Annotated in this window: 51 protein-coding genes, 2 tRNA genes and 2 pseudogenes; 36 read left to right on the forward strand and 19 right to left on the reverse strand. The window is 65.2% G+C overall.

Annotation, left to right across the window (positions count from 1 at the left end; genetic code table 11):
- Window positions 1–71: 71 nt before the first annotated feature.
- The 4 genes from HNP71_RS10945 to miaA all read right to left on the reverse strand — a co-directional run bounded on the left by HNP71_RS10945 (window position 72) and on the right by miaA (window position 3,801).
- Window positions 72–401: a GIY-YIG nuclease family protein gene (locus tag HNP71_RS10945; RefSeq protein ID WP_183266968.1), complete on the reverse strand. Its 330-nt coding sequence runs from the start codon at window positions 399–401 to the stop codon at window positions 72–74.
- 60 nt (window positions 402–461) lie between these two features.
- Window positions 462–971 carry an acetolactate synthase small subunit gene (ilvN, locus tag HNP71_RS10950; protein WP_183266969.1) on the reverse strand — a complete coding sequence of 170 codons (510 nt, stop codon included), beginning with the start codon at window positions 969–971 and terminating at the stop codon, window positions 462–464.
- A complete protein-coding gene (locus tag HNP71_RS10955) occupies window positions 971–2,764 on the reverse strand; it encodes an acetolactate synthase 3 large subunit (RefSeq protein WP_246344192.1) in 1,794 nt (597 codons plus the stop codon). Before HNP71_RS10955 ends, ilvN begins: the two co-directional genes overlap by 1 nt.
- A 68-nt stretch (window positions 2,765–2,832) precedes the next feature.
- Complete coding sequence (gene miaA / locus HNP71_RS10960; protein WP_246344193.1) at window positions 2,833–3,801, reverse strand: tRNA (adenosine(37)-N6)-dimethylallyltransferase MiaA; 969 nt, start codon at window positions 3,799–3,801, stop codon at window positions 2,833–2,835.
- Here miaA and serB point away from each other — a divergent pair.
- Window positions 3,800–4,678 carry a phosphoserine phosphatase SerB gene (gene serB / locus HNP71_RS10965; protein WP_246344194.1) on the forward strand — a complete coding sequence of 293 codons (879 nt, stop codon included), beginning with the start codon at window positions 3,800–3,802 and terminating at the stop codon, window positions 4,676–4,678. The genes miaA and serB overlap by 2 nt on opposite strands.
- A gap of 3 nt (window positions 4,679–4,681) precedes the next feature.
- Window positions 4,682–5,791, forward strand: coding sequence for an S-(hydroxymethyl)glutathione dehydrogenase/class III alcohol dehydrogenase (locus HNP71_RS10970; protein ID WP_183266971.1), 1,110 nt, complete (start codon window positions 4,682–4,684; stop codon window positions 5,789–5,791).
- Between the two features lie 63 nt (window positions 5,792–5,854).
- Here the strand turns inward: HNP71_RS10970 and HNP71_RS10975 are convergent, their stop codons facing one another.
- The 4 genes from HNP71_RS10975 to HNP71_RS10990 are packed head-to-tail and all read right to left on the reverse strand — an operon-like array spanning window position 5,855 to window position 8,796.
- Window positions 5,855–6,547 carry a lipid-binding SYLF domain-containing protein gene (locus tag HNP71_RS10975; RefSeq protein WP_183266972.1) on the reverse strand — a complete coding sequence of 231 codons (693 nt, stop codon included), beginning with the start codon at window positions 6,545–6,547 and terminating at the stop codon, window positions 5,855–5,857.
- Between the two features lie 19 nt (window positions 6,548–6,566).
- The gene (locus tag HNP71_RS10980) at window positions 6,567–7,202 is read right to left on the reverse strand and encodes a histidine phosphatase family protein (protein ID WP_183266973.1); all 636 of its coding nucleotides are present in this window, start codon (window positions 7,200–7,202) and stop codon (window positions 6,567–6,569) included.
- A 2-nt stretch (window positions 7,203–7,204) separates the two neighbouring features.
- Window positions 7,205–8,002: an ABC transporter permease gene (locus HNP71_RS10985; protein ID WP_221246824.1), complete on the reverse strand. Its 798-nt coding sequence runs from the start codon at window positions 8,000–8,002 to the stop codon at window positions 7,205–7,207.
- Window positions 8,002–8,796, reverse strand: a complete 795-nt coding sequence (locus HNP71_RS10990; protein ID WP_456304186.1) for an ABC transporter ATP-binding protein — start codon at window positions 8,794–8,796, stop codon at window positions 8,002–8,004. The genes HNP71_RS10985 and HNP71_RS10990 overlap by 1 nt, the downstream gene beginning before the upstream one ends.
- Between HNP71_RS10990 and hemW the strand changes: the two genes are divergently transcribed.
- The 4 genes from hemW to HNP71_RS11010 are packed head-to-tail and all read left to right on the forward strand — an operon-like array spanning window position 8,770 to window position 13,917.
- Window positions 8,770–9,918 carry a radical SAM family heme chaperone HemW gene (hemW, locus tag HNP71_RS10995; protein ID WP_183266975.1) on the forward strand — a complete coding sequence of 383 codons (1,149 nt, stop codon included), beginning with the start codon at window positions 8,770–8,772 and terminating at the stop codon, window positions 9,916–9,918. The genes HNP71_RS10990 and hemW overlap by 27 nt on opposite strands.
- 31 nt (window positions 9,919–9,949) lie before the next feature.
- The gene (thrC, locus tag HNP71_RS11000) at window positions 9,950–11,347 is read left to right on the forward strand and encodes a threonine synthase (protein ID WP_183266976.1); all 1,398 of its coding nucleotides are present in this window, start codon (window positions 9,950–9,952) and stop codon (window positions 11,345–11,347) included.
- Window positions 11,348–11,350: 3 nt separating this feature from the next.
- Window positions 11,351–12,616, forward strand: a complete 1,266-nt coding sequence (locus HNP71_RS11005) for a M16 family metallopeptidase (RefSeq protein WP_183266977.1) — start codon at window positions 11,351–11,353, stop codon at window positions 12,614–12,616.
- Window positions 12,613–13,917, forward strand: coding sequence for a metallopeptidase TldD-related protein (locus HNP71_RS11010; protein WP_183266978.1), 1,305 nt, complete (start codon window positions 12,613–12,615; stop codon window positions 13,915–13,917). Before HNP71_RS11005 ends, HNP71_RS11010 begins: the two co-directional genes overlap by 4 nt.
- A gap of 139 nt (window positions 13,918–14,056) precedes the next feature.
- Here HNP71_RS11010 and HNP71_RS11015 read toward each other — a convergent pair.
- Window positions 14,057–14,131: transfer RNA gene (locus tag HNP71_RS11015), tRNA-Met, on the reverse strand.
- A 103-nt stretch (window positions 14,132–14,234) separates the two neighbouring features.
- Complete coding sequence (locus HNP71_RS11020) at window positions 14,235–15,641, reverse strand: APC family permease (RefSeq protein WP_183266979.1); 1,407 nt, start codon at window positions 15,639–15,641, stop codon at window positions 14,235–14,237.
- 209 nt (window positions 15,642–15,850) lie between these two features.
- Between HNP71_RS11020 and HNP71_RS11025 the strand changes: the two genes are divergently transcribed.
- Window positions 15,851–16,477: a Maf family protein gene (locus tag HNP71_RS11025; RefSeq protein WP_183266980.1), complete on the forward strand. Its 627-nt coding sequence runs from the start codon at window positions 15,851–15,853 to the stop codon at window positions 16,475–16,477.
- Here HNP71_RS11025 and HNP71_RS11030 read toward each other — a convergent pair.
- The 3 genes from HNP71_RS11030 to HNP71_RS11040 are packed head-to-tail and all read right to left on the reverse strand — an operon-like array spanning window position 16,422 to window position 17,544.
- A complete protein-coding gene (locus tag HNP71_RS11030; protein ID WP_183266981.1) occupies window positions 16,422–16,835 on the reverse strand; it encodes a helix-turn-helix domain-containing protein in 414 nt (137 codons plus the stop codon). The genes HNP71_RS11025 and HNP71_RS11030 overlap by 56 nt on opposite strands.
- A complete protein-coding gene (locus HNP71_RS11035; protein WP_183266982.1) occupies window positions 16,832–17,347 on the reverse strand; it encodes a Smr/MutS family protein in 516 nt (171 codons plus the stop codon). Before HNP71_RS11035 ends, HNP71_RS11030 begins: the two co-directional genes overlap by 4 nt.
- Window positions 17,347–17,544, reverse strand: coding sequence for a DUF1192 domain-containing protein (locus HNP71_RS11040; RefSeq protein ID WP_183266983.1), 198 nt, complete (start codon window positions 17,542–17,544; stop codon window positions 17,347–17,349). The genes HNP71_RS11035 and HNP71_RS11040 overlap by 1 nt, the downstream gene beginning before the upstream one ends.
- A gap of 126 nt (window positions 17,545–17,670) precedes the next feature.
- Between HNP71_RS11040 and HNP71_RS11045 the strand changes: the two genes are divergently transcribed.
- Entirely contained in the window at window positions 17,671–18,246 is a 576-nt protein-coding gene (locus tag HNP71_RS11045; RefSeq protein WP_183266984.1) for a DUF1013 domain-containing protein, read from the forward strand.
- Between the two features lie 45 nt (window positions 18,247–18,291).
- Here the strand turns inward: HNP71_RS11045 and HNP71_RS11050 are convergent, their stop codons facing one another.
- Window positions 18,292–18,459, reverse strand: coding sequence for a YdcH family protein (locus HNP71_RS11050; protein WP_183266985.1), 168 nt, complete (start codon window positions 18,457–18,459; stop codon window positions 18,292–18,294).
- 164 nt (window positions 18,460–18,623) lie between these two features.
- On the opposite strand from HNP71_RS11050, the gene HNP71_RS11055 reads away from it, so the two are divergent.
- The 3 genes from HNP71_RS11055 to HNP71_RS11065 are packed head-to-tail and all read left to right on the forward strand — an operon-like array spanning window position 18,624 to window position 20,427.
- Complete coding sequence (locus HNP71_RS11055) at window positions 18,624–18,827, forward strand: YdcH family protein (RefSeq protein ID WP_183266986.1); 204 nt, start codon at window positions 18,624–18,626, stop codon at window positions 18,825–18,827.
- 23 nt (window positions 18,828–18,850) lie between these two features.
- A complete protein-coding gene (gene purE, locus HNP71_RS11060) occupies window positions 18,851–19,306 on the forward strand; it encodes a 5-(carboxyamino)imidazole ribonucleotide mutase (protein WP_183267066.1) in 456 nt (151 codons plus the stop codon).
- Entirely contained in the window at window positions 19,303–20,427 is a 1,125-nt protein-coding gene (locus HNP71_RS11065; protein ID WP_183266987.1) for a 5-(carboxyamino)imidazole ribonucleotide synthase, read from the forward strand. Before purE ends, HNP71_RS11065 begins: the two co-directional genes overlap by 4 nt.
- 114 nt (window positions 20,428–20,541) lie before the next feature.
- On the opposite strand, the gene HNP71_RS11070 is transcribed toward HNP71_RS11065, so the two are convergent.
- Together HNP71_RS11070 and HNP71_RS11075 are read right to left on the reverse strand one after the other, a co-directional pair.
- On the reverse strand, window positions 20,542–21,555 hold the full coding sequence (locus HNP71_RS11070; RefSeq protein ID WP_183266988.1) for a glycosyltransferase family 4 protein: 1,014 nt from the start codon (window positions 21,553–21,555) through the stop codon (window positions 20,542–20,544).
- Window positions 21,556–21,580: 25 nt separating this feature from the next.
- A complete protein-coding gene (locus tag HNP71_RS11075; protein WP_246344195.1) occupies window positions 21,581–22,462 on the reverse strand; it encodes a UDP-2,3-diacylglucosamine diphosphatase in 882 nt (293 codons plus the stop codon).
- Between the two features lie 208 nt (window positions 22,463–22,670).
- On the opposite strand from HNP71_RS11075, the gene HNP71_RS11080 reads away from it, so the two are divergent.
- From HNP71_RS11080 to HNP71_RS11115, 8 genes are all read left to right on the forward strand, one after another.
- Complete coding sequence (locus tag HNP71_RS11080; protein WP_183266990.1) at window positions 22,671–23,540, forward strand: diacylglycerol/lipid kinase family protein; 870 nt, start codon at window positions 22,671–22,673, stop codon at window positions 23,538–23,540.
- A 71-nt stretch (window positions 23,541–23,611) separates the two neighbouring features.
- The gene (locus HNP71_RS11085) at window positions 23,612–24,592 is read left to right on the forward strand and encodes a malate dehydrogenase (protein ID WP_183266991.1); all 981 of its coding nucleotides are present in this window, start codon (window positions 23,612–23,614) and stop codon (window positions 24,590–24,592) included.
- Between the two features lie 125 nt (window positions 24,593–24,717).
- Window positions 24,718–26,382, forward strand: a complete 1,665-nt coding sequence (locus tag HNP71_RS11090; protein WP_183266992.1) for a proton-conducting transporter transmembrane domain-containing protein — start codon at window positions 24,718–24,720, stop codon at window positions 26,380–26,382.
- Window positions 26,382–27,347, forward strand: a complete 966-nt coding sequence (locus tag HNP71_RS11095) for a respiratory chain complex I subunit 1 family protein (protein WP_183266993.1) — start codon at window positions 26,382–26,384, stop codon at window positions 27,345–27,347. Before HNP71_RS11090 ends, HNP71_RS11095 begins: the two co-directional genes overlap by 1 nt.
- The gene (locus HNP71_RS11100; protein WP_183266994.1) at window positions 27,344–28,003 is read left to right on the forward strand and encodes a hydrogenase-4 component E; all 660 of its coding nucleotides are present in this window, start codon (window positions 27,344–27,346) and stop codon (window positions 28,001–28,003) included. The genes HNP71_RS11095 and HNP71_RS11100 overlap by 4 nt, the downstream gene beginning before the upstream one ends.
- Window positions 28,000–29,448 (forward strand): proton-conducting transporter transmembrane domain-containing protein, encoded by a 1,449-nt coding sequence (locus tag HNP71_RS11105; protein WP_183266995.1) that lies wholly within the window; start codon window positions 28,000–28,002, stop codon window positions 29,446–29,448. Before HNP71_RS11100 ends, HNP71_RS11105 begins: the two co-directional genes overlap by 4 nt.
- Entirely contained in the window at window positions 29,445–30,812 is a 1,368-nt protein-coding gene (locus HNP71_RS11110; RefSeq protein ID WP_183266996.1) for a hydrogenase large subunit, read from the forward strand. Before HNP71_RS11105 ends, HNP71_RS11110 begins: the two co-directional genes overlap by 4 nt.
- Complete coding sequence (locus tag HNP71_RS11115) at window positions 30,812–31,351, forward strand: NADH-quinone oxidoreductase subunit B family protein (RefSeq protein WP_183266997.1); 540 nt, start codon at window positions 30,812–30,814, stop codon at window positions 31,349–31,351. The genes HNP71_RS11110 and HNP71_RS11115 overlap by 1 nt, the downstream gene beginning before the upstream one ends.
- 7 nt (window positions 31,352–31,358) lie before the next feature.
- Here HNP71_RS11115 and argJ read toward each other — a convergent pair whose 3' ends face one another.
- Together argJ and HNP71_RS11125 are read right to left on the reverse strand one after the other, a co-directional pair.
- The gene (gene argJ / locus HNP71_RS11120) at window positions 31,359–32,588 is read right to left on the reverse strand and encodes a bifunctional glutamate N-acetyltransferase/amino-acid acetyltransferase ArgJ (protein ID WP_183266998.1); all 1,230 of its coding nucleotides are present in this window, start codon (window positions 32,586–32,588) and stop codon (window positions 31,359–31,361) included.
- A gap of 1 nt (window position 32,589) precedes the next feature.
- Window positions 32,590–33,486: a peptidylprolyl isomerase gene (locus HNP71_RS11125; protein WP_183266999.1), complete on the reverse strand. Its 897-nt coding sequence runs from the start codon at window positions 33,484–33,486 to the stop codon at window positions 32,590–32,592.
- 176 nt (window positions 33,487–33,662) lie between these two features.
- Here HNP71_RS11125 and secA point away from each other — a divergent pair, with 176 nt between their 5' ends.
- The 13 genes and pseudogenes from secA to HNP71_RS11190 all read left to right on the forward strand — a co-directional run bounded on the left by secA (window position 33,663) and on the right by HNP71_RS11190 (window position 51,227).
- Window positions 33,663–36,383, forward strand: a complete 2,721-nt coding sequence (gene secA / locus HNP71_RS11130; protein ID WP_183267000.1) for a preprotein translocase subunit SecA — start codon at window positions 33,663–33,665, stop codon at window positions 36,381–36,383.
- A 357-nt stretch (window positions 36,384–36,740) separates the two neighbouring features.
- A tRNA-Arg gene (locus HNP71_RS11135) sits at window positions 36,741–36,817 on the forward strand.
- A 270-nt stretch (window positions 36,818–37,087) separates the two neighbouring features.
- A pseudogene (locus HNP71_RS11140) lies at window positions 37,088–37,903 on the forward strand (DUF932 domain-containing protein); the annotation flags it as partial.
- Window positions 37,904–38,515: 612 nt separating this feature from the next.
- Window positions 38,516–40,363 carry a reverse transcriptase/maturase family protein gene (locus HNP71_RS11145; RefSeq protein WP_183267001.1) on the forward strand — a complete coding sequence of 616 codons (1,848 nt, stop codon included), beginning with the start codon at window positions 38,516–38,518 and terminating at the stop codon, window positions 40,361–40,363.
- 84 nt (window positions 40,364–40,447) lie between these two features.
- Window positions 40,448–40,825 (forward strand): annotated as a pseudogene (locus HNP71_RS11150) (DUF932 domain-containing protein); the annotation flags it as partial.
- A gap of 167 nt (window positions 40,826–40,992) precedes the next feature.
- On the forward strand, window positions 40,993–43,134 hold the full coding sequence (locus HNP71_RS11155; protein ID WP_183267002.1) for a ParB/RepB/Spo0J family partition protein: 2,142 nt from the start codon (window positions 40,993–40,995) through the stop codon (window positions 43,132–43,134).
- A gap of 60 nt (window positions 43,135–43,194) precedes the next feature.
- Window positions 43,195–43,416, forward strand: a complete 222-nt coding sequence (locus tag HNP71_RS11160; protein WP_183267003.1) for a hypothetical protein — start codon at window positions 43,195–43,197, stop codon at window positions 43,414–43,416.
- Between the two features lie 71 nt (window positions 43,417–43,487).
- Window positions 43,488–43,904 carry a hypothetical protein gene (locus HNP71_RS11165; protein WP_183267004.1) on the forward strand — a complete coding sequence of 139 codons (417 nt, stop codon included), beginning with the start codon at window positions 43,488–43,490 and terminating at the stop codon, window positions 43,902–43,904.
- Entirely contained in the window at window positions 43,901–44,164 is a 264-nt protein-coding gene (locus HNP71_RS11170) for a DUF6117 family protein (RefSeq protein WP_183267005.1), read from the forward strand. The genes HNP71_RS11165 and HNP71_RS11170 overlap by 4 nt, the downstream gene beginning before the upstream one ends.
- On the forward strand, window positions 44,161–44,457 hold the full coding sequence (locus HNP71_RS11175) for a hypothetical protein (RefSeq protein ID WP_183267006.1): 297 nt from the start codon (window positions 44,161–44,163) through the stop codon (window positions 44,455–44,457). The genes HNP71_RS11170 and HNP71_RS11175 overlap by 4 nt, the downstream gene beginning before the upstream one ends.
- A 150-nt stretch (window positions 44,458–44,607) precedes the next feature.
- A complete protein-coding gene (locus tag HNP71_RS11180; RefSeq protein WP_183267007.1) occupies window positions 44,608–48,951 on the forward strand; it encodes a strawberry notch family protein in 4,344 nt (1,447 codons plus the stop codon).
- Entirely contained in the window at window positions 48,948–49,988 is a 1,041-nt protein-coding gene (locus HNP71_RS11185; protein ID WP_183267008.1) for a DUF7146 domain-containing protein, read from the forward strand. Before HNP71_RS11180 ends, HNP71_RS11185 begins: the two co-directional genes overlap by 4 nt.
- 312 nt (window positions 49,989–50,300) lie before the next feature.
- The gene (locus HNP71_RS11190; protein WP_183267067.1) at window positions 50,301–51,227 is read left to right on the forward strand and encodes a DUF2493 domain-containing protein; all 927 of its coding nucleotides are present in this window, start codon (window positions 50,301–50,303) and stop codon (window positions 51,225–51,227) included.
- Between the two features lie 117 nt (window positions 51,228–51,344).
- Here HNP71_RS11190 and HNP71_RS11195 read toward each other — a convergent pair whose 3' ends face one another.
- A complete protein-coding gene (locus HNP71_RS11195) occupies window positions 51,345–52,052 on the reverse strand; it encodes a hypothetical protein (protein WP_183267009.1) in 708 nt (235 codons plus the stop codon).
- A 407-nt stretch (window positions 52,053–52,459) separates the two neighbouring features.
- Here HNP71_RS11195 and HNP71_RS11200 point away from each other — a divergent pair, with 407 nt between their 5' ends.
- The 4 genes from HNP71_RS11200 (at window position 52,460) to HNP71_RS11215 (ending at window position 54,554) form a co-directional block, all read left to right on the forward strand.
- On the forward strand, window positions 52,460–52,624 hold the full coding sequence (locus HNP71_RS11200) for a hypothetical protein (protein ID WP_183267010.1): 165 nt from the start codon (window positions 52,460–52,462) through the stop codon (window positions 52,622–52,624).
- Between the two features lie 75 nt (window positions 52,625–52,699).
- A complete protein-coding gene (locus HNP71_RS11205) occupies window positions 52,700–53,206 on the forward strand; it encodes a hypothetical protein (RefSeq protein ID WP_456304187.1) in 507 nt (168 codons plus the stop codon).
- A 572-nt stretch (window positions 53,207–53,778) separates the two neighbouring features.
- Entirely contained in the window at window positions 53,779–54,105 is a 327-nt protein-coding gene (locus HNP71_RS11210; protein ID WP_183267011.1) for a DUF736 domain-containing protein, read from the forward strand.
- A gap of 194 nt (window positions 54,106–54,299) precedes the next feature.
- The gene (locus HNP71_RS11215) at window positions 54,300–54,554 is read left to right on the forward strand and encodes a helix-turn-helix domain-containing protein (RefSeq protein WP_183267012.1); all 255 of its coding nucleotides are present in this window, start codon (window positions 54,300–54,302) and stop codon (window positions 54,552–54,554) included.
- Window positions 54,555–54,582 lie beyond the last annotated feature (28 nt).

A 54,582-nucleotide genomic window follows, 5' to 3' on the forward strand; every position in this document is an offset into this window, starting at 1 on the left:
AATCTGCTCTTCAGAAAATCGGCTGCCCTTCATCGGTCTATCCCCCAGGAACAGACTCTACACAAAAACGGTCACATTCCAGGGGAGCACGTCAACCGGGCTGCTTGTTGTCCTGGAAGTGCACGAAATACTCCAGCGCGGACACACTTAGCTCCATTTGGTGCGCCCTGAATATGGTTCATTAGTTGAACATTGCCTTTGAAGTGCTCAACAATTCTTTTTCGAATGTTTTGAGCTTTGCCAACATATAAAGCCTGACACATTTGCCCGTTCCAGTGGCGTTCAAAAACATAAATCCCGGGATCGGTAGGCAAATCGTCCATATCACATGTATAAATTAGCTGCTGGGCTGAACCATCCTTAAGTTGGACGGGGTCTAGCCATTCAACGGTCAAATCCATAGTGCCCTCTACCGATCTTCAGCGATAAAATTAAAGTGTATGAGGCTTTTATCTTAGCTATTACCCGATCGTCTTCACACCCCGGGCGATGGCCGCGACGCCAGTGCGGGAGACTTCGGCCAGCCCCAGCGGGCGCATCAGGTCGAGGAAGGCGTCCAGCTTGTCGGTGGCGCCGGTCAGTTCGAAGGTGAAGCTCTCGGTGGTGGCGTCGATCACGCGGGCGCGGAAGGCGTCGGCCAGGCGCAACGCCTCGGCGCGTTTCTCGCCCGTGCCCAACACCTTGATCAACGCCAGCTCGCGCGCCAAATGCGGGCCTTCCGTCAGGTCCAGCACCTTATACACCGGCACCAGACGGTCGAGCTGCGCCTTGATCTGCTCGATGACCATCGGTGTGCCGCGCGTGACGACGGTGATGCGGCTCTTCGAGCCGTCGCGCTCCACCGGGGCGACGGTCAGGCTGTCGATATTATAGCCACGGCCGGAGAACAGCCCGATGACACGGGCCAGCACGCCGGATTCATTTTCAACCAGCACCGAGATGGTGGCGCTGCGCAGATCCCCGTTTGCCATTAGACGAGCGCCAGCCCGGCGTCGGTCACACCCGGGCGGTTGTCGCCCTTGTGCTCCGGCCCCAGCAGCATTTGGTTATGCGCGGCCCCCGAGGGGATCATAGGGAACACGTTCTCTTTCTCATCCACACAGATATCGGCAATCACCGGCTTGTCCACCGCAATCATCTCCGCAATCACCCGGTCCAAATCCTCAACCTTTTCCGCGCGCAGACCCACCGCGTGGAAACTCTCGGCGAGCTTCACGAAATCCGGCAGCGCTTCGGAATAGGAGCTGGAATAGCGCGAGCCGTGCAGCAGCTCCTGCCACTGACGCACCATGCCCATGTAATGGTTGTTCAGGATGAAAATCTTCACCGGCAGGCGGTATTGCGCCAGCGTGCCCAGCTCCTGGATGTTCATCAGCGTGCTGGCCTCGCCGGCGATGTCCACCACCAGCGCGTCCGGGTGCGCCACCTGCACGCCCATGGCGGCGGGCAGGCCGTAGCCCATCGTCCCCAGGCCGCCGGAGGTCATCCAGTGGTTTGGCTTCTCGAACTTGAAGTACTGGGCCGCCCACATCTGGTGCTGGCCGACCTCGGTGGTCACGTAGGTGTCGCGCCCGCGCGTGGCCTTGTAGAGCTGTTCGATGGCGTATTGCGGTTTGATGATGCTGCCGGGGTCGCGGTTCTGCGTGTAGCGGAGCGATTGCTTGGCCCGCCACACGTCGATCTGCGCCCACCACTGGGCCAGCGCGCTCTTGTCCGGCTGGGTGGAATCCGCCTTCCAGGCCTCGATCAGCGCTTTCAGGGTCGCCAGTGCGTCGCCGATGATCGGCACGTCCACCACCACGGATTTGTTGATGTTGGCGGGGTCGATATCGGCGTGGATTTTCTTGGAGTTCGGCGAGAAGGCGTTCAGCCGTCCGGTCACGCGGTCGTCGAAGCGCGCGCCGATATTCAGCATCACGTCGCAATCATGCATCGCGAGGTTGGCTTCGTACGTGCCGTGCATGCCCAGCATGCCCAGGAACAGCGGGTCCGAGGCCGGGTAGGCGCCCAGGCCCATCAGCGTGTTGGTGCAGGGGAAGTTGGTGAGGCGCACGAACTCGGTGAGCAGCTTGCTCGCTTCCGGCCCGGCATTGACGACACCGCCGCCAGCATAGACGATCGGGCGATGGGCGCGCTTGAGCAGCTCGACCGCTTCCTTGATCTTCGCGGGGTCCGGCTCGGTGCGCGGGCGGTAGGAGCGGTGCGGCTCGCGGCTCGGGTCCCGGTACGGGGCGGGGTTGATCAGGATGTCCTTCGGCAGATCGACCACCACCGGGCCAGGGCGGCCCGTGCGGGCGACCTGGAACGCCTCGTGGACGACGCGGACCAGATCCTCGGAGCGCTTGACCAGATAGTTGTGCTTGGTCGCTTGGCGGGTGATGCCGGTGGTGTCGGCCTCCTGGAAGGCGTCGTTACCGATGAGATGCGTCGGCACCTGGCCGGTGAGGCAGACCAGCGGGATGGAGTCCATCAGCGCGTCCACGAGGCCGGTGACGGCGTTGGTGGCACCCGGGCCGGAGGTAACCAGCACCACGCCGACCTTGCCGGTGGAGCGGGCGTAACCTTCCGCCGCATGCACCGCCGCCTGCTCGTGGCGCACCAGGATGTGCCGGATCTCGTTCTGCTGGAAAATGGCGTCGTAGATCGGTAGCACCGCGCCGCCGGGATAGCCGAAAATCGTGTCCACGCCCTGCGCCTTCAGCGCGCGGAGAATGGCCTCCGCGCCTGATTTCATCAGTTCGTTTGTTGCGATCGTGCCGTCCATGGGTCTGTCCTGCCGGTCAGGGGGGAGAAAAATACTATGGCAGCGATTAGCGTTAGTGGCGGCGAAGGTCAACCGGGACAATTTATAAAATTTACCAAATCGGCGGTAAAACTTTCCGAAAGTTGCGTAAAATTGCCAATTCTTGAATGAATTATTTGCATGTCTGAGCTGCTTACCAATTTCTGGTGCCGGAACCATGTGCCTTGGCGCTTGGTGTACTGGTGCGTGACCAGCACGGCGCGGGCTTTGGCGTCCTCCAGAGAGATCTCGCCGCGCAGGTAAGCGCCCAGCTCTGGCACGCCATGGGCGCGCATCAGGGGCAGGGCGGGGTCCAGCCCCAGGGCCAGGAAATCGCGCACTTCCTCGAGCGCGCCCTGGTCCAGCATGGCGGTGAAGCGGGTCTCGATGGCCTCGCGCAGGGCGGGGCGCGGCGGGTCGAGCAGGATCATTTTCAGCCGCCAGCCAGTCAGCTTGTCGGTGGGCTGGGACTGCCAATAGGCCAGCCCTTTGCCGGTGGAGAGCAGCACCTCGTAAGCGCGGGCGATGCGCTGGCTATCCCCCGGCTTGAGCTTTTGCGCGGTTTCGGGGTCCAGCTTCACGTGGAGCGCTTGCGCGCCGATCTCGGCGATCAGCCGTCTTGCCTCCTCGCGCGCGGCGGGTTCGGGTTCGGGGATGTTGACGATGCCGTTGACCAGCGCGGAAAAATACATCCCCGTGCCGCCGCAGAGGATGGGGAACTCCGCCCGCGTCATCTCGGCCAGGGCTGCCTCACGCCACCAAGCGGCGTTGGCGGGCTCTGATGCCGCGCGCACGCCGTAAAGCCGGTGCGGGGCCAAGGCCTCGTCCTCCGGGCTGGGGCGGGCGGTGATGATCCGCAGCTCGCGGTAGCACTGCATGGCGTCCGCATTGATGATGGTGCCACCCAAACGCCGCGCCAAAGCCAGGGCCAGGGCGGATTTCCCGCTTGCCGTCGGCCCCGCCAATATTAAGGCGGTGCGTTGCCCTGCGTCTCTCTCTGTCCTACCAGTCGCGACCATGTCTCATATCGTCACTTTCGTTGCCAACCGGCAAGCCGGCTCCCTCACCGCCGCCGAGGCCAATCGCGCCCAGGTTTTTGCCCAGGGCTTCGACCTCACATGGCTCGACGAAGGCCGCGCCTTCGAATTTTCCGTGCAGAACGTGCCGGACCGTGCCGCCCTGGCCGCTGGGCTGGACCACAAGCAGGTGGATATTTTCGTTACCAAGTCCCGTGGCCGGCGCAAGGCCGTGCTGGTGGCGGACATGGACAGCACCATCGTCACCGCCGAGACGCTGGACGAGCTGGCGGCCTTCGCCGGGCTGAAGGAGCAGATCGCCGAGATCACCCGCCGGGCGATGAACGGCGAGCTGGATTTCGCCGCCGCCCTGCGCGAGCGCGTGGCGATGCTGAAGGGGTTGAAGCTCTCGGCGCTGGAGGCGACGTGGTCCGAAATCCAGTTCTGCCCCGGCGCGCGGGAGCTTGTGGCTACCATGCGCGCCCATGGCGCGACCACGGCGCTGGTCTCGGGCGGGTTCACCTTCTTCACCGCGCGGGTGACGGCGGAGATCGGCTTCGACCTGCACCGTTCCAACGTGCTGCTGGATAATGGCTCGGAACTCACCGGCGAGGTGGCCGAACCGATCCTGGACAAGGACGCCAAGCTGAGCACGCTGCGCGAACTGGCCGAAAAGCGGGGCGTGAAGCTCGCCGCCACGCTGGCGGTGGGCGACGGGGCGAATGATCTGCCGATGCTGAAAGAGGCGGGCTTGGGCATCGCCTATCACGCCAAGCCGGTGGTGGCCGCCCAGGTGGCCAACCGGGTCGAGCATACGGACTTGACCTCGCTGCTGTTTGCGCAAGGGTATCCGGCAAGTGCTTTCAAGACTGGGGAGTAAGACATGAAGACGAGAGCTGCGGTGGCGCGGGCGGCGGGGCAGCCGCTTTCCCTCGAGATGGTGGACATCGAGGGCCCGAAATTCGGCGAGGTGATGGTGGAGGTGAAGGCCACCGGCATCTGCCATACGGATGAATACACCCTCTCCGGCATGGACCCGGAAGGCATCTTCCCCGCCATTTTGGGCCATGAAGGCGCCGGCGTGGTGGTGGAGGTCGGCCCCGGCGTGACCAGCCTGAAGAGGGGCGACCATGTGATTCCGCTCTACACGCCGGAATGCCGCCAGTGCAAAACCTGCCTCTCGCGCAAGAGCAACCTCTGCACGGCGATCCGCACCACCCAGGGCAAGGGCGTGATGCCGGACGGCACGTCGCGCTTCTCCTGCGATGGCGCGCCGGTGATGCACTATATGGGCTGCTCCACCTTCGCCAATTACACCGTGCTGCCCGAGATCGCGCTCGCCAAGGTGCGCGAGGACGCGCCCTTCGAGAAGATCTGTTATATCGGTTGCGGCGTGACCACGGGCATTGGCGCCGTGTTCAACACCGCCAAGGTTCAGCCGGGCGATAACGTCGTGGTGTTCGGCCTCGGCGGCATCGGCCTGAACGTGATCCAGGGGGCCCGCATCGCGGGCGCCGATAAGATCATCGGCGTGGACCTGAACAATGGCCGCAAGGCGATGGCCGAGAAGTTCGGCATGACGCATTTCGTCAACCCGAGCGAGATCGGCGAGGATCTGGTGCCGTATCTGGTCAACCTCACCGATGGCGGGGCGGATTACTCCTTCGAGTGTATCGGCAATGTGAAGGTGATGCGTCAGGCGCTGGAATGCTGCCATCGTGGCTGGGGCACGTCGATCATCGTCGGCGTGGCGGGGGCGGGGCAGGAGATTTCCACCCGTCCGTTCCAGCTCGTCACCGGGCGTACCTGGAAGGGCACGGCGTTCGGCGGGGCCAGGGGCCGCACCGATGTGCCGAAGATCGTGGATTGGTACATGGAGGGGAAGATCGACATCGACTCCCTCATCACCCATGTCATGCCCTTCGAGCGCATCAACGAGGGCTTCGAGCTGATGCGCAAGGGCGAGAGCATCCGCTCGGTGGTCGTGTACTAACGAATAGAAGTTTTTTGGGTGCGGCCTTTTTTACAAAAAAGGCCGCACCCAAGCTTTTATAACTTACTGCGGGGTGGCGTTAACGCCGCCCGGCACGCCGTAGCGCTGCAGCAGGGTGCGGAGTGGGTTGGCGCCGGGGTTGCTGCCCTGGCCATACAGCACGATGGCCCGCGCGCCCGGCGCCTGGCCGTAATAGCGCTGCTCGAGATCGGTATCGTCCGAGAACACGGCGCCGGAAAGCGAGACGCCGCCATACAGGCCCTCGCTGTCCGAGAAGCTGACGATGTCGGCGTTCAGCGCCGTGGACATCGAGCCGTTCACCCCGCCGCCGAGCGTGGCGATGGAGAGCCCGGCATCCGCGCCGATCTTGAACTGCGAGTTGAGCAGCGCGTCCAGCCCGCCCTTGGTCATCACCATCATCATCACCTCGGCGCTCTGCACGCCGATTTGCAGGCCGAAGCTGCCGCTGCCCAGAGAGTAGAAGGCCGGGTAGGACCAGCTGCCGTCGGCGGTGCGGGCGGAGAGCACGCAAACCCCGCCCTCGCCGCCAAAGATGAACCCGGCGCGGAAGATGTTCGGGCAGATCACCACAGCCTTGGCGTGGCGCAGCATGTACTGGATCTGCCCTCCGGCGGAGCTGCCGATCATGTCCTCCAGCGCCAGGGTGGAGCTGTCCACCAGATGTTGCGGTGTGCCGGCACAGGCTGGGGCGGCAATGCCAAGGGCCAGGGCGGCGGCAAGCAAAAGGCGCTTCATGGAGAATGGCTCCTGTGGGTTATTTCGGTTCAGCCGAGATCGACTCGGCGGGGTGTTCATTCATAGATAAAATCCGCCAGCCGCGATCGTTAAATTCCAGTCGGGTCAGCGAGATATTGTCGATTTGCAGGCACAGCGCCTGATGCGGGGTGAGCCCCAGCGCATGCGCGCAGGCGGCGCGGATGGCCCCGCCATGCGAGACGATGATGGTATGCTCGCCCGTGGCGGAGCCCAGCAGGGCTTCCAGCCCTTCGCCCACGCGGGTGATGAGATGCGCGAAGCTTTCGCCGCCCGGTGGGGTCTCGGCGGCGTGGATCGGCCAGAACGGATGGCGCTCGGTATGGCCCCGTTCGTCGAACCGGGCGATCGGCATGCCCTGGAGCTGGCCGAAATTCTGCTCGACGAAGGCCGGGTCGATTTCGGGCTCGGATTTGGGGTAGCCGGCGCGGATCAGCGCATCGGCGGTGAGGCGCGTGCGCGAGAGCGGGGTGCAGATCAGCCGGGCCGGGCGGGGCAGGCGGGCGGCCAGCGCCGCGTAGCGCCCGGACTGGGCCTGCATGGTCGTTTCGCAAAGGGGTACGTCGTCGGTACCGTAGAGGTAGCAGAGCGAGTCCGGATGCACGAGGGCGTGGCGGACGAGCCAGAATTGATGCATGCTCATTCTCCAATGGCCAGCAGCGCGCCACGGATGCGCGCGCGGCGGAATTCCCCAGCGAAAATGGCGATGGACAGCGCCGCCCAGAAGGCGTTCAGCCCCGTGGCCAGGGTGAATTGCCGCCAGTCCATGCCGTGGCCGAGCAGGGCGCCGCGCAAACCCTCGAAGATATGCGCCGCCGGAAGGGCCTGGGCGAAAGGTTGCAGCCAGACGGGCAGGGCGGTGATCGGGTAGTACACGCAAGCCAGCGGGGTGACGCCGAAGGCGATGGTCCAGGCCAGGGCCTCGGCCCCCGCGCCATAGCGGAACAGTAGGGAGACGATGCCGAGCGCCACCCACCAGCCCATGATGAGCAGGTTGAGGAAGAACAGCAGCATTACCGGGCCAGGGGCAAAAATATCATAGCTATAGAGAAGGTACGCGATGATTGTGGCAGGAAGCAGGCCAAGCAGCGTGCGCACCGCCGAGACGATGACCAGCGCCCCCAGCAACTCGCCAGGCCGCAACGGGCTGACGAAGAGATGCCCGAGATTGCGCGACCAGATTTCCTCGAGAAACCCGATGGTCACGCCGAGCTGCCCGCGCAGCATGATCTCCCACAGCAGCACGCCGCCGATAAGCCCGCCCGCGGCCACGGCGCGCGGCGCGCCATGCGCGGTGGCGATATAGGTGGAGGTGAAGCCCCAGATGAGCATGTTGAGCGTCGGCCAATAGGCAATTTCGGCCAGACGTGGCCAGGAGCGGCGGTACATGGCGAGATGGCGGTACAGCATACCCCAGATGCGGCGCAGGGACTGCATCACAGCTCCCCGTTCCGGGCGATGTCGAGAAACACCTGTTCCATATCCTCCCGCCCGTAGCGGGCGATCAGCTCCGCCGGAGGGCCACGGTCCACGATGCGCCCGGCCTTCAGCATCAGCACGTTATCGCACAGGCGTTCCACCTCGGCCATGTTGTGCGAGGCGAGCAATATGGCGGCGCCTTGGGTGCGCCGGTATTCCTCCAGCACGCCGCGCACGTAATCGCCGGTGTCCGGGTCCAGGCTGGCGGTGGGTTCGTCGAGCAGTAGCAGCTCGGGCTGGTTGATCAGCGATTTCGCCAGAGCCACGCGGGTTTTTTGCCCGGCGGAAAGCTCGCCCGCCGGGCGCTGGAGTAGGGTGCCGAGGTTGAACTGCTCGGCGAGCGCCGCGATGCGCCGCTTGAGATCCGGCACGTTGTAGAGATGCCCGTACACGGCGAGGTTCTCATATACGGTCAGCCGGGCGGGCAGGGCGATGTAAGGTGAGGAAAAGTTCATCCGCGCCAGGGCAGGGAAGCGGTCGCGCGCCATGTCGTGCCCTAGCACGGTAATGCTGCCGGAGGTGGGCACCAGCAGGCCGAGCAGCATGGCAATGGTGGTGGTCTTGCCTGCGCCATTGCCGCCGAGCAGGCCCAAAACCTGCCCGCGTTCCAGGGTGAAGGAGATATCATCCACCGCGAGCGTGTGCGCGTAGCGTTTTATCAGGTTTTGCACGCTGATGGCTTGCATGCCCTTGGGATAGGCACGGCGATTGGCTATGTCCAGGCGATGGACGATCTCGCCCTCTATTTCCACTGGCCCTTCTGCCTCGCCAAATGCCCGTATTGCGACTTCAACTCGCATGTGCGCGAGAGCATCCCCCAGGCGCGGATGCTGGCCGCCCTGCGCGCCGAGTTGGTCTTCGAGGCCGGGCGGCTGGGGGAAAGGCGCGTCACCTCCATCTTCTTCGGCGGCGGCACGCCGAGCCTGATGGACCCAGAGAGCGTGGCGGCGCTGATCGCCGAGGCGGGGCAGCTGTTTACCCTGGCCCCCGAGGCCGAGATTACGCTGGAGGCTAACCCGACGAGCATCGAGGCCGGGCGTTTTACGGCCTATCGCGCGGCGGGGGTGAACAGGGTGTCCATCGGGGTGCAGAGCTTCGAGGAAGCCTCGCTCAAATTCCTCGGCCGCCAGCACAGCGCCGAGCAGGCGATCAAAGCCATCGAGCTGGGCGCGAAAATCTTTCCGCGTATTTCCTTCGACCTCATCTACGCCCGGCCCGGCCAGACCGAGGCCGCGTGGCGGGCGGAGTTGCGGCAGGCACTCACCTTGGCGGCGGATCATCTCTCGCTCTACCAGCTCACCATCGAGGAGGGCACGAAATTCGCCACGCTCTATGGCCGGGGCGAGTTCGCGCTGCCCGAGGAGGAGCTGGCCGCCCGGCTCTACGAGGCCACGGCGGAGGAGGCTTCGCGCTTCGGCCTGCTGCCTTATGAGATTTCCAACTATGCCCGCCCCGGCGCGGAATCCCGCCATAACCTCGCTTACTGGCGCTACCAGGATTACGTGGGCATCGGCCCCGGCGCGCATGGGCGCGTCACGCTGGGCGGCGCGCTGTTGGCCACCAGCCGCCACCGCGCGCCCGAGGCCTGGATGGATCTCGTGGAGCGGCAGGGCCACGGCACCACCACCGAGGAAGCCATCGCCCCCGAGGACCGCGCGCGTGAGGCGCTGCTGATGGGGCTGCGTCTGGCCGAGGGGGTGTTGCTCCCCCGTTTTGCCGCCCGCACCGGGGTGGCGTTTGAGGACGCCGTGGACCAGGCCATGCTCGAAGCCTGCCTGGAGGAAGGGTATCTTACCCTTTCGGCCGACAATATTACCGCCACGGAACAGGGCCGGCACCGGCTGGACGCATTGCTGCCCGCTTTGCTCCGATAGTATAGGCCACAGTGGATACAGAGGATTTTTGATGCGCTACACTTCCACCCGCGGCCAGGCGGAGCAGAAAGACTTCTCGGGCGTGCTGCTGGCCGGCCTTGCCGCCGATGGCGGGCTGTATATGCCCCTGAGCTGGCCGCAATTCTCCACGGCCGATCTGCGCGCCCTGCGCGGCCTGCCCTACCCGGAGCTTGCCGCCCGCGTGTTGGCGCCGTTCGTGGGCGAGTGCGTCAAATTCGCCGACCTCCAGGCCATGTGCCGCCGCGCTTATGCCGGGTTCTCGCACAAGGCCACCACCCCGCTGGTGCAGCTGGACACCAACGTCTACGCGCTGGAGCTGTTCCACGGCCCGACGCTGGCCTTCAAGGACATGGCGCTGCAGCTCGTGGGCCATCTGTTCGAGCATGTGCTGGCCGAGCGGGGCGAGAAAATCCGCATCGTCGGCGCGACCTCGGGCGATACCGGCTCGGCCGCCATCGAGGCCGTGGCCAACCGCAAGAATATCGACATCACCATCCTACATCCCGAGGGCAAGACCTCCGAGGTGCAGCGCCGCCAGATGACCACGGTGAAGGCCGATAACGTCCTCAACATCGCCGTGGATGGCAATTTCGACGATTGCCAGGATCTGGTGAAGGCGATGTTCGCCGACACCGAATTCCGCGCCGAGATGAACCTCTCGGCGGTGAATTCCATCAACTTCGCCCGCATCGCGGCGCAGATCCCGTATTACGTGTACGCCGCGCTGAACCTCGGCGCGCCGGAGCGCGAGGTGGCGGTTTCCGTGCCCACGGGTAATTTCGGCAACATCCTGGCCGCCTGGGCCGCGCATAAGATGGGCGTGCCCATCAAGCACTTCATCGTGGCGAGCAACCGCAACGATATCCTGACCCGCTTCCTCGAAGCCAACGACATGAGCGTGCATGGCGTGACGCCGAGCCTCTCGCCCTCGATGGATATCGGGATCAGCTCGAATTTTGAACGCCTGCTGTTTGAGTTCCTGGGGCGGGACGCGGCGCTGACGGCCAAGACCATGGCGGATTTCCGCACCAGCGGGAAAATGAGCGTGGCCGAGCCGGTCTGGCGCGCCATCACCAAGGATTTCACCGGCTTCCGCCGCTCGGACGAGGAAACCCTGGCCGAGATCGCCCGACTGTACCGCGAGAGCGGCTATCTGGCCGACCCGCATTCGGTCATCGGCATTGCCGCCGCGCGGGAGCTGGGGCCGGTGGGCGTGCCGGTCATCGCCGCCGCCACGGCGCACCCAGCCAAGTTCCCAGATGCGATTGAAAAGGCCGTTGGCGTCCGCCCGCCCTTACCGGCGCATCTTGCCGACCTATATCAACGGAATGAAAAGTTTATCCGCGCCCCCAACGATCTGGCCGCCATCGAGGCCTGCGTGCGGAATTTTGCCAACAGGAACACATAATTGATGACTGAACAGGTTTCCATCACCACCCTGCCCTCCGGGCTCACGGTGCTCACCGAGCGCATGGAGCGGGTGGAGACGGTATCCTTCGGCGCCTATGTCGGCGCTGGCACCCGCCACGAAACCGCCGCCGAGAATGGCGCGGCGCATTTCCTTGAGCACATGGCCTTCAAGGGCACCGAGAAGCGCTCGGCCGCCGATATTGCCGAAGCCATCGAGAATGTGGGCGGGCATATCAATGCTTATACCTCCCGCGAGCAGACAGCCTATTACGTCAAGCTGCTCAAGGAGGATTTAGCCCTGGGCGCCGACATCATCGGCGATATCCTCTGTCATTCCACCTTCGAGCCGGACGAGCTGGAGCGCGAGCGCGGGGTGATCCTCCAAGAGATCGGCCAGGCCAACGACACGCCGGACGACGTGGTGTTCGACCATTTCCAGTCCGCCGCCTACCCGGCGCAGCCGATGGGCCGTCCGGTGCTGGGCACGGAGCAGATCATCCGTGGCATGAAGCGCGAGACCCTGCACGGCTTCATGCGCCAGCATTACACGCCGGAGAACATGGTCATCGCCGCCAGCGGCAAGCTGGAGCATGAGCAGGTGGTGGAGCTGGCGCAGAAATACTTCGCCGATCTACCCAAGGCCGAGCGCGCCGAGCCCATGCCCGCCGATTATATGGGCGGCGAGTACCGTGAGCTGCGCGACCTCGACCAGGCGCATATCGTGCTGGGCTTCAACTCGCCGGGCTATGGCGAGCCGGATTACTACCCGGCCATGCTGCTCTCCACGCTGCTGGGCGGGGGCATGTCGTCGCGGCTGTTCCAGGAGATCCGCGAGAAGCGCGGACTGGTGTATTCCATCTACAGCTTCACCGCCCCGGCGGTGGATGGCGGGCTGTTTGGCATCTATGCCGGCACCGGCGAGTCCGAGGCCGCAGAGCTGATGCCGGTGACGCTGGAGGAGCTGGCCAAGGTACAGGAAGAGGTAAGCGAGGCCGAACTCGCTCGTGCCCGCGCGCAGCTCAAGGCCGGGCTGCTGATGAGCCTGGAATCCACCGGCAGCCGCTGCGAGCAGCTGGCCCGCCAGTGGCAGGTGTTTGGCCGTGTCATCCCGGTGGCGGAGACGGTGGCGCGTATCGAGGCCGTGACGGTGGATGAAATCCGCGCGGCGGGGCGCAAGATCTTCCGCGAGAAGCCGACCCTGGCGACCATCGGGCCGGTCGGGCAGGTGCCCAAGTTCTCCGCCATTATCGACAGGCTGACCGCGTGAGCGCCCTGCACGAGGCTGCCGAACGCTTGCTGAAGGCGGCGAAAGCCGCCGGGGCGGATGTGGCCGAGGTGGTGCTGCACGAGAGCGCTTCCGTCTCCGTGCAGCGGCGCCTGGGCAAGATCGAGGAAACCGAGCGCGCGGAGACCCGCGAGCTTGGCTTGCGCGTGTTCCTGGGCCGGGCCAACGCGTCCGTATCGGCCAGCGCCATCGACCCGGCCTCCTTCACGCGTCTCGCCGAGCAGGCGGTGGCCATGGCCCGCGTGGTGCCGGAGGACCCGTATGCCGAGATCCCCGAGGCTCCCGCCCCGCTGGATGCCGGTTTTCTGGAGCTGGACGACCCGGTTGAGCCGGGGATGGATGTGCTGATCGCCCGCGCGGCGGCAGCCGAGGAAGCAGCGCTTTCCGTGGCAGGCATCACCAATTCCGAGGGGGGCTCCGCCTCCTGGTCGCGCGGTACCTCGTTGCTGGCCACCAGCCATGGTTTCGTGGGTGGCTATGCCCGTTCGCATCATGGCGTGTCAGTCACCGCCATTGCGGGCACGGGGACCCAGATGCAGCGCGACTACGATTTCTCCTCCACCCTGCACGGGGCGGATCTGGAGGACGCCGCTACCCTTGGCCGCAACGCCGCCGAGCGGGCGCTCAAGCGCCTCAACCCGCGCCGGGCGCAGACGGCCAAGCTGCCGGTGGTGTTCGACCCGCGCGTGGCGGGCGGCATGCTGGGGCATCTGGCAGGGGCGATCTCGGGTGCCGCCATCGCGCGTGGCACCTCCTTCCTCAAGGATGCGCTGGGCCAGGCCATATTCGCGCCGGGCATCGCCATCATCGACGATCCCTTCCGCGTGCGCGGGCTGCGCTCGCGCCCCTATGACCGTGAGGGGCAGCCGGTGCATGCCCGCGCCTTCATCGAGGACGGGGTGCTGACGAGCTGGATTTTGGACACGCGCAGCGCCAACCAACTGGGGCTGAAAACCTCGGGCAATGCCGGGGGCTTAAGCAATTTCTATCTGGCGGCGGGCAAATTGAGCCCGGCGGCACTGATGGCGGACATCGCCGAGGGGCTGTATGTCACCGAGATGATCGGCTCGGGCGTGAACGGGCTGACCGGCGATTACTCGCGCGGGGCGGCGGGGTTCATGATCCGCAATGGCCAGCTGGCCGAGCCGGTGGCGGAGATCACCATCGCGGGTAACCTCAAGGACATGTTCCTGCACATAACCCCGGCTGATGATCTGCAATTTAAGCGCGGGACCGACGCGCCGACGCTGCGCATCGAGGGCATGACGCTCGCCGGGGCGTAAAACCAAGTTCGCAAGAGTTTTTCGGGGTGTGGGGGCTTTTTGCAAAAAGCCCCCACATTGCTTTTGCGCAGGCAAAAGTATTCTCAGCTTTTTGGAAAAAGCCGCGCCAAAAACTTTTTTAAATTTTCCAGGAAGAACTTGGTAGCGGCGGAAGGATTTGAACCTCCGACCAAGGGATTATGATTCCCCTGCTCTACCACTGAGCTACGCCGCCAAGCTGTGAGCCAGCCGGGTACCGCGAAGGCGCGCGGAAGTCAATCCAATGAAAAAGGCCCCGGAGCTGTATCCGGGGCCTTTTTTTGTGGGCGGCTGCGGGATCAGCCTTCCATGTCGTTGGCGATGCTGGTCAGCACCTGCGGCGACTTGACCTTAAGCACCAGGAACCAGACCAGACCGATGCCCAGATAGATGGCGAAGGCCGGGGGCAGGATGTTGAACGGCGCCGCCGGGTAGGGGCAGACGCTGGAGTAGATGACGAAGCCCATCATCCCGGCGCCGATCAGCCCGTAGATGACATGCTGGACCTTGAGCACCCCGGCGCGGAACAGGTCCAGTGGGGAGGCCAGGCACACGCCGAAATACACCACCACGAAGCCATAGGTGGCGATGGTGCCCGCCAGCCCGAACCCGTTCAGGAAGCCCTGCGGCAGCAGCGCCAGCATGATCAGCGCGGTGATCACGCCGGAGGCATACACGGCGATATGCGGGGTTTTGTGCTTCTTGTGCACCAGGCCCATGGAGCCGTGCAGGAACTGGTAGCGGCCCATGGAGAACAGCATGCGGGAGCTGGCGTTGAGGCAGGCCAGTGCGCAGGCGAAGGCGCTGATGATGGCGGCGAAGTACACCACGGCGGCAGCCCAGGGCAGGCCGGCCTTGTTGGTCATGTCGGCAAACGGCGAGGAAGAGCTGCCGATGGCCGAGGCGTTGTCGCCCATGCCCATCACCATCAGGTAGGACATGATGGTGAAAAAGATGCCGACGATGGCCGCCGAGCCCACTACCGCGTAGGGGATGTTCTTCTGCGGATCGGCGGATTCCTTGGCCAGGGTGGCGGAACTCTCAAACCCCACCCAGCTGAACACGGCGAAGGCCATGGCCGAGGCCACGCCGCCGAAGGACAGCTTGCTGAAGTTCAGCTGCACCGGGTCGATCACGGTGCCATGCTTGCCCACAACCAGCGCGGTGATGAGGACGATGATGCCGATCGAGGCACATTCCAGCACCAGACCCATGCGCGAGGAGAACTGGATGTCGCGGTAACCGGCGAACACAACCAGGCCGGTCAGGGCGAAGGCCAGGAAGGCTTGCGCTGCGAAGGGCAGGGTGATGCCGAATACGGCCAGCACGTTGTTGATGAAGAGCGGCTCGCTCATCAGCACCGCCACGGCGGTGGTGACATAGGCCAGAACCATGGCCCAGCCGGCGAGCGCACCCGCCACCGGCCCGAAATTACGGCCGATATAGACGAAGTAGGAGCCGGCCTCCGGGTGGCGCTTAGCCAAGCCCGAGATGGAGGCGCCGACGAACACGCACCCGATGGTGGCGAGCAGGTAGGCGACCCAGGAGCCGACACCGGCCAGCCCGGCGACGACGGTGATGTTCAGAGCCGGGGTCATGGTTGGCGCGATGTTGGCGATGGATTGGCCCAGAGTCTCGATCCGGCTGAGCGCGCCTTGCTTCAGCTGAGGTTCGACGTGTGCGGCAACGTCCGTGGTTGCTACCATGATGTCTGTCTCCATGGGTTTGAGAGTCACCGCAGACGCGGCAGATACAAATACAATGCAAGCATCGTGCCTGAATTTGCATGGGTGCTGGCGGCCCAGCCTTGCGCCATTCAGGCGGCTGATAAATAAGCAGGATACTCCGTGCGGTGGCAGGGTTTTAAGCGCTGATTGATAAGAATTTGCACAATTTGTTTAAGCGGATGGCAGCTATGACTAACAACAACGATGATGCGGGTCAGAGCCGGGTGGAACCCGGGCTGATCCTGGCCAGTACCTCGGCCGCGCGGCGGGCCATGCTGCGCCAGGCGGGGCTGGATTTCGCGGCCATCTCCTCGGGCGTGGACGAGGCGGCCCTGAAACAGGGGTTCACCGGCACGCCGGAGGAGCTGGCCCTGGCTTTGGCGGAGGCCAAGGCGCGCGCGGTGAGTACGGCGCATCCGCGGGTGCTGGTGCTGGGGGCGGACCAATTGCTGGTGTGCGAGGGCGCGGTGTTCGACAAACCGGCCGACCTCGCCGAGGCGGCTGTGCATCTGCGGCGTCTCTCCGGGCGGGCGCATCAGCTCGTTACCGCCGCCTGCGTGGTGCAAGGTGGCGAAGTTATATGGTCGCATGCCGAGCGGGCCACGCTGGAGGTGCGCGGCCTGAGCGAGGATTTCATTGCCCGCTACCTGGAGGCCGAAGGCGCGGAAATTCTCGGCTGCGTCGGCGCTTACCGGCTGGAAGGGCTGGGCGCGCAGCTCTTCACCCGCGTGGAAGGCGATTATTTCACCATTCTCGGGCTCAGCCTGCTGCCTTTGCTCGGGTTCTTGCGCGCGGCGGGCGTGCTGGCGGGGTGACCGGCCGGGCGGCATCCAGCAGCGCCTGCATTTTTTCCACGGTCTGGATGTCCAGATGCCGCAACTCGCGCGCCAGGCGGTTGGCCAGCACCGTCTGGGCGGGGGTGAGGCCGCTGGCATTCAGCTTCAGCCTGGGGCGGGAGAATTTGGCAAGCGCTGTTAATTCATCGGCATCATCCCAGATCAGCCCAAAATATTGGCATATCTGGTGGATCAGCCCGGCGGAAGGCGCGCCGCGCCGCCCGTGCTCCAGCGCCGAGAGATAGGCCGCCGAGATTTCCAGCGCCGCCGCCATTTCCCGCTGCGTCACCCCGCGCGCCTCGCGCAGCTGGCGGAGCTTTTCGCCGAAAGGCGTCATCCGCGTACCCGGCGGAGCAGGATGCGCACCGAGCCGGTATTCGCCGCGTGCGGATGCGCCATCGCCAGGATGAGCGGGCGCAGGTTGGGGGCGTTGAGCCAGTGCGGCAGCTCGCGGGCCAGAATTTCGCCCTTGCCGGTGATGATCTCGACACAGCACAGCCGCGCCCCGTGCGACAGCTCCAGGAAGTGCAGAACCTCGTGATGCGCCTTGGCGGCGGTATGGCCGTGCAGGTCCAGCCTCGCCTCGGCGCGGATCTTGCCGGTGCGGAACTGCTTCCAGGTGGATTTATCCAGCCCGCCCGGTGTGGCGTCCACGCCTATATAAGGTGGCGGATGCACGAGCTTGGGCTTTGGCGCCTGCGGTGGCGGGGTGGTGGCTTCGGGCTGGGGCGCGGGCGGGTCCGCTGGTAGGGGCAGCCGCGCGCGCCCAGGCATCAGCTTGGTCAGCGTACGGCCATACGCCGCCCAGAGGCGCAGATCCTCCTCCGAAAGGCCCTTGCGGCGCGCCATTAATCCCGTGGCTTGAAGAACATCGCCGCCGCCGCGGCATGGGCCTGTTTGGCGGCGATCGCCTGGCGCACGCGGGCGATCTCTTCCTCCAGCGTGGCGATATAGGCGGTCAGCTCTTCCACCCCCAGCGTGTCCAGAACGGGCGGGGAGAGTAGTTTTTTGGCCGGGCGCGGCAGGTCTTCTTCGGGAAATGTCATAAAACGATCTTGACCGAAGGGTGGCGCGGGTTCCATACCCCGCGCAAGTTTAACTTGCGTGGCCCACGCGCGAAACTATCTGCGTTCCAGGCCGCCGCGCCTGAGACGTAAAAAGGTACCGTATCCATGCCCCTACCCTTGATGCCCAAAGCTACCGCAGTCTGGATGATTGACAAGACCGCGCTGACCTTCGAGCAGATCGCCGATTTCTGCGGGATGCACCCGCTGGAAGTCCAGGCCATTGCCGATGGCGAGGTGGCGCAGGGGATCAACGGCTACGACCCGGTGGCGAACAAGCAGGTCACGGCGGAGGACATCGCCCGCTGCGAGCGTAACCCGGCGCTGCGGCTGAAGCTGCTGGCCACGCCCGAGATGAACCAGAAGAAGCCCAAGGGCGGCCGCTACACCCCCGTGGCCAAGCGCAACGACCGTCCAGACGCTATCGCCTTCCTGCTGCGCAGCTATCCGCACCTGACGGACGCGCAGATCATCAAGCTGCTCGGCACCACCAAGGACACCATCCAGAAGATCCGCGACCGCTCGCACTGGAACAGCGCCAACATCAAGGCGCGCGACCCGGTGATCCTGGGCCTGTGCAAGCAGTCCGACCTGAATGACGCCGTGGCCGCCGCTAATGAGCGCTTGGCCCGCGAGGGGCTGACCCCGCCGCCGGCGCCGGATTCCTCGGAAGCCGCGGAGTAATAAAAAAGGGGGCCATTGGGCCCCCTTTTTGTGTCTGGCGCGGTGTCAGAGCGCCTTCAATCGCTCCATCTCCTCTTTCAATCGCAGCTTTTCCATCTTCATGCGGGTGAGGGCGGTATCATCCCGGCTGGGGCGGCGGTCTTCCGCCAAAATCTTGGTTTCCAGGCTGGCATGCCGCCCCTTTAGGGCATCGATACGCGATTGCAGGTTCATGGTGCCTCCTTGGCGCTGAACAACTGTAATATTCCGGGCACTACCCTCGCGCGGGCAAGCGCCCAGAAAACCGAGGCTAATCCCGCCGCCACGGAATTGTCACGTAAAAAATGCGGACGAAAATTCCGGTTTCAGTGTGCGGCAAATCCTATTATTGCTCCGTCATGCTGACTGACAGAGACAATTTGCTGCGCCGCCTCCACGCGCTACGCAGCGAGCACCGGGACCTTGATACCGTGATCACCCGCGTCACCGAGCTGGGGCCGCTCGACCAGCTCCAAGTGCAGCGCCTGAAAAAGCGCAAGCTCGGGCTGAAAGACGAAATCTCGCGGCTGGAAAGCCGGTTGATCCCGGACCGCACGGCGTGAGCGCCCCGCTGGTCGGCATTATCATGGGCAGCCGTTCGGACTGGCCCGTGATGCAGCACGCCGCCGAGGTGCTGGAGAGGCTCGGTGTGCCGTTCGAGGCGAAGGTGGTGTCAGCCCACCGCACGCCCAAGCGGCTCTACGACTACGCCACCGGCGCCGAGGCGCGGGGGCTGAAGATCATTATCGCCGGGGCTGGCGGGGCGGCGCATCTGCCGGGCATGGCGGCGTCGATGACCAATCTGCCCGTGCTGGGCGTGCCGGTGGCCGCCACCGTGTTGCAGGGCGAGGACGCGCTGCTCTCCATCGTGCAGATGCCGGGCGGCATCCCGGTGGGCACGCTGGCCATCGGCAAGCCGGGGGCGATCAACGCGGGCATCCTTTCCGCCTCCATCCTGGCGCTGTCCGACGACGCGCTGCGCGCCCGTCTGGCGGCTTTCCGCGCCGCGCAGACCGATAGCGTGCCGGAGACCGTGGAATGAGCGCGCTGGCTCCTGGGGCCGTGATCGGCATGATCGGCGGCGGGCAGCTTGGGCGCATGTCCGCCATGGCGGCGGCGCGGCTGGGTTACCGCGTGCATGTGTTCTCGCCGGAGGTGGATGGCCCGGCGGCGCAGGTGAGCGCCGTGAACACGGTGGGGGACTACGCTGACCTTGAGGCGCTGCGCCGCTTCGCCGAGGCGGTGGATGTCATCACCTTCGAGTTCGAGAACCTGCCCGCGGATGCGCTTTCCCTGCTGGAGAGCCTGAAGCCCGTGCGCCCCGGCGCGCGGATTTTGGCGATCTCGCAGGACCGGCTGCTGGAAAAGCAGTTCCTCAACGATGCCGGGATCGCCACCGCCCCTTGGGCGAAGGTGGAGAGCGAGGCGGAGTTGGATGCGGCGGTGGCCAAGCTCGGGCTGCCCGCGGTGCTGAAAACCACGCGGCTAGGCTACGACGGCAAGGGGCAGACCCTGCTGCGCGCGGCGGAGGATGTGGCCCCGGCCTTTGCGCGCCTCGCGCCGAAGCCACTGGTGCTGGAGGGCTTCGTCAATTTCGCGGCGGAAGTCTCGGTAATGGTGGCGCGGGGGGGGGATGGCACGGTGGTGACCTATGACGCCGTGGAGAACCGCCACAAGCACCATATCCTGGACCTCACCTTGGCTCCCGCGCCGCTGCCGCGAGACCTGCTGGCCGAGGCGCAGGACATCGCCCGCCGTGTGGCCGAGGCGCTGGAGCTGGTCGGGATCATGGGCGTGGAGATGTTCGTGACCGCCGACGGCAAGCTGCTGGTGAACGAGGTTGCCCCGCGCCCGCATAATTCCGGGCACTGGACGATGGATGCTTGCCCGTGCGGGCAGTTCGAGATGCATATCCGCGCCGTGGCCGGGCTGCCGCTGCCGCCCGCCATCCGCCACTCGGACGCGGTGATGAAGAACCTGATCGGGCCGGAGGACATGGCGCTGTGGCCGCAAATCCTGGCGACGCCGGGGTTGATCCCGCACCATTACGGCAAGACGGAATCGCGTCCGGGCCGCAAGATGGGGCATTTCAACCGGCTTTTCCCCAAGGGCAGCCTGCCGGGGGAGTTTGGGATTGAGGATGCGTTGAGGCTAAAGGAGTAATAGACGTTTCTGATGCAGCTTTTTTCAAAAAAGCGCCGGAAAGCTCAGTCTTTTTGAGGATGACTGCTCAGCGCGCCCGAACCATTGGCGCGCGTTGAGCAGCCTCCAAAATTTTTAAACCAGCGCGTTCACTGGCACCAAATTATCCAAAAACCGCTCCGCACATGCGCGCCAGGAGTACGTCTCGGCAAATGGTCGGCAGGCAGTGCGCTCGATTTCCAGTGCCTTCAGGCAGGCTTGGCGCAAATCCTCGTCCAGCGCGCCCACCGGCACTTGTGCCTCCGCCAGAATATCCTTTGGCCCCGTGACCGGGTAAGCCGCCACCGGCAGACCTGATGCCAGCGCCTCCAGCACAACCAAGCCGAACGTGTCGGTGCGGGAGGGGAACACGAACACATCGGCCCCGGCATAGGCTTTCGCCAGCTCCGCCCCGTGCCGTGCGCCGACGAAATGCGCCTCGGGAAATTCCGCCTCCAGCTCGCGGCGTTGCGGACCGTCGCCAACCACCAGCTTGGAGCCGGGAAGGTCCAGCTTGAGGAAGGCGCGCAGGTTTTTTTCCACCGCCAAGCGGCCGACATAGAGGAAGATCGGGCGCGGCAGGTCCCACTCCTCCCTTGGCTCCGGGCTGAAGGCGGCGAGGTCCACGCCCCGAGACCAGGGACGAACATGCTCGAAGCCGCGTGCCATCAGCTCCTCGCGCAGCGATTGTGTCGCCACCATCACCGCAGCCCCGGCGCCGTGGAAGCGCCGCAGCCAGGCATAGGAGATGAATTCGGGGATGCCCGTCCGCGCTTTCAGGTATTCGGCGAACCGGGTGTGGAAGGCGGTTGTGAAGGCCACCTTGCGGCGAATGGCATAGGCGCGGGCGGCCATGCCCAGCGGGCCTTCGGTGGCGATGTGCAGCGCGTCCGGCTGGAATTCGTCGATGATCTTTGCCAGCCGCTTGCCAGGAAAGATCGCGAGGCGGATTTCCGGGTAGCTCGGCATTGGGATAGTGAAGAAGCGGTCCGGCCCAACCACCTCGACCACCTTGCCCATGTCCTGCAGCTCCTGCACCACCGTGCGCAGAGTGCGGACCACACCGTTCACCTGGGGTGTCCAGGCGTCGGAAACGATTAGAATGCGCATCGGCCCGGCGGGTGTGAGCAGAATGTCAGGCTCCGGCCGATGCAATGCTGATGGGATCGATCTCGCGCTGCACGGCGGCCATTTCCGCCGCCACGGCCTGCACCACGGCGGATTGGGCCGGGTTGATCTTGGCGGCGGGCTTGGCCAGCATGGAGAGTTGGTTGCGCGCCACCCAGTCGATCAGTTCCAGGTTGCCGTCGTCGTGTTCGACGAGCGCGGTGCAGCTTTCCACCCAGTCGCCATCGTTGAGATAAAGCACGCCGTTCACCATGCGCATCTCGGCATGGTGAATATGGCCGCAGACCACGCCGTCGAACCCACGGGCCTTGGCGTCGTCGGCGAGCGCGGTCTCGAAACGGTCGATCGCCTTCACCGCCTCCTTCACCTGCAGCTTCAGCCAGGCGGAGAGCGACCAGTACGGATAGCCGAGCCGGATGCGCACCATGTTGAAATAGCGGTTCAGCCCAAGCGCCAGGGTGTAGGCCCAGTCGCCCAGCAAGGCTAGCACGCGGGCATGGCGCACCACGCTGTCGAACATGTCGCCGTGGGTGATGAGCAGGCGCTTGCCGTCGGCCGTGGTGTGTTCGGCCTCCATCTGGATTTTTACGCCGCAGACCTCGATGCCCAGGGCGAGATATTTGCGCAGCATTTCGTCGTGGTTGCCGGGCACGTACACAACGTTGGTGCCGTTGCGCGCCATTTTCAGCACGCGGCGGAGCACCTTGTCGTGGTGACGGTCCCAGAACCAGGAGCGCTTGAGGCGCCAGCCGTCGATAATGTCACCAACCAGAAACAAATTTTCGCAGGTGAGCGACTTCAGGAAATCAGCCAGGAACTCGGCGCGGCAGCCGCGCGTCCCCAGATGAGTATCCGAGATGAAGACGCTGCGGTAAGCGGTTTTTTCCATGCTGCGGAGCGGCCCGGTTGCGTTCATAGGGCCCCGCATAGTCTGGAGCGCAGCGCCCATGACAGTGAAGATTCCATGACGGTTGCGGAAGATTTCACGATCTTCGTGGGGCGGCCAATTGTCATGCGTGCGCCATCCTTCTGTCATATGACCGTAACGTTATTGGTGCATGAGGGGAGATTACGCTGCGAGCCCGAAGAGTTAATGAATGTTGATAATTTTTAATCCGGTCGCCGGGCGGCGCCGTGTCGCGCTGCTCTGGCGGGTGCTCGACCTGCTGATGAGCAATGGCGTGAAGGTGGAGGTGGCGGAAACAGAGCATCCCGGCCACGCCACCGAGTTGGCCCGCGAGGCGGCGCGTGAGGGGCGCGGCATGGTGGTGGCCGCCGGTGGGGATGGGACCATCGCCGAGGTGGCGAACGGGCTGATCGGCAGCCCCACGGCGCTGGGGGTGATCCCGCTCGGCACCGCCAACGTGCTGGCCAAGGAGTATGGCCTGCCCTCCAGCCCGCGCGCGGTGGCCAACATGCTGGCCTATAAGCGCACCCGTTTGCTCTGGCCCGGCATCGCCCGGCTGCCGAGGGAGGATCACGTTTTTGTGCAGATGGCCGGGCTGGGGTTCGACGGCGCGGTGGTCCACGGCCTGCCGCCACTGCTCAAGCGGGTCATCGGCCGGGGGGCTTATGTGTGGCAGAGCGTGTGGGAGAGCCTTGTCTATGGCTTTCCGCCGCTGCGCGTGATCGTGGATGGCGAGGCCCATGAGGCCGCCAGCGTGGTGGTGAGCAAGGGGCGGCTCTATGGCGGGTCGTATCTGCTGGCCCCCGAGGCCAAGCCCGAGGCCCCTGGCTTCCAGGTGGTGCTGTTCGAGCGCTCCGGTACGCTCCCCGCTTTGCTCTCGGGTGCCGCCCTGCCGCTGGGCATTTTGCCTCGTTGCCCGGGCGTGCGCATTCTGCCTGCCAGCCATGTTGAATTCCCAGGCAATGCGCGGAGTTGGGCGCAGTGCGATGGTGATGCGCTGGAAGGCTTGCCTTTTGCCGTGACCAACGCCCCAGCCCCGATTTCCCTGATCACCGGCTAGGCGCGGGCGGGGGTTGACCTGCTCCCGTGAAGTTTTAAGGGGAAACCGCCCAATTTAATGGAGTCACAGACATGAAAACCCCCGTGCGCGTTGCCGTCACCGGTGCCGCTGGCCAGATTGGTTATGCTATCCTGTTCCGTATCGCCAATGGCGACCTGCTCGGCAAGGATCAGCCGGTGATCCTGAGCCTGCTCGACCTGCCGCAGGCGCAGAAAGCGCTGAACGGCGTGATCATGGAACTGAATGACTGCGCCTTCCCGCTGCTCGCCGGCGTGACCCCCTCCGATGACCCGCGCGTCGCCTTCAAGGACGTGGACATCGCCATCCTGGTCGGCTCGCGCCCCCGCGGCCCGGGCATGGAGCGCTCCGACCTGCTCGCCGCCAATGCCGAGATCTTCAAGGTTCAGGGCAAGGCGCTGAACGATGTCGCCAAGCGCGACGTGAAGGTGCTCGTGGTCGGCAACCCGGCCAACACCAACGCCTATATCGCCATGAAGTCCGCCCCGGATCTGCCGAAGGAGAACTTCACCGCGATGCTGCGCCTCGACCATAACCGCGCGGTTTCCATGCTGTCCGAGAAGACCGGCACCCCGGTTAAGGACATCGAGAAGATGGCCGTGTGGGGCAACCACTCTCCCTCCATGTATGCCGATTACCGCAACGCCACCGCCGCCGGTAAGCCGATGCCGGAAGCCGTGAACGACGAGGCCTGGTACAAGGACACGTACCTCTCCGCCGTTGGCAAGCGCGGTGCGGCCATCATCGAGGCCCGCGGCCTGTCCTCCGCCGCCTCCGCCGCCAACGCCGCCATCGACCATGTGCGCGACTGGGTGCTGGGCACCAACGGCAAGTGGGTTTCCATGGGCGTGCCGTCCGACGGTTCCTACGGCGTCCCCGAGGACGTGATGTTCGGCGTTCCCTGCACCTGCGAGAACGGCAAGTACACCCGCGTCAAGGGCATCGAGATGGACGAGTTCTCCAAGGGCCGCATTCAGCACACGCTGAACGAGCTGCTCGAGGAGCAGGCTGCCGTCGCCGACCTGCTGAAGTAAGGCTTAACAAGACCTTAGGTCTTGAGGCTGAGGGGCTCCCGCAAGGGGGCCCCTTTTTCTTTGCCCGGGTTAAATCGTTGCCGTGATGCTTCCCGGCGCGGGGGCGGGTTTGCTAGCGTGAAGCCGTGAACCACTCCATTGCCATGTTCGTGGGCCTGCCGGGGCAGGGGATGCATGTGCATCTCGATGCCTTGTCGCTGTTGTTTTTGGGTATCCTGCTGCCGCAGGTGGTGGCGGGGGCGCTGGCGGGGATGCGCAATTCGCCCACTTTCTGGGTCTTTGTGTTGGGCATGGGCTTAGCGCTGGCGGCGGCCGATGCGTTCACCCTGATCCTCGGCTTCGAGCTGATGAGCGCTGCCTCCTGGCTGCTGGTGCTGCGCGGCGACCAGAAACCCGCCACCTTATATGTGGGCATGGCCATCTTCTCCGCGGCGTGCCTGGTGCCGGCGGTGTTTCTGCCCGCCGGGTCCATTGCGTTTCTGCTGATCGTGCTGGGCGCCGGGGCCAAGGCCGGGCTGGCGCCGTTGCATTTCTGGCTGCCGAGAGCGCATCCGGCCCCGCCGGCGGGGGTTTCGGCGCTGATGTCCGGCGGCATGGTCAAAGTCGCGCTCTATGTGATCATCCGCTACGGCTTCGTGGTGCTGGGTCCGGAGGCGCAGCCCTGGTGGGGTGGCGTGCTGGTGGCGGCGGGGGCGGCCTCGGTGCTGGTCGGCGCGCTGCGGGCCATGCTGGAGACCGAGCTGAAAACCATGCTGGCCTGCTCCACGGTCGAGCATGTCGGGCTGATTGCCGTGGGGCTGGGCATCGCGCTACGGGCCAAGGCCATGGGCGATGCCACCACGGCTGGCCTCGGCTTGCAGGCGGCGCTGCTCTGCGCCGTGGCGCATGGGCTGTATAAGCCGTTGCTGTTCATCGGCGCGGGTGAGGTGAAGCATTCGGTCGGCACTACCTCGTTGAACTGGCTGGGCGGGCTGGCGCGGGCCATGCCGAGGCTGGGGCTGCTGATGTTGGCCGGGGCGGCGGGCATGGCCGCATTGCCGCTGGGGCCGGGCTTCGCGCCGGAATTTCTACTCTGGCACGCGGCCATAGGCGCCGCGGGTACGGGCGGCATTGTCGCGCGCATCGGGTTCACCGCGCTGCTGGCGCTGCTGGGGCTGGGGGCTGCCTTGGCCATTGGCGCGGCGGTGCGGATGTTCGGCGTCGCCTTCCTTGGCCGGCCGCGCACCTTGCAGGCCGCCGCCGCCGAGGAGGGCGAGCGCGGACCGCTCATCGGCATGGCGCTGTTGGCCGCGCTCTGCGTGCCGGTGGCGCTGCTGCCCAATCTGCTCCTGGATGCGCTGAGCCCGGTAATCCGGCTGCTTGCCCCGCAGGCGGCGCAACCACCTTTGGCCTATGCGCCGCTGCCGTTGGCCGGTTTGGCCGGGCTGGTGGCAGTGGGGGCGGCCTTCATCCTTTACCGCCACGGCGTGCGCGGCTCGCGCGAGGTGCCGGCCTGGAATGGCGGGTTCGGCAAGCCGCCGCCCTGGCTGCCCTTTGGCGACCCAGCGACCCAGCCCTCCGCCACTGGTTTTGGCGAGCCGATCGCCCGAGCCATTGGGCGCGGGCTGCTGGCCCCTGGCGGGGCTGATCCGTCCGAGGCCTTCCTGCTCGCGCCGCTGGCCCGGCTGCATCTGCGCGGGGTACGGGTGGCCGAGCGCATCCGCCGCGCCACCATCCGCCAGCGCCTGGCCTTCATCTTCACCGCACTCGTGGCCTTCTTGCTGGCGTTGGGCCTCGGGGAGGGCGGTTGATGCTGCTGAACTTCCTGCTCCGCCTCATCGCCACGATGCTTCACGTGGGGCTGACCTTCGCCCTCGCCCCGCTGGTGATGGGCGTGGTGACCACTTTACGCGCCTGGGTGCTGGGGCGGCGCGGCCCGCCGGTCGTTCAGCCGTACCGCGATTTGTACAAGCTGCTGCGCAAATCCACCCTGGTGCCCGAGACCGCCAGCCAGCTTTTCAGCGCTTGGCCGCTGGCTTGCGCGCTCAGCATCGCCGTGGCCGCCATGCTGGTGCCGGGGTTCTGCACCGGGCTGCTCACCGCCCCGCTCTCCGATTTTGTCACCATCATGGGCTTGCTGGCCCTGGCCCGCGCCGCCACCATGCTCGGCGGGCTGGAGACGGGCTTTGGCTTCGGTGGCGCCGGGGCGGCGCGCGAGGCGCTGTACGGCGTGTTCGCCGAGGGCGCGCTGCTGGTGGTGCTGCTCGGTTTTGGGCTGCTGGCGCATGGCGTGACCGTGGATGGCATCGCCGTGGCGTTCGACACTCAGCATATCGGCATTTCCGTCTCGCTTGGCTTTGCGCTCGCCGCCATGCTGGCCGTGGCGCTCACCGAGACGGGGCGCATTCCCACCGACAATCCCGCCGGCCACCTGGAGCTCGCCATGGTGCATGAGGCGATGCTGCTGGAATATTCGGGCCGCAACCTGCTGCTGCTGAACTACGCCGCCATGCTGCGGCTGCTGCTATGGATGAGCCTGATCGGCAGCATCTTCCTGCCTTTCGGCATGGCCCGCGCGACCGATATCCTCTCCTGGCCCGGTGGGCTGGTTTTGTGGCTGGTTAAACTCGCCGCGATGTCCGCCGTGCTGCCGGTCTTCGAGGTTTCCAGCGCCAAGATGCGCGTGTTCCGGGTGCCGGAATTCCTGGGTGTGGCCATGCTGCTGGGCATGCTGGCGGCCATCTTCCTGTTCGTGGCGGCGAGGATCGGCGCATGAGCCTCACCTTCTCGCTCGCGCATCTGATGGGCGGCATTATCCTGGTGTTCGGTTTCTCGCTGCTCTCGCAGCGGCGGCTGGCGGCGATGATCACCATCTACCAGATCCAGGCCTTCGTGCTTTCGGCCGCCGCGTTCTGGCAGGGCTATGCCCAGCATGAGGTGAATTTGTACCTCACCGGGCTGATCACGCTGGTGATCAAGGCCATCGCCCTGCCCATCGGGCTGCGCATGATCGTCGCGAAGTTCAACATGATCCGCGCCGTGGAGACGGCAATGCCGGTGCTGCTTTCCACCATCATCGGCGTGGGGCTGATCGGGGTGGCGGTGCTGGTGGTGCTGCCGAGCACGCTGAGCGCGGTCTCGCTGACCCGAGAGGATCTGGCCATCGCGCTCTCGGTGGTGCTGCTGGGGCTGCTGGTGATGACCACGCGGCGCAATGCGTTGGCGCAGATTATCGGCTTCCTCTCCACTGAGAACGGGCTGGTGCTGGCGGCCATCGGCATGCCGGGGATGCCCTTCGTGGCAGAATTCTCCGTCGCCCTGCTGGTGCTGCTGGCATTCCTCGTCGTCGGCGTGTTCCTGTTCCGCATCCGCGAGCATTTCGACACGCTGGATCTGACCGGCATCGAAGAGATTGAGAGGCGCGGCAGATGATCCTCATCGCCATCATCCTGCCGCTGCTGGCGGCCCCCTTCCTTGGGCTGATCGGCTCGCCGCGCCAGGGGGCCATCGCCAATGTGGCCCTGAGCGGGATTGTCTTCATCCTCACCATCGCGGCCTTTGCCGCCCCCGGCTCGGGGCTGGTGCATGCGGATGATCTGGGGCTGGTCTTTGGTGGTGTCACCGGCTTCACCGGGCTGACCACCGCCGTCGCCAGCTTCTTCTATCTGCGCGAGGCCGAGCCGCGCCTCTCTTTGCGCCGCTGGCGAGTGTACCATGCCATGTGCCAAGTGGTGCTGGGCTCTACCTTGCTTGGCCTATATGCCGATAATATCGGCCTTCTCTGGGCCGCCGTGGAGGGTGCGACCATCGCCGCCACGCTCGGGGTGAGCATGCCGCGCACGGCTTCTGCCCTGGAGGCGGCGTGGAAATATTTTATCCTCGGCGGCGTGGGCATTGGACTCGCGCTGTTCGGCACCATGCTGGTGTATCTGGCCGCACAACCGGCACTTGGGCCGGGGTTTTCGGCCATGAGCTTTACCGCGCTGACCGCCCATGCGGCGGGGATGGACGGCTCGCTGCTCACGCTGGCCTTTGTGCTGATCCTGTTCGGTTACGGCACCAAGGCGGCTTTGGTGCCTCTGCATGGCTGGCTGCCGGACGCTTATGCCGAAGGCCCCGCCCCGCTCACCACCTCGCTCTCCGGCCCGCTCATCAATGTGGCGCTGATCGCCATCCTGCGCTTCCGCCACATGCTGGAAGCGAATTTCACTTCTGGCGGCACGGCCCTGCCGCCGGGGCCATTTCTGCTCACGCTGGGGCTGGCCTCGCTGTTCCTGGCGGCATTCTCCTTCTCGCGCCGGCGCGATGCGCGGCGCTTCTTCGGCTTTTCCTCCATCGAGCATTCGGGCATCGCGGCGTTTGCGTTCGGGATTGGCGGGGCGGCGGCGGTGTTTGGCGGGCTGCTGCATATGCTGCTGCACACGCTCATTAAATCCGCACTGTTGCAGGTGCTTATCCGCGCGGCGGCGTTGCGGGGCTCCACCGCGCCGGGGCATTACGGCTTCTCGCACCTGCGCGGGCTGATCCACTCCAACAAATACACCGCGCTGGTGCTGGGGGCGGCGATGTTCGGCCTCACCGGCCTGCCGCCCTCCGGGCTGTTTGTCTCGGAGTTCATCATTGTCATGCAGACCATCCAGCGCAGCCCCTGGGCCTCGCTGCCGCTGGGGCTGGGGCTGCTGCTCTGCGCGGTGGCGATCCTGCGTAATCTCGGGCCGCTGGTGTTTGGCCATGCGCCCCCGCGCACCAAGCCCGCCAAGGCCACGCCGGAGACGCATCTCGTCACGCTGCATCTGGCGCTTTCGGTGGTGTTGGCCTTCGCCATGCCGCCTATGTTGGTGGGGCTGCTCTCGCAGGTGGCGGAGGCCCTGAAATGATCCTGCTCTCCCATGAGGATTGGAAGGCGCGGCAGGGTCGGTTCATCGCCTTGTGGACGGATGCGCGCCACGCCTACGCACTGTACGAGCCCGGCGAGCTGGTGGCGGTGGAGCTGGTGGATAACGCCTATCCGGCCTTGACCCATGCCGGGGCTGGCTGGTTCCAGCGCCTTGCGTATGACCTCAACGGCCATAAGGCCATCGGGGCCACGGATACCCGCCCGGCCATCGAGCATTCACGCGACGCCGAGGGGCGGGGACCCTGGCCGGAGTTTAAAACGCCTGAAATTGAGGGCGTGCATCAGGTGGCGGTGGGGCCGATCCATGCCGGGATCATCGAGCCTGGGCATTTCCGCTTCTCGGTGGTCGGTGAGAAGGTGCTGAAGCTGGAAGCGCGGCTGGGCTACACGCATAAGGGCACGCTGGGGATGATCCGGGGCAAATCTCCGCGTTTGGCGGCGCGCTTCGCCGCGCGCGTCTCGGGCGATGCCACGGTGGCGCACAGCATCGCCTATGCCCGCGCGGCCGAGGTGGCGCTGCGGCTGGAGGTGCCGGGCCGGGCGGTCTATCTGCGTGCGGTGATGGCGGAGCTGGAGCGCCTCGCCAACCATACCAGCGATATCGGGGCCATCGCGGGCGATGCCGGGTTCGCGTTTCTCGACTCCCGCTTCGCCTTGGCGCGCGAGCGGATCTGCGCGGCCTCGGCGGCGGCGTTTGGCCACCGGCTGATGATGGATGTGGTGATCCCGGGCGGTGTGGCGGGGGATATTGGCACTGGGGGTGCGGTGGCGATCCTGGACGCGCTGGACGCGCTGGAGGCCGAGCTGCCCAGTCTGAAGCGCGTTTTCGAGGATTACGCCAGTTTGCAGGATCGTGTGGTCGGCACCGGGATCGTGCCGCCTGCCCTGGCCGCCGCTTATGCCGCTGGGGGCTATGCGGGCCGCGCCTCGGGCCAGACGCATGACGCCCGCCTGCTGCCCGGCTACCCGCCTTACGAGACCTTTGCCCTCTACGTGCCGGTGGAGCGGGATGGCGATGTGGCGGCGCGCATCCGTATCCGCTTGGCAGAAATCCCCGAGAGCATCCGCCTGATCCGCGACATGCTGCATTCCCTGCCGGATACGCCAATCGCCATTGCCCCGCCCACGGGCAGTGGTGGCGGGTTGGGCGTGGCCGAGAGCTTCCGCGGCCCGGTCTGGTACTGGCTGCGCATTGAGGGGGGCGTGATTGCCGATGTGTTCATCGCCGATCCCAGCACGTTGCACTGGCCGCTGCTGGAGCACGCGGCGGCGACCGCCATTTTAGCCGATTTCCCGCTGATCAATAAATCCATCAACGGTTCGTATTCTGGGGTGGACCTGTAATGTGGAAGACCGTCGCCAAGCATTTGCTCTCCCGCGCCGCCGAGGCCCGCACGGCGGACCCGGCGGTGGTGCAGAGCCTGCGCGAGAAGGTCGGGGCCTCGAAGCTCGGGCGCTCGCTGGCCATCCGCCATGTGTCGGCGGGGAGCTGCAATGCCTGCGAGCTGGAACTGCGGGCGACGCAAAATCTGGTGCATGACCTGACGCAATACGGGCTGAGTTTTACGCCCAGTCCGCGCCACGCGGATATCCTTCTGGTGACCGGGGTATCTGGCAAGAACATGCGTGAGGCGTTGTTGCAGGCGCGCGCGGCGATGCCCGAGCCCGCTCTGGTGGTGGCGGTGGGCGATTGCGCGGTGGATGGCGGGGTGTTCAAGGGCTCGCCCGCCATTTGCGGCGGTGCGGGTGGCGTGTTGCCGGTGGATCTGATGATCGCGGGCTGCCCGCCCAGCCCCGAGCGGATTGTGCTGGGGCTGCTGGCGCTGGTCGAGGCGAACGGGGCCCCGGCTAGGGCGGCAATGCCCCGCCGGGAGCCGCGTTAGGCTGGTTTCAGCTCCGGTAGGAGCCGTTGATGTCGATATAGCCGTGGGTGAGGTCGCAGGTCCAAACCGTGGCGCGGCCTTCGCCGAGCCCGATATCGACCGTGATCTCGATCTCGCGGCCCTTCATGTGCTGAACCACCGGGGTTTCGTCGTAGCCGGGGACCACGCCGCCCGCCTGGGCCATCCACACGCCGCCCACGGCCACGCCGAGCTTGTCGCGGTCGGCGGGCTCGCCAGCCTTGCCCACGGCCATCACGATGCGGCCCCAGTTCGCGTCCTCGCCCGCCACGGCGGTTTTCACCAGCGGGGAGTTGGCGATGGCCATGGCGATGCGCTTGGCCGAGGCGTGGGAGACAGCGCCCTCGACATTGATGGTCACCAGCTTCTGCGCGCCCTCGCCGTCGCGCGCCACCATCAGGGCGAGATCGTGCATCACCTCGTGCAGTGCGCGGCGGAAATCGGCGAGATGGCCGGGGACATCCGTCGGCGTGTTGCCCGCCTGGCCGGTGGCGAAGAGCAGCACCGTGTCGGAGGTCGAGGTGTCGCTGTCCACGGTCACGCAATTGAAGGTGCTGTCCACGCTCTTGGCCAGCATGGCCTGCAAGACGGGGGCGGGGATGGCGGCGTCGGTGAAGATGAAGCTCAGCATCGTCGCCATGTCCGGGGCGATCATGCCCGAGCCCTTGGCGATACCGTTGATGCGCACCTCCACGCCGTCGATCACCGCCGTGCGGGTCGCGCCCTTGGCGAAGGTGTCGGTGGTCAGGATGGCGTGCGCGGCCTCGGTGAAGCGGTCTTCGGCCAGCTTGGCCTTCAGATCGTCCATCACCGCCACGATCTTGTGCGCGGGCAAAGGCTCGCCGATCACGCCGGTGGAGGCCAGGAAGATCCGGTCCGCCTTGGTGCCGAGCGTGGTGGCGGCGGCGTGGGCCGTCTCCTCCACCGCGCGCACCCCGGCGGCGCCGGTAAACACATTGGCGTTACCCGCATTCACCACCAAGCCGCGGGCCAGGCCGCCTTCCAGCACCTCGCGGCACCAGGTGACGGGCGCGCCGGGGCAGAGATTCTTGGTGAACACACCGGCGACGGTGGTGCCCTCCGCGAATTCGGCCAGCAACACGTCCGTGCGGCCCTTGTAGCGGATGCCGGCCTCGGCCGTGGCCATGCGTACCCCTTTGAGGGGGGGCAGCACGGGCAGCGGCAGCGCCAGCGGCGAGACGGGAAGCGGGCCAGCCATGTTAGTTGGACGAGCCGCCCTGGGCCGGGGTGGCAGCCTTCATCGGGGTGCCATCGGCGTTGAAGAGCTGGATCTGCACCTGGCTGCGGGCATCGTCCAGCACCTTCTGCACGGCCTGGTTGGCCAGCTTCTGCTTGATCTGGTCCTGCACGTCGGCGAGCGCCGGGGTGGGGGCTGTGCGTTTGCCCTCGCACAGGATCACGTGCCAGCCGAACTGCGTCTGCACCGGGGTTTTGGTGTACTGGCCGGTCTTCAGGGCGAAGGCGGCGTTGGCGAAGGAGGGGACCATCTCGTCCTTGGAGAACCAGCCCAGCTCGCCGCCATTCTTGGCGCCGGGGTCGATGCTGTACTTCTCGGCCAGCTTGGCGAAATCGGCGCCCTTGTTCAGCTGATTGATGATGTCCTGGGCCTGAGCCTGGGTCTGCACCAGGATGTGGCGGGCCTCGACCTGCTCGGGGCCGGGCTTGCCGGCATATTGCTGGTTATAGGCGGCCTGCACGGCGGTGTCGCTCACCTGCGGGGCGACCTTCTGCTGTACGAAGGCGTTTTCCAGCCGGATATTGGCGGCGTCCTGCATGGCCTTGGCCACGTCCGGGTTGTTCTGCAGGCCTTCTTTCTGCGCGGCGACCAGCAGCGCCTTGCGGTCCACTTCCTGGTTGACCAGCAGGGGGAAGAGTTGGTCGGGCGGGAGCTGCTGAACCTGCGCCGGGGCGGTCTGCGCGTCGGCCTGGATGTCGCTCATGTAAATCTTGGTGCCGTTGACGATGGCGACGACCGGGTTCGCGTTGGCCGGGGCGGCGGCGGGCGCGCTGGAAGAGGCGCTGGACTGAGCGAAAGCGGCCGGGGCGGCAAGCAGGGTCGCGGCGGTAAGGACGGAACGCAGAGTATGACGGCGCATTGGGTATTAAACCTTCCTTTTGATGGCACTTCCTATGCGGCAAACCCGCCCGACCGGCAAGACGGGTCCCCACCCCCGGGGCTTGCGCCGCCCCGCTGATTTGACCCGTTACAACCCCGCGACTATGTGAACGGGCAAGATTTTCCCTACCTTTATAAAGCGGATTCCGCCCCAGCATGTTTGCCAGCTTCGCCCGCGCCATCTTTGGAACCAGTAACGACCGTGCGCTGAAGGCCTATCGCCGCCGCGTCGCCGCCATCAACGCGCTGGAGCCGGAGATCTCGGCGCTGGATGATGCCGCCCTCCAGGGCAAAACCACCGCCTTCCGCGCCCGGCTGGACGCGGGGGAAACGCTGGACGACCTGTTGCCCGAGGCCTTCGCCGTGGTGCGCGAGGCCGCCAAGCGCGTGTTGGGGATGCGCCATTTCGACGTGCAGCTGATCGGCGGCATGGTGCTGCACGACGGCAAGATCTCCGAGATGAAGACCGGCGAGGGCAAGACACTGGTCGCCACCCTGGCCGTGTATCTCAACGCGCTCACCGGGCTGGGCGTGCATGTCGTCACCGTGAACGACTACCTGGCCCGGCGCGACGCCGCCCAGATGGGCCAGCTCTACGGGTTCCTGGGCCTTTCCACCGGGGTGATCGTGCCGGGGCTGGACGAGCCTACCCGCCGAGCCGCCTACGGCGCCGACATCACCTACGGCACCAACAACGAGTTCGGCTTCGATTATCTGCGCGACAACATGAAGTACCGGCTGGAGGACATGGTCCACCGGCCGTTCCACTTCGCCATCGTGGACGAGGTAGACTCCATCCTCATCGACGAAGCCCGCACGCCGCTGATCATCTCTGGCCCGTCCGACGAGCCGACCAGCCTCTACGCCCAGGTGGATGAGGTGGTGGCCGCCTTCCTGGCCCGTGGGCGGGTGGGCGAGGACGGCAAACATGAATTTTACGAGAAGGATGAGAAGGCCCGCACCGTGACCATGACGGAGCTGGGCGCCGAGACGGTGGAGGAGATGCTCCAGGCCGCCGGCGTGCTGCCCCATGGCGGGCTGTACGACCTCGCCAATGTCTCCATCGTGCACCATGTGCAGCAGAGCCTGCGCGCCCGTACCTTGTACGCGCGGGACGTGGATTACATCGTGCGCGAAGACAAGATCGTCATCATCGACGAGTTCACCGGCCGCATGCTGGAAGGGCGCCGCTACTCCGATGGCTTGCACCAAGCCCTGGAGGCTAAGGAGAAGGTGCAGGTGCAGCAGGAGAACCAGACGCTGGCCTCCATCACCTTCCAGAACTACTTCCGCCTCTACCCCAAGCTCGCGGGCATGACCGGCACGGCCATGACCGAGGCGGATGAGTTCGAGCAGATCTACAAGCTCTCGGTCGTCGAGATCCCGACCAACGTGGCGGTCGCGCGCGACGACCAGGATGACGAAGTGTATCGCACCGCCGCCGAGAAATACGAGGCGGTGGCAAAGCTGATCGAGGAATGCCGGGGACGCGGCCAGCCGGTGCTGGTCGGCACCACCAGCATCGAGAAGAGCGAGATCATCTCGGCGCTGCTGGACCGGAAGAAGATCAAGCACAGCGTGCTGAACGCGCGTTTCCATGAGCAGGAGGCGACGATCATCGCCCAGGCCGGCGCGCCGGGGGCGATTACCATCGCCACCAACATGGCCGGGCGCGGGACTGATATTAAGCTCGGCGGCAATTATGAGATGCGCCTGGCGCTGGAGCCGGGCGTGGACCCGGTGGCGCTGAAGGCCGAGATCGACACCAACCAGGCCAAGGTGAAGGCGGCGGGCGGGTTGTTCGTCATCGGCACCGAGCGGCATGAGAGCCGGCGTATCGACAACCAGCTCCGTGGCCGCTCCGGTCGCCAGGGTGACCCCGGCGCTTCGCGCTTCTTCCTCTCGTTGGAAGACGATTTGATGCGCATCTTCGGCTCCGACCGTATGGGCGGGATGCTCCAGCGCCTCGGCTTGCAGGAGGGCGAGGCCATCGTCCACCCGTGGATCAACAAGGCCCTGGAGAAGGCGCAGAAGAAGGTCGAGATCCGCAATTTCGACATGCGCAAGAACGTGCTGAAATACGACGACGTGATGAACGACCAGCGCAAGGAGGTGTATGCCCAGCGCCGCGAGTTCATGAGTGCCGAGAGTGTGTCGGACATCGTGGCCGAGATGCGCGAGGATGTGATCGCGGGGCTCGTTGCCAACCGGATTCCCGAGAAGGCATTCCCTGAGCAGTGGCAGAGCGCTGAGCTGGCGGTGGACCTCAACCGCGTGCTGGCGCTGGACTTGCCGATTGTGGACTGGGCGGCGGAAGAGGGGATCGACGAGGTGCACCTGCGCGAGCGCATCGAGCAGGCGGCGGTTCAGGCGGCTGCGGCCAAGGCCGAAAAATTCGGCGAGGCGCTGACCAATTATATTGAGAAATCCATCCTGCTGCAGACGCTCGACCACGTGTGGAAGGAGCATCTGCTGGGGCTGGATTATCTGCGCCAGGGCATTGGCCTGCGTGGCTACGGCCAGCGCGACCCGCTAAACGAGTACAAGCGCGAAGCCTTCGCTATGTTCGCGGCCATGCTCGACGAGCTGAAGGAACGCGTGACCGGCGCGCTGGCCCATGTGGTGGTAAGCGAGACGCCCGCCGCCCCGCCGCCTCCGCCCCCGGTGCCAATGGTGGAGAGCCATCCGCTGCCCGGCCATGTGGCGCCCGAACTGGCCCTGACCGAGCCGGTGGTACAGGAGAGCGACCGCGTGCGACCCTTCCGCGAGGATGAGGTGGACCCGGCCAAGCCCGAAACCTGGGGCATCACGCCCCGCAACGCGCCCTGCCCCTGCGGCTCCGGCAAGAAGTACAAATACTGCCACGGCAAAATCTGATTAGCGCCGCCCGGGTCAGCCCCGGGCGTTGCAGCCGGGCGGGATTACGGTTAAACCGGATGCGCCGGACCCGTAGCTCAGCTGGATAGAGTGTTGCCCTCCGAAGGCAAAGCTAAGTCAAGTGCGTTGCGGGCAGGTGTCGAAAAAAGTAAGCGGAGCCAAGCAGTTGGCGAAACTCGAAGGAAGCAGGAAAATCGCTCCCATGGTCGCGGAAGCACCACGGAAGCAAACGAGAAGGAGGTAGTAGCGAACGAGCGGCGGCAAACGGGCGGGTTCTGAACCTCACCGATTGAGCCGATTCGATTGTTGAATTCGGGATTGACCCTTGTTGGTCTCGGTCACTATCTGCACATTGATGCACCCATAGCTCAGCTGGATAGAGCGCCACCCTCCGAAGGTGGAGGCCGCACGTTCGAATCGTGCTGGGTGCGCCACCCTCTTTCGAGGATTGGCTTTGAGGGTCGAGCGATTGCTCCCCGCTCCAGATGCACCGATCGCTGAAATCCTGTTCCACGGCTTTGCGCGTTTGTGGCTTTACGGTGGGGGAAAGCCTTCCCCTGCGGCCGAGGCAGGATCTCGGCCGACCCCTTCTGCGGGGGAGTTCCCCGCAACGCCCCCTATAGAGTGAGAGTGCGGAGGGGATTTCCGTGACGGGTTGATGGCTGGAGAGAAGGTCTCCGGCGCCCGTCATGGAGTTTGATCCCATGAATATGCAGGTGCTCGATGCCCGCCGCGATTTCGGTGGCGGCTATAAGGTGGATGTCAGCCGGGGCAAGCGCGTCGGCCGCGTCTCGTCCGAATGGTTCTCTCGGCCCGACGATGAGCGGTTCCTGTCGCTCGGCGACCTGGCCTGCGCGGTCGGCGAGCGCGCCGAGCGCAGCCGGACCCGCGTGGTCGAGACCGCGCTCATCCATGTCGATGCCAGCCGATCCGATCCCGAGCGGCTGGCGCTGATCCTGCCGGGCGCCGACGCGCCCGTCGCCCCGACCCACTGGAGCTTCGGCCAGCTCGCCTCGCAGGTTGGCGCCCCCGCTGCCTATCTACGCCAGCTTCCCGCCGCTCTGGCCGGCATCAACCTGCAATACGGCCTGACCTCGAACCGCGCCGAGCAGATCAAGACGCTGGAAACCGACAGCGGGCGTGTCGAGCTTCGCGCCGTCACCGGCCCCGATTATGGCCGCATCTACGATCACGAACTGGTCGAGGCGGTGCAACGCATCGCCGGCGACGGCACCGGCGATACGCGCTGGAAGGTGCCGGGCGTGCTCGACTGGTCCACCGGGATCTACAACCCGCGCGTGGACATCACCAGGGACACGACAACGCTCTATGCGTCCGACCGTGACGTGTTCCTGTTCCTCGTGGACGACCTGAACCCCATCGAGGCCGGCCGCCTGCCCGATGGCTCCCCGGACCTCTATTTCCGGGGCTTCTATTGCTGGAACTCGGAAGTCGGCGCGAAAACGCTTGGCATGGCGAGCTTCTATCTCCGCGCCGTGTGCCAGAATCGTAACCTCTGGGTGCGCCGTGGTGGCGCGATCAATTGAGTGAAGGAAACTTCTCAGGAAACCAAGAATAGCCTGATGCCCACTCAGCTTACCTCGGCCAGAAATGGCTGCAACCGGGAAACCGCGCGGGGGACAATAGCATGCTGAGAAAAGGCGTCATCCGGGCCGAAACCATTGTGGGCCAGCGGGACGCCAGGGCAAGACGTGCATGGTGAATGCTATACTGCGTGAAGCCTAGATCGCGGGACTTTATTCCGGGTACTGACGCAGCAATGGTTGACGCGTCAGGCCGTGCGAAGGGTGGGATACCCCATGAGATCCACCTAAACTTGGTCGCACGGCCCAGCCCTCGTCGAGGGATTACGATCGAACGGGACACCTAACCACGTCGCATCTCACTGATCGCGTAAACACGGGATCGCCTAAGCGGGCGCCACTCCGGCGACCCGTAAGGCGACGGAGCCGCCATAATAGCCGAACGCCCGGGGTAATGCCCGGGACAGCCATTCTCGGATGGACGCGCATGAGTGAAACCGGCCGGGCAACCGGCGGGGAATCTCCGCTGCGCGGGTGAAGGGCGGCGCGCTTGCTGAGCCTTATCCACTTCATGACGGAGGTTTGCTGATGCAACCATACACCGTAGAGAAGAGACTTGGCTCGATCATCGAACTGTCTCGCCAAGGAAAGCGTATAAACGGCCTGTTTCGTCTTCTCGCCAGCCCACTCCTTTGGGAAAGGGCCTACGAGCAGATCGCCCCGAACAAGGGTGCGCTCACGCCGGGCGTCGATGCCGACAACACCCTCGACGGCTTCTCGCTGGAGAGGATGCAAGGAATCATCGCTCACGTGATGGATGGGTCGTACCGCTTTTCACCGGCGCGCAGGCAATTCATCCCCAAGGCCAACGGGAAGAAACGCCCGTTGGGCATTCCCACCGCCGACGACAAGTTGGTGCAGGCGGTCGTGAAGATACTGCTCGAGCATGTTTACGAGCCGATCTTCTCCGACCAATCGCACGGCTTCCGCCGGGGCCGCTCGTGCCACACCGCCCTGACTGAAATCAGGAAGACTTGGCACGGCGTGAAGTGGCTGATCGAGGTCGACATCGTCGGATATTATGACAATATCGACCACGGCATTCTGCTCGAACTGCTGCGCAGGCGTATCGATGACGAGCGCCTGATCAAGCTGATCGAGCGGATGTTGAAGGCCGGCTACCTCGAAGACTGGAGGTTCCACAAGACCTTCAGTGGAGCCCCGCAGGGCGGCGTGATCTCACCGATCCTGGCTAACGTCTACCTCCACGAACTCGACAAGTTCATGGAGGAAGTGAAGGCCCGGTTCGACCGGGGTCAGACGCGTCGGCGCAGCGCCCACTATCTGGAATGCTCCAAGCAAATCCAGGTCAGGCGCAGAATGATCGAAAGGCGACGAGCGAACAACAACGAGGGTGAAATCCCCGCGCTTGTCGAAGAGATCAGGGAATGGGAGCAACGGCGTCGAGAAGCGCCGTCTGTTGATCCGTTCGACCCTGAATACCGGCGTCTCCGCTACTGCCGCTATGCCGACGACTTCGTCATCGGCATAATCGGCGACAAAGACGAGGCCCGCAGCACGATGGCGAAGGTCAGGCAGTTCCTGACCGATCACCTGAAGCTCACGGTCTCCGAGGAGAAGAGCGGGATCAGAAAAGCGAGCGAGGGAGCCACCTTCCTCGGCTACGACCTGAAGACCTACGGCGATGGCCGGACAAAGCGGATGGTGAGCGGCGGTCGCGCCGTCACCAAGCGCGCGCCCGACGACCGCATGCAGCTTCACGTGTCCGTGGATCGTCTCGCGCGCTTCGCCGAACGCCAGCGCCTCGGTAATCTCCATATGAACCGAGGCGAGGCGCGGTGCGAATTGATCAACAACTCCGACATCGCAATCCTGACCGGATACAATGCACTGATGCGCGGCCTTGCCGAGTATTACAAGCTCGGAACGCTGTGGAAGCGAGAGGTCTCCAGACTTCATCATCTTTGGTGGTGGAGCCTCATGAAGACGTTGTCTCGCAAGCATAAGTGCTCGGTCCGGACAATGGCGGAGAAGCTCCGGAACGGGGATAGCCTCGGCCTGTGGTATGAGGGCCGCCATGAGCGGCGCTTCATGCCGATGTTCCGTCTAGCAGATGTCAGCCCAGCGCTGACGTCGAGACATGTTGACCGTCAGCCCTTGGCGGTCATGCACTTCGCCGGTCGAAACGACATCGTCGATCAGCTGCGCGCCCGTGCATGCCAAGCCTGCGCTGCCAAAAATGTGTCGCTGGAAGTTCATCACGCCCGGAAGATGAGTGACATGGAAGGGACCACTTTGTGGACTCGAGTCAAGGCGGCCCGTACGCGCAAGCGTGTCGTGCTCTGCCGAGAATGTCATGTCGCGCATCATGCCGGACGACTGCAGGAACGACTGGATCGAATGATGCAAGCGTAGGAGCCGGATGATGGGAAACTATCAAGTCCGGTTCCGTGGGAGGGGTAGAGGTGATCCCACCGGGACACTTCGCCCCTACCCGACGGCGTCGAGGATTTCGAGGAGATCACCATCCGACACAGCAAGTATGCCGCCTCGCGCTTCGCGCATGAGGCGGCGCCGGCGCTGTTGAACTTCGCCAATTCGTCGCCCGCTCCCTTCGTCAACGGCATCAAATCAGCCCGCGAGCGGATCGTCGCGAGGACCGACGAGGACCGCACCGATTTCCTGCGCCGCCGCGGTTTCTCCAAGGCGGAAACCGGCAAGATCATTGACGCGGTTCTGGCCGAGGAAGGCCGGCCACCGGAGTCGGTCTTCGATTTCGTCCAGGGCATCACCGCCGTCGCCCGCGACAAGCCACATCAGGACGCCCGCCTCGACATGGAGGGCAAGGCGAAGAAGCTCCTCGATCGCGCCGCCTGACATCCCCGGAACCGGAGATACGGCCTGCCGTACTTCCGGTTCTACGCTTCCGTGCCTTTCCGTTTCCGTGGCGCTGCCCTCCCAGAGTGAGAGGGCGGCGCTTCGCTTCGTGACGGGTTCAGTGTCCGAGAGAGAGGCTCTCGGCGCCCGTCGCGGAGTATATCCCGATGGCTACTGCCGTTCAGAAAATCACCCTGTCGTCCTCGCGCGACATCCCCATCAACAAGCTGGTGCTGAGCCAGTCCAACGTCCGGCGCGTCAAGGCCGGCGTCTCAATCGAGGAGATGGCCGAGTCCATCGCCCGGCGCGGGCTCATCCAGTCCCTGCATGTCCGTCCGGTCCTCAGCGCCGATGGCGCCGAGACCGGAATGTTCGAGGTCCCCGCCGGCGGCCGCCGCTATCGCGCACTCGAATTGCTGGTGAAGCAGAAGCGTCTGGCCAAGACCGCGCTCGTGCCTTGCGTCGTCGGCGATGCCGCGAGCGGCATCCTCGTCGATGAGGTCTCCCTGGCTGAAAATTTGGAACGCGCCCCGCTCCATCCGCTGGACCAGCTCCGCGCTTTCCAGGCCATGCGCGACAAGGGCATGACCGAGGAAGCCATCGCCGCCGCTTTCTTCGTCGGTGTCAACGTCGTGAAACAGCGCCTGCGCCTCACCACAGTCTCGCCGGCCTTGCTCGACATCTATGCCGAGGACAGCATGACGCTCGAGCAGCTCATGGCCTTCACCGTCAGCGCCGACCATGCCCGCCAGGAACAGGTCTGGAATGCCATCAAGGACGGCTGGCAGAAGGAACCCTATCAGATCCGGCGCCTGCTGACCGAGACCACGGTGCGCGCCACCGACAAGCGGGCCGTCTTCGTCGGCGTTGAGGCATATGAAGCGGCCGGCGGCATCGTGCTACGCGACCTGTTCCAATCCGACGATGGCGGTTGGCTGCAAGACCCGGCCTTGCTCGACCGCCTGGTGGCCGAGAAGCTGAAAATCCTGGCCGACGAGATCGCGGGCGAAGGCTGGAAATGGGTCGAGGCTGCCCTGAGCTTTCCCTACGGCTACGAGCGCGGGCTTCGGAAGTTGGCCGGAACTGTGGTCGATCTGACCGAGGAGGAGCGCGCTGCCCGCGAGGCGCTGAGCAAGGAATATGGCCGGCTCGAAGCTGAATATGCTGAAGCCGACGAGCTGCCGGACGAGATCGACATGAGGCTTGGCGAGATCGAACAGGCGCTCAATGCCTTCGAGCACCGCCCGACGATCTACGATCCGAGCGACATCGCCATCGCCGGCGTCTTCGTCAGCCTCCATTCCGATGGCTCGCTGACGGTCGATCGCGGCTATGTCCATCCCGAGGACGAACGCCCCGTCGAGCCCGAGAGCGACGATGCGTCGGAGACAGACGGCGAAACCGGCCAGCCGGCCGCGCCCGTCGTGCAACGCGCCGTCGTCACCATCGGCGGCCAGCCCGCCGAGCCGGAAGACGACGAGGACGACAGCATCAAGCCGCTCCCCGAGCGGCTCGTCATCGAGCTGACCGCGCATCGCACGCTCGCTCTGCGCAACGCGGTCGCCGAACATCCCGACGTCGCCATGACCCTGCTGCTGCACAAGCTGGTCAGCGACACCTTCCGGCGCACCGCACCGGCCGGCTGCCTCGATGCCCGCGTCAATCACATCTTCTTCCCGGCACAGTCCGACGAGTTGAAGGACTGCACAGCGGCGCGCGAGGTCGCCGAGCGGCACGAGCGCTGGGGCGATCATGTCCCCGGCGACGATCAGGCGCTCTGGGATTGGCTCTCCCGGCTCGATCCCGGCACGCGGCTCGATCTGCTCGCCCATTGCGTCAGCTTTGGCGTAAACGCGCTGTTCGAGCGTCCGAACCCTTACGGATCGGGCGTCAGCCAGCATGGGCTGGACGTGCGCCTGGCGCAGGCCGACCGGCTGGCGCGGGCCACCGGCCTCGACATGGTGGCGGCGGGCTGGAAACCAACGGTCGGCAACTATCTCGGCCGCGTCACCAAGCCTCGCATCCTCGAAGCCGTGCGGGATGGCGCGGGCGAACGGGCAGCAGGGCTCATCGACCATCTGAAGAAGGGCGACATGGCCAAGGAGGCCGAGCGCCTGCTGGCCGACACCGGCTGGCTGCCCGAGCCGCTGCGCCTCGTCGACCTCGATGATGGGCGGACCATCGAACCTGGCACCGAGACCGACGCCGGAGACGATGCCGCCTTGCCGGATTTCCTCAGCGAGGACGGCGACGATGAGGACGCCGACGAGGTCGAGGACGAAGACGCCCTGACGATCGCAGCCGAGTGACCCTCACGGCGGGGGAGCGGCTTGAAGTCGCTTCCCCGCATCGTCGCAAGGAGACCTTCCATGATTGAACCCGACCCGTCCGCCACGCGCCGCGTCGTCTTTCAGTATCTCGTCCCCGTTCACGTCGATGTCGAAGACGGTCTCGTCGTCTGCGTCACCGTCATCGACGAGACGCCGGTGCGCGGTCCCACCCTGGTCGAAGGCGATGCCTGCTACCTGCCGGAAGCCATCGCCGCTTCAGATGACGGTCAGCCCTGGCCATCCTGGCGGTTCGGCTACTGACCCCTTCGATCATCCCTCAACCCCACTTCGCCCGACCATCGCGTCGGGCTTTTTCGTTTCAGGAGCCTGATATGGCCAACTACTTCACTCATTTCTCGTGCCTGCTGGACGTCGGCACGCCCGAGAACGCCGCCCGCGCGCTCGACCTCTACAACACGCTGTCCAAGGAAGGCGCGTCGGACGAACCGCCATCCGAGGGCTTCCTTCTCTCGATCGAACCGCAGTACGGCGGCAGCGAACTCTGGATGCGCGACGACGAGAGCGGCGATCCCGAACGCCTCATCCAGTTCGTGAAACGCTGCGCCGTCGAGTTCAGCCTGACGGGCCGCTGGGGCTTCCAGTACGCCAACACCTGCTCGCGCCCACGTCTCGACGGGTTCGGCGGCGGCGCCCATGTCCTCGACCTCGCCACCGGCGAGACCGTGGACTGGATCTATACCGATGGCTGGCTTGCCGAAACCATCTCCGGTGAGGGAGGCCCGCTATGACCATCCCCTTCTATGCCCGGAGCAATTTTCAGACCCTGCTGCGCGCGGCGGGCGACGGCAATCTCGCCCTCATGGAATGCCTCGACGCGGTGACGGGCAAGCCGCGCTACGTCATCTGCGCCGTGGGTCGGCACGACGGTGATTACGTCTTCACGCCCTTCGGCCATCTCGCAGACGGCAATCCCTACGACGCCTATCTGCCACCCGATCCCGAAGATCCCGAAGACTTCGTGCGGCCCGACGCGGGAGAGGCGTCATGACCGACATCGACGCCATCTTCGCGGCGGATCGCCAGCATCCGCCGCGCGAACGGTCTCTGCCGTGGCCGGAAACCAGGGACGGCATCACCGTCGTCATCGAGCCCAGGCCGCATTGGGCCAAAGATATGCGGGCCTTCCGATCCGAGGCTCGCGAATATTGCGCTTACGCCGATTGGGCCGAGAACGGCGCCCGCGCCAGATTCTTCGGCCACGTCGATACCTGTGGCGACGACCTGATCCGCAAGGCCCGCGCACTCGTCGCCGGCGAGGTCGCGGACGGACACTGGATCTGATCCTCGGAAAAGCGCCCCACCTCACGGTCGGGCGCTTTTTCCATGCCGGCGTCCCGAGAGTGAGAGTGCGGCCCGAACGGGTTTGAGCTGGTGCGGTCGAGAGAGAGCGCCGCGCGGCTCGTCCTCTCCCGCTCTCCCGAGGTTCCCACCATGACCCTGATTTCCGCAGTGGCGACAGTCGCCGCGCCGCTCCCACTCGCCCCAAATCCGAACACCTCTGCCGCCATCTTCGCGGCGGCCGGCCTGCTGCTGTCCACTCTCGAACGCGGCGAGCGCGTCGATGCCGCCACCCTGCGTGCGGCGATGGAGGCCGCCTTCGGCGCATCCGATTCCACCGGCGCCTGGGACTGGAAGACGGCCTATGACGCCTGCGAGGCTGCGACCGTCCTGTTCCTCCGCAAATACGGACGTGCGCTTTTCCGCAAAGCCGGGACTCCGGCTGCACGGCTTTTCGCCCTGACGAAGATCGCCGGCCTCCTGCCGACGCATACGCGGCGCTCGGCCGAGAGCCAGACCTTCCAACAATTCTCGACGCCGATCCCACTCGGCCTAGTCGCGGCCCACGCCGCCGCCATCACCCCGGCCGATCGTGTGCTGGAACCCTCGGCCGGCACCGGCCTGCTCGCCATCCTCGCCGAGATCGCCAGCGGTGCGCTCATCCTCAACGAGTTGGCCGAGACCCGCGCCGGCCTGCTGGACCTTCTCTTTCCAGCCATTTCCGTCACCCGCTTCGACGCGGCGCAGATCGACGATCATCTCGATCCGACCATCACGCCCAGCGTCGTGCTGATGAACCCGCCGTTCTCAGCGATGGCCAATGTCGAAGGCCGCGTCGCCGATACCACCTACCGCCATGTCGCCTCGGCGCTCGCGCGTCTCGCTCCAGGCGGTCGGCTCGTGACCATCACCAGCGCCAGCTTTACACCGGATAGTCCGGCCTGGAAGGACGCCTTCATTCGGTTGCAGGAACGGGGGCGTGTCGTCTTCTCGGCCGCCATCGACGGCTCGGTCTATGCCAAACACGGCACGACATTCCCGACGCGACTGACCGTCATCGACAAACGCCCCGCCGATGATCCGGCCGCATTTCCGGTCGCGCCGGGCGTCGCGTCCGACGCCGCCACGCTGCTGGGCTGGCTTAGCGATCATCTGCCGGAACGGCTCGCCGTCGATCCCTCCGTCATGGCCCCGGCGGCTCCGATCGCCGCCCCGCGCAGCGTGCGCGGTTATATCAATCGTGCCGCCAAGGCTGCTCCGTCGACCGCGCCGATGGCCGAACCGCCGGGCTTGCCGCTCGCCTACGAGATCCTCGATGGGTTGACCGGCGAAGGTGGTCGCCTGTCCGACGGCATCTATGAAGCATACGGATTGCAGGCGATCCGTATTGTCGGCTCTCAGGCGCACCCCACCAGGCTGGTGCAATCGGCTGCGATGGCCAGTGTCGCACCGCCCAAGCCCAGCTATCGCCCACACCTCCCGGCCAATATCCACGCGCTGCTGTCGGACGCGCAACTCGAGACCGTCATCTACGCCGGCGAGGCGCACGCTGATCATCTTGCCGGATCATGGACCGTGGACACCACCTTCGATGTCGTTACCGCCGCCCGCGATGACGCGAAGGACGCCGTGCGCTTCAGGCGCGGTTTCATGATCGGCGATGGCACCGGCGTCGGCAAAGGCCGGCAGTCGGCCGCGATCATTCTCGACAACTGGCTCCAGGGCCGCCGCAAGGCGGTATGGATCAGCAAGTCCGACAAGCTGATCGAGGACGCCCAGCGCGACTGGTCAGCGCTGGGCATGGAGCGGCTCCTGGTCACGCCGCTGTCGCGCTTCCCGCAGGGGCGGCCGGTCACGCTGCCGGAAGGCATCCTATTTACGACCTATGCCACGCTACGCTCCGACGACCGTGGCGAGAAGGTTTCGCGCGTCCGGCAGATCGTCGAATGGTTGGGCTCCGACTTTGATGGAGCGATCATTTTCGACGAGGCGCACGCGATGGCAAACGCCGGTGGCGGCAAGGGAGAACGCGGTGACGTCGCCGCCTCACAGCAAGGCCGCGCAGGTCTGCGCCTCCAGCACGCCTTGCCGAACGCCCGCATCGTCTATGTCTCGGCGACCGGCGCGACCACGGTCCACAATCTCGCCTATGCCCAGCGGCTCGGCATCTGGGGCGGCGAGGATTTTCCCTTCAGCACCCGCGCCGAGTTCGTCGAGGCGATCGAGGCCGGCGGCGTTGCGGCGATGGAGGTGCTGGCCCGCGACCTGCGCGCGCTCGGCCTCTACACCGCCCGCTCGCTCTCTTTCGACGGCGTGGAATATGAGCTGGTCGAGCACGCGCTGACGCCGGAACAGACCCGTATCTACGACGCCTATGCCGGGGCCTTCGCCATCATCCATAACCACTTGGATGCGGCGATGGAGGCGGCCAATATCACCGGCACCACTGGCACGCTGAACCGGCAGGCCAAGTCCGCCGCCCGCTCGGCCTTCGAGTCGGCCAAGCAGCGCTTCTTCGGCCATCTACTGACCTCGATGAAGACGCCGACGCTGATCCGATCGATCGCCGGCGACTTGGAAGCCGGCCATGCCGCCGTGATCCAGATCGTCTCGACCGGCGAGGCGCTGATGGAACGCAGGCTGGCTGAACTGCCGACCGAGGAATGGAACGACGTTCGCGTGGACATCACGCCGAGGGAATACGTTCTCGACTACCTCGCCCATTCCTTCCCAGTGCAGCTCTACGAGCCGTTCACCGACTCGGAAGGCAATCTGTCGTCACGACCGGTCTATCGCGACGGCCAGCCCATCGAAAGCCGCGAAGCCGTCGTCCGCCGCGACGAACTGATCGCGCAACTCGCTTCGCTTCCGCCGGTCCCCGGCGCGCTCGACCAGATCGTCCAGCATTTCGGCACGGAGCTGGTGGCGGAGGTCACGGGCCGTTCGCGGCGCATCGTCCGCAAGAGCACGTCTTCGGGCGGCGACCGCCTCGTCGTCGAGAACCGCGCCGCCGCCGCCAATCTCGCCGAAACCCAGGCGTTCATGGATGACGCCAAGCGCATCCTGATCTTCTCGGATGCCGGCGGCACCGGGCGCAGCTACCATGCCGAGCTTTCGGCGCGGAACACCCGGCTGCGCGTCCACTACCTGCTCGAACCCGGCTGGAAGGCCGACGCCGCCATCCAGGGCCTCGGGCGCACGCATCGGACCAACCAGACGCAGCCGCCGCTGTTCCGACCCATCGCCACGGACGTCAAGGCCGAGAAGCGCTTCCTCTCGACCATTGCGCGCCGTCTCGACACTTTGGGCGCCATCACCCGCGGACAGCGCCAGACCGGCGGCCAGGGCCTGTTCCGGCCCGAGGACAATCTGGAAAGCACCTATGCCCGCGATGCGCTACGTCAGCTCTATCTGCTGCTGGTGCGCGGCAAGGTCGAAGGTTGCTCGCTCGAGCGCTTCGAGTCCGCCACCGGCCTCAAGTTGATGGACGCGAACGGCATCAAGGACGAGGTGCCACCGATCACCACCTTCCTCAACAGGCTTCTAGCGCTGACCATCGAGCTTCAGGGCGTGTTGTTCACAGCCTTCGAGCAGCTTCTCACAGCCAAGATCGAGGGCGCCATTGCCGCCGGCATCTACGATGTCGGGCTGGAGACGCTGACCGCCGAAGGCTTCACCATCACCGGCCGCCAGACCATCTATACGCATCCCGGCACGGGCGCAGAGACCCGGCTGCTGACCATTGCACAGCGCAAGCGCAATCGCCCGGTCACGCTGGACGACGCGCTCGCCCAGCTCGGCGAACCCGGCGCCAGGCTGCTGGTCAACGAGCGGTCGGGTCGTGCCGCCGTGCAGATCCCAGAAACCTCCATCATGCTGGACGATGGCGAGATCGAACGCCGTGTCCGGCTGATTCGGCCGATGGAATCGCACGCCGTTCCGATCAAGATGATGGGTGAGACCCATTGGATCGAGGCGGATCGCGGCGCCTTCGTCGCGGCCTGGACTTCCGAGGTCGCGGACGTGCCGGAGTTCGCCGACAGCACGATCCACATCGTCGCCGGCCTGTTGCTGCCGATCTGGAAGCGGCTGCCCAATGAATCCACCCGCGTCTATCGGCTCCAGACCGATGACGGCGAGCGGATCGTCGGCCGCAAGGTCTCGGCTGCATGGGCAGCCAACGCGACCGCGACCGATGTGGCCAAACTCGCGCCGGCCGACGCCTTCATGGCGTTGATAGATGGTCGCACCATCCTCGACCTCGCCGAGGGACTTCAGCTTCGCCGGGCTCGCGTCATGGGCGCCGACCGTATTGAGTTGTCGGGCTTCATCGACACCATGCGCGAGCGGCTCGTCGCCTACGGCCTGTTCCACGAGATCATCTCCTGGAAGCTGCGCATGTTCGTGCCGACGGACGCCGCCGGCCCCACGGTGCTGGAACGTGTGCTCGGCCACTATCCGGTCCAGCGTATCGGCGAGCGCGAGGCGGCACGATGACCCGTCTCGATGCTTCCGATCTGGCGACCCATCTCGGCCGGGAGGCCGAGGCGGTGTGCCGCCATTATCTCGGCGCCGGCCGTCGCCAGGGCAATTACTGGCTGGTCGGCGACGCGCGCAACACACCCGGCCGCTCAATGTTCGTGCGGCTGAAAGAGACCGCGAAGGGACCGGCGGGCAAATGGACCGACGCACAGAGCGGCGAGCACGGCGATCTTCTCGACGTAATCCGGGAGAGCTGCGGCCTCACCGACTTCGCCGATGTCGTCAAGGAAGCCCGCACCTTCCTCAGCCTGCCACGCCCTGAACCCGCGCCGGCAACGAAGAAGCGACCGGGCACGCCAGCTCCGTCAGGCTCGGCCGAGGCGGCAAGGCGACTGGTTTCCATGTCGCAGCCGATCTCCGGCACTCTCGTAGAGACGTATCTCCGCACACGCGGCATTACGGCTTTGCACGGAACCGGGAACCTCCGCTTCCATCCGCGCTGCTATTATCGGCCCGACGATCATGGCCCGACCGAAACCTGGCCGGCGATGATCGCCGCCGTCACCGATCTTCGGGGCACGATCACCGGCGCGCATCGGACTTGGCTCGCCCCTGACGGCTCCGACAAGGCGCCGATCGACACACCGCGCAAGGCGATGGGCGACCTGCTCGGTCACGCCGTCCGTTTCGGAATCGCCGGCGAGGTGATGGCGGCGGGCGAAGGCATCGAAACCATCCTGTCGGCACGTCAGGCGATACCGCACATGGCGATGGCAGCGGCGCTCTCCGCTGCCCATCTGGCCGCCATCCAGTTCCCCGAGACGTTGCACAGGCTCTATATCGTCCGCGACAACGACCCGGCGGGCGACGGCGCGCGGGACAGCCTGGTCGAACGGGCGAACGCGGCCGGAATCGAGGCCATCGTGCTCTCGCCGGTGCTGGAGGACTTCAACGAGGATCTCCGGCGCCTCGGCATTGATGCACTCCGGGCCAATCTCAGGGTACAGCTCGCACCGCAGGACGTCGCCCGCTTCTGGCTCCAAACAGCATAGTCGCCGGCAAGGGGGGGCGGGGCCGCAATCATCATGCCCGCCCGGATGCGTTCAGCCTTCGGAGAGGACCGCGCCTCGGCCTTCGAGAGGGCGATCGGCCGTCAGCCGGGCCGGATCGGCAATGGCTGCGGCCGACGATTTTCCGGCGCGTCCCTTCGGGCCGCTTTCCATCGCGAAACAAAATCGCCGGCCTTCGCCATCCTCCGCTGCGCTTCGGCCCTCTCGCTTCGCTCCGGGTGCAGGTCCGTCCCGCCCGACGGCTTCGTCGCCATGAAGGCCGCGACGGTCGCGGTCCAACCGACGGAGCATCCCATGAGCGGGCATGACGACTACGAACCCGAACACAGCGCATCGCCGACCGACCATATCGTGCAGGAGCTTCAGCTCTACGGCTACCGACCTTCCGAAGGCGAAGCCGACCCTCGACCAGTCCCGGAGGACCGCATCATCGAAGGCGCCGTCGCCGACATCTTCGATGCCCTGATCGCCACCGTGGCCGATACCAGCCTCGATCCCGACCTCGACGATCTCCTCTGGTCGACCGTCAATATGTTCCACCGCGCCGTCGAGCGGGCCGACCGCAAGCTCGACGACAACGAGCAGGAGCAGAAGCGCCTCCAGCGCGAACAGGACGGCTCCGAGGTCAAATCCGTGCAGCTCGAACGCCTGATCGACCTTGGGCAATCGTTGATCGAACGGCGCGACAGCCTGGAAGTCTTCCGCGACAGCGCCGCCGACCACTACCTCCGCACCACCGGCTCACCCTGGTCTCAGCGCACGGGATCGCGGGTCAACCATCGCCACCTCACCGCCGCAATGATCGACAGCCGCGACTTCATCGCCGCCAAGCGCCGCAGCGAAACCGAAGTGCTGGTGCCCCCAGGACCGAAGATCGCCTTCTCCGGCGGCGACACCGCCGATCACAAGCTGATCTGGGCCAAGCTCGACCAGGTTCACGCCAAGCACCCCGACATGGTGCTGATGCACGGCGGCTCCCCGAAAGGCGCCGAGAAGATCGCCGCGCGCTGGGCGGAAACCCGCAAGGTGCCGCAAATCGCCTTCAAGCCTGACTGGACGAAGCACGCCAAGGCGGCCCCGTTCAAGCGCAACGACGCCATGCTGGCGATCATGCCGATCGGCGTATTCATCTTCCCCGGCACGGGCATTCAGGACAATCTCGCCGACAAGGCCCGCAAGCTCGGCATCCCGGTCTATCGGTTCGGGAGCGGCGGCGCGTGAGCGCCGCACGATAGCGCCCCGCGTCTAGTGTTGGCCGTAAGCCAAAACCCCGCGCTGCCGGTATCGCGCGTGGCGTTTCCTACCTTGGTGCCGACGCGCAATCCACGGCGTTGCTTCTCAGAGCCTGCCGGTTGCCATCAAACCTTCCATCACCTCACGGATACCAAGCAACTCGAACTTAGCCGTAAAGACGTGTTGAAAAATATGCAGAGCGGTCAAACCAATCTGCGCCGTGCTCTTCAACGCATGTTGAACCACAGTCACGTCGTTGCTAATTGCGAGTGCAGTCAGCCCAGTTTGCCCTTCATCCTCGTCCATGTGCATAGCGCTGAACGCCGCATGCGGATTTGGATGCCCCCCGAAATCCACGGTGCGTTCATAACTCTCGTCGAATATCTCGCCGAGCCTAGCGTCGTGGCGCTTCACGGCAGACTTCACATCGGAAATTCTAAAGGCATCCTTTTGGGCACGCTTGTCCGTCGGACTGACATGCCGCCCCAGCCAGACATCCTGAAGCGCCGCATTGTCATGGATGAGCAGGGCATAGCCTGCGTATTCAAGGACCGAGCGCAGCATGACGAACACTTCGGTTACTTGTCCCGCCAATGCCATTCCGGCGGCGGTCTTGAACGCATACTGGCACCGCAAGAACAGTATGCCCCCCATCACGGGTTGCGGGTTTACCAGATTGGCGCCGCCCCTTACGAAGCAATCATCAATAGTCTTGATTATGGCATACCAGTCCGCGTGATTGGATCGGTTTGCCAACTGGTTCGAACGAACCATTTCAAGAAATTTCGCAAGAGTATCTTCGACATCTTTCATGCCCACAGCTTACGCAAATGTAGCCGCCAACGCAAAGCGCTAACAAGCCGAGGCCATTGGGTTGGCATCAACTCGACCGAGATCAGCCATCAGAAAGGCGATCGCACACCGTCGCGGTGACAATGCCCATATTTCACGAACTAACGTCGATCGATTGGCACGTCTCGGGTTTCGACATGCGCATCACATGATCCGTCATGGCTGCTAACGAAGCACCACCCTCGCGATCCATTGCGCTGATCCTTGGTCCGGCCGAGAGCCTGACGCCATCAACCCGTAAAGGGTCGGACTACGCAAAGCGTGCCGCCGCTTCGGCGTTGCCTACGCGGTGATTGCGGCCCTCGGCCAAACACATCGGGCGCCTGTCAGCGGGGGATGGTCCTCCGCTTCAAACAGGAGCCGGATCGATGTCCCTCAACGACGCCCATGCCTTCGCCTTCAGCCTCGCCACCACCCTGATGGTCGCCATCGTCATCTTCCGAGCCGGTGACGGAACGCACTCGGTCGTGCCCGCCGCCGAATTCGACGGCGACGCCGAGATCATCGCGGAGATCGACCCCTTCGCCCCCTGACCGGGAGCGATGCCTCTGGCGCAGTGGAAACCTCATCGGTTTCCGCTCCCGTCTTCGCTCATCTTCGGCTATACTATGCGACGCGCCGTGGTGGTGGTGGTGGCGCGGCTGTCAGGCCTTTTTCTCACGGAGACCACCACCATGATTTTTCTCGGCATCCTCCTCAGCATCGCGGCAATTGGCTTTTTCTGCTGGCTGTTGTTCACGCTCGCCGTCTTCGCGCTGCCCTTCTTCGCCGGCGTCAGCGCTGGAGTCTGGGCTTATCATACCGGCGCCGGCTGGCTCGGCGCGATCCTCATCGGCATAGTCGCCGCCGGCCTGACGCTTGGCGTCGGCCAAGTCCTGCTGATGATTGTCCGTCCCCTCTGGGCACGGTTCCTGATCGCACTCGTATTCGTCGCGCCCGCCGTCATCGCCGGCTATCACGCCACCCACGGCATCGTGAAGCACACCATGCCCTCCGAAACCTGGCAGCTCATATTCTCGATCATCGGAGCTGTCGCGGTCGGTGCCACGACATTCATCCGGGTGGCAGGAATGGCATCCACCGTCCCTCCGGGCCAGAGGCTTGCTCGGGCCTGACGATTGCCGTCACTGTTGGCTAGGACCAAGCATGGCGATGACTGCGCCAGCGTCGTCGTCGGTGAGCTGACAGGGATGGTGAAGGCGGATCGAGCCGAAGCCCCGGGTTGGCGATCTTAGCTGAGCGCTTGGCACAGTGCTGGGCGGGTTCGCCACGAAGCCGATCATCCAGCGGTGGCTGGGGGCGTTTCCGTGGTGAAGAAGCGCGGTGGAGAATCACGTCCGGAGCCTGTTGGCTGGGAGACGAAGCCGATGGTTCATCCGGACAAGCCGTTTCCCGGTAGCAGAGCATCGCCATTTTCTCCGTTCCCAATCCGTCGGCGAGCGCTCCAAACGGCCTCTTCAATGGGCTGATCTGGCCGAAGGGCGGCTGAAGCCTCGACCGCCTATGCCACAACGGCGGCGTCACACTTTCTTCCCCTGTCGGCTAAAGCCGCCATTCCTCGCGGTGGCAAAGAAAGTCCTCCTTAGCCGTCAAGCCCCGTTGGGGTGCGGCGTCGGTCGCCCCCGGCCGGTCGATCGCCATCGAGGCCGCATGGTGCGGGCTCGAAAACGGAAAACGGAGACTTACCATGGCGACCATCGGCACCTTCAAGAAGTCCGGCTCGAACGAGTTCACCGGCGAAATCGTCACCCTCAGCGTCCAGGCCAAGGGCGTGCGCATCATCCCCGACCTGCGCGCCACCGGCGAGAACGCCCCCAGCCACCGGGTCGTGGTCGGCCGCGCTGAGATCGGCGCCGCCTGGTCGAAGCGTTCGGGCGAAGGCCGCGACTATCTGGGCCTCAAGCTGGACGATCCGAGCTTCAACGCTCCCATCTACGCCAACCTCTTCGACGACGAGGACGGCGAGGGCTACTCGCTGATCTGGTCCCGCCCCAACGGGCGTCGGGGAGACTGAGGCCCGCGCAAGGCCCCGGCCAAACGGCCGGGGCCTTTTCCCCCTGGGCGACCGAATCAGTTCCAGCAGTTGTGACCGCCGAACCTTATTTCAGAGTGCTGGCGGCACTGGTTTTGGGTGGCATTCCGAACAAGAACGACTAATATAGTCGTAGTTCTGGCGTGCTCGCTCGTGCCAGTGGGAGGTGATCATGCATGATCACCGCCCGACAATCACGGGCCGCACGCGCGTTGCTGGGGTGGACACAGGAGACGCTCGCTGACAAGGCCCAGGTATCACTGACCGCGCTCAAGCGCCTCGAATCCGAAAGCGACCTCGAGGTGTACGAGACAACGCGCGATCAGGTGCGCCGGGCGTTTGAATCAGCCGGCATCGTCCTTTTGTCCACGGAAAAGGGCGAAGGTGTTCTGCGTCTCCATGAACCGAATAGCCGACTGGCCAGGCCGTAGCCGCAGACGCACAGTCCCGCTCACCCTG

Origin of the sequence: Acidocella aromatica (assembly GCF_014201825.1) — a bacterium.
Lineage (GTDB): Bacteria > Pseudomonadota > Alphaproteobacteria > Acetobacterales > Acetobacteraceae > Acidocella > Acidocella aromatica.

What these genes read in the sequence shown, in the direction of transcription:
- miaA (WP_246344193.1), bottom strand. Translation starts at nt 3,801, where the DNA reads ATGGTCGCGACTGGTAGGACAGAGAGAGACGCAGGGCAACGCACCGCC.
- HNP71_RS11190 (WP_183267067.1), top strand. Translation starts at nt 50,301, where the DNA reads ATGAGCGGGCATGACGACTACGAACCCGAACACAGCGCATCGCCGACC.
- HNP71_RS11185 (WP_183267008.1), top strand. Translation starts at nt 48,948, where the DNA reads ATGACCCGTCTCGATGCTTCCGATCTGGCGACCCATCTCGGCCGGGAG.
- HNP71_RS10975 (WP_183266972.1), bottom strand. Translation starts at nt 6,547, where the DNA reads ATGAAGCGCCTTTTGCTTGCCGCCGCCCTGGCCCTTGGCATTGCCGCC.
- HNP71_RS11065 (WP_183266987.1), top strand. Translation starts at nt 19,303, where the DNA reads ATGAGCGCGCTGGCTCCTGGGGCCGTGATCGGCATGATCGGCGGCGGG.
- HNP71_RS11105 (WP_183266995.1), top strand. Translation starts at nt 28,000, where the DNA reads ATGATCCTCATCGCCATCATCCTGCCGCTGCTGGCGGCCCCCTTCCTT.
- HNP71_RS11210 (WP_183267011.1), top strand. Translation starts at nt 53,779, where the DNA reads ATGGCGACCATCGGCACCTTCAAGAAGTCCGGCTCGAACGAGTTCACC.
- HNP71_RS11195 (WP_183267009.1), bottom strand. Translation starts at nt 52,052, where the DNA reads ATGAAAGATGTCGAAGATACTCTTGCGAAATTTCTTGAAATGGTTCGT.
- purE (WP_183267066.1), top strand. Translation starts at nt 18,851, where the DNA reads ATGGGCAGCCGTTCGGACTGGCCCGTGATGCAGCACGCCGCCGAGGTG.
- HNP71_RS10945 (WP_183266968.1), bottom strand. Translation starts at nt 401, where the DNA reads ATGGATTTGACCGTTGAATGGCTAGACCCCGTCCAACTTAAGGATGGT.
- HNP71_RS11020 (WP_183266979.1), bottom strand. Translation starts at nt 15,641, where the DNA reads ATGGTAGCAACCACGGACGTTGCCGCACACGTCGAACCTCAGCTGAAG.
- HNP71_RS11035 (WP_183266982.1), bottom strand. Translation starts at nt 17,347, where the DNA reads ATGGCGCGCCGCAAGGGCCTTTCGGAGGAGGATCTGCGCCTCTGGGCG.
- HNP71_RS11100 (WP_183266994.1), top strand. Translation starts at nt 27,344, where the DNA reads ATGAGCCTCACCTTCTCGCTCGCGCATCTGATGGGCGGCATTATCCTG.
- HNP71_RS11205 (WP_456304187.1), top strand. Translation starts at nt 52,700, where the DNA reads ATGCGACGCGCCGTGGTGGTGGTGGTGGCGCGGCTGTCAGGCCTTTTT.
- HNP71_RS11075 (WP_246344195.1), bottom strand. Translation starts at nt 22,462, where the DNA reads ATGGAAAAAACCGCTTACCGCAGCGTCTTCATCTCGGATACTCATCTG.
- ilvN (WP_183266969.1), bottom strand. Translation starts at nt 971, where the DNA reads ATGGCAAACGGGGATCTGCGCAGCGCCACCATCTCGGTGCTGGTTGAA.
- HNP71_RS11145 (WP_183267001.1), top strand. Translation starts at nt 38,516, where the DNA reads ATGCAACCATACACCGTAGAGAAGAGACTTGGCTCGATCATCGAACTG.
- serB (WP_246344194.1), top strand. Translation starts at nt 3,800, where the DNA reads ATGTCTCATATCGTCACTTTCGTTGCCAACCGGCAAGCCGGCTCCCTC.
- thrC (WP_183266976.1), top strand. Translation starts at nt 9,950, where the DNA reads ATGCGCTACACTTCCACCCGCGGCCAGGCGGAGCAGAAAGACTTCTCG.
- secA (WP_183267000.1), top strand. Translation starts at nt 33,663, where the DNA reads ATGTTTGCCAGCTTCGCCCGCGCCATCTTTGGAACCAGTAACGACCGT.
- HNP71_RS11110 (WP_183266996.1), top strand. Translation starts at nt 29,445, where the DNA reads ATGATCCTGCTCTCCCATGAGGATTGGAAGGCGCGGCAGGGTCGGTTC.
- HNP71_RS11170 (WP_183267005.1), top strand. Translation starts at nt 43,901, where the DNA reads ATGACCATCCCCTTCTATGCCCGGAGCAATTTTCAGACCCTGCTGCGC.
- HNP71_RS11165 (WP_183267004.1), top strand. Translation starts at nt 43,488, where the DNA reads ATGGCCAACTACTTCACTCATTTCTCGTGCCTGCTGGACGTCGGCACG.
- HNP71_RS11030 (WP_183266981.1), bottom strand. Translation starts at nt 16,835, where the DNA reads ATGACGCCTTTCGGCGAAAAGCTCCGCCAGCTGCGCGAGGCGCGCGGG.
- HNP71_RS10985 (WP_221246824.1), bottom strand. Translation starts at nt 8,002, where the DNA reads ATGCAGTCCCTGCGCCGCATCTGGGGTATGCTGTACCGCCATCTCGCC.
- HNP71_RS10980 (WP_183266973.1), bottom strand. Translation starts at nt 7,202, where the DNA reads ATGCATCAATTCTGGCTCGTCCGCCACGCCCTCGTGCATCCGGACTCG.
- HNP71_RS11160 (WP_183267003.1), top strand. Translation starts at nt 43,195, where the DNA reads ATGATTGAACCCGACCCGTCCGCCACGCGCCGCGTCGTCTTTCAGTAT.
- HNP71_RS11215 (WP_183267012.1), top strand. Translation starts at nt 54,300, where the DNA reads ATGATCACCGCCCGACAATCACGGGCCGCACGCGCGTTGCTGGGGTGG.
- HNP71_RS11085 (WP_183266991.1), top strand. Translation starts at nt 23,612, where the DNA reads ATGAAAACCCCCGTGCGCGTTGCCGTCACCGGTGCCGCTGGCCAGATT.
- HNP71_RS11095 (WP_183266993.1), top strand. Translation starts at nt 26,382, where the DNA reads ATGCTGCTGAACTTCCTGCTCCGCCTCATCGCCACGATGCTTCACGTG.
- HNP71_RS11125 (WP_183266999.1), bottom strand. Translation starts at nt 33,486, where the DNA reads ATGCGCCGTCATACTCTGCGTTCCGTCCTTACCGCCGCGACCCTGCTT.
- HNP71_RS11055 (WP_183266986.1), top strand. Translation starts at nt 18,624, where the DNA reads ATGCTGACTGACAGAGACAATTTGCTGCGCCGCCTCCACGCGCTACGC.
- HNP71_RS11050 (WP_183266985.1), bottom strand. Translation starts at nt 18,459, where the DNA reads ATGAACCTGCAATCGCGTATCGATGCCCTAAAGGGGCGGCATGCCAGC.
- HNP71_RS11070 (WP_183266988.1), bottom strand. Translation starts at nt 21,555, where the DNA reads ATGCGCATTCTAATCGTTTCCGACGCCTGGACACCCCAGGTGAACGGT.
- HNP71_RS10970 (WP_183266971.1), top strand. Translation starts at nt 4,682, where the DNA reads ATGAAGACGAGAGCTGCGGTGGCGCGGGCGGCGGGGCAGCCGCTTTCC.
- HNP71_RS11040 (WP_183266983.1), bottom strand. Translation starts at nt 17,544, where the DNA reads ATGACATTTCCCGAAGAAGACCTGCCGCGCCCGGCCAAAAAACTACTC.
- HNP71_RS11045 (WP_183266984.1), top strand. Translation starts at nt 17,671, where the DNA reads ATGCCCCTACCCTTGATGCCCAAAGCTACCGCAGTCTGGATGATTGAC.
- HNP71_RS11155 (WP_183267002.1), top strand. Translation starts at nt 40,993, where the DNA reads ATGGCTACTGCCGTTCAGAAAATCACCCTGTCGTCCTCGCGCGACATC.
- HNP71_RS11200 (WP_183267010.1), top strand. Translation starts at nt 52,460, where the DNA reads ATGTCCCTCAACGACGCCCATGCCTTCGCCTTCAGCCTCGCCACCACC.
- HNP71_RS11115 (WP_183266997.1), top strand. Translation starts at nt 30,812, where the DNA reads ATGTGGAAGACCGTCGCCAAGCATTTGCTCTCCCGCGCCGCCGAGGCC.
- HNP71_RS11025 (WP_183266980.1), top strand. Translation starts at nt 15,851, where the DNA reads ATGACTAACAACAACGATGATGCGGGTCAGAGCCGGGTGGAACCCGGG.
- argJ (WP_183266998.1), bottom strand. Translation starts at nt 32,588, where the DNA reads ATGGCTGGCCCGCTTCCCGTCTCGCCGCTGGCGCTGCCGCTGCCCGTG.
- HNP71_RS11180 (WP_183267007.1), top strand. Translation starts at nt 44,608, where the DNA reads ATGACCCTGATTTCCGCAGTGGCGACAGTCGCCGCGCCGCTCCCACTC.
- HNP71_RS11175 (WP_183267006.1), top strand. Translation starts at nt 44,161, where the DNA reads ATGACCGACATCGACGCCATCTTCGCGGCGGATCGCCAGCATCCGCCG.
- hemW (WP_183266975.1), top strand. Translation starts at nt 8,770, where the DNA reads ATGGACGATCTCGCCCTCTATTTCCACTGGCCCTTCTGCCTCGCCAAA.
- HNP71_RS11005 (WP_183266977.1), top strand. Translation starts at nt 11,351, where the DNA reads ATGACTGAACAGGTTTCCATCACCACCCTGCCCTCCGGGCTCACGGTG.
- HNP71_RS10955 (WP_246344192.1), bottom strand. Translation starts at nt 2,764, where the DNA reads ATGGACGGCACGATCGCAACAAACGAACTGATGAAATCAGGCGCGGAG.
- HNP71_RS11080 (WP_183266990.1), top strand. Translation starts at nt 22,671, where the DNA reads ATGTTGATAATTTTTAATCCGGTCGCCGGGCGGCGCCGTGTCGCGCTG.